At 69.9% G+C, this 56,547-nt stretch carries 53 protein-coding genes (1 of these 53 only partly in view); 37 read left to right on the top strand and 16 right to left on the bottom strand.

Annotated features, from left to right (window positions below):
- Together rarD and AC0KXF_RS14040 are read right to left on the bottom strand one after the other, a co-directional pair.
- Window positions 1-502, bottom strand: partial view of an EamA family transporter RarD gene (gene rarD / locus AC0KXF_RS14045; protein ID WP_473109768.1) — the 5' portion only. It extends 428 nt beyond the left edge of the window; only the first 502 of its 930 coding nucleotides appear in the window; it begins with the start codon at window positions 500-502; its stop codon lies off the left edge, out of view.
- Window positions 499-957, bottom strand: coding sequence for a GNAT family N-acetyltransferase (locus AC0KXF_RS14040; RefSeq protein WP_223044911.1), 459 nt, complete (start codon window positions 955-957; stop codon window positions 499-501). Before AC0KXF_RS14040 ends, rarD begins: the two co-directional genes overlap by 4 nt.
- Window positions 958-1,404: 447 nt before the next feature.
- Between AC0KXF_RS14040 and AC0KXF_RS14035 the strand changes: the two genes are divergently transcribed.
- From AC0KXF_RS14035 to AC0KXF_RS13990, 10 genes are all read left to right on the top strand, one after another.
- The gene (locus AC0KXF_RS14035; RefSeq protein ID WP_473109767.1) at window positions 1,405-2,481 is read left to right on the top strand and encodes a sugar ABC transporter substrate-binding protein; all 1,077 of its coding nucleotides are present in this window, start codon (window positions 1,405-1,407) and stop codon (window positions 2,479-2,481) included.
- 88 nt (window positions 2,482-2,569) lie between these two features.
- Entirely contained in the window at window positions 2,570-5,155 is a 2,586-nt protein-coding gene (locus AC0KXF_RS14030; protein WP_473109766.1) for an ATP-binding cassette domain-containing protein, read from the top strand.
- On the top strand, window positions 5,152-6,147 hold the full coding sequence (locus AC0KXF_RS14025; RefSeq protein WP_473109765.1) for an ABC transporter permease: 996 nt from the start codon (window positions 5,152-5,154) through the stop codon (window positions 6,145-6,147). Before AC0KXF_RS14030 ends, AC0KXF_RS14025 begins: the two co-directional genes overlap by 4 nt.
- A 36-nt stretch (window positions 6,148-6,183) precedes the next feature.
- Window positions 6,184-7,194: a Gfo/Idh/MocA family protein gene (locus AC0KXF_RS14020; protein ID WP_473109764.1), complete on the top strand. Its 1,011-nt coding sequence runs from the start codon at window positions 6,184-6,186 to the stop codon at window positions 7,192-7,194.
- Between the two features lie 2 nt (window positions 7,195-7,196).
- Window positions 7,197-8,303: an aminotransferase class V-fold PLP-dependent enzyme gene (locus tag AC0KXF_RS14015; RefSeq protein ID WP_473109763.1), complete on the top strand. Its 1,107-nt coding sequence runs from the start codon at window positions 7,197-7,199 to the stop codon at window positions 8,301-8,303.
- 28 nt (window positions 8,304-8,331) lie between these two features.
- Window positions 8,332-9,783 (top strand): aldehyde dehydrogenase family protein, encoded by a 1,452-nt coding sequence (locus AC0KXF_RS14010; protein WP_473109762.1) that lies wholly within the window; start codon window positions 8,332-8,334, stop codon window positions 9,781-9,783.
- A gap of 2 nt (window positions 9,784-9,785) precedes the next feature.
- Window positions 9,786-10,544: a creatininase family protein gene (locus AC0KXF_RS14005; RefSeq protein ID WP_473109761.1), complete on the top strand. Its 759-nt coding sequence runs from the start codon at window positions 9,786-9,788 to the stop codon at window positions 10,542-10,544.
- A 30-nt stretch (window positions 10,545-10,574) separates the two neighbouring features.
- Window positions 10,575-11,423, top strand: a complete 849-nt coding sequence (locus tag AC0KXF_RS14000) for an IclR family transcriptional regulator (RefSeq protein ID WP_473109760.1) — start codon at window positions 10,575-10,577, stop codon at window positions 11,421-11,423.
- Entirely contained in the window at window positions 11,416-12,462 is a 1,047-nt protein-coding gene (locus AC0KXF_RS13995) for a Gfo/Idh/MocA family oxidoreductase (protein ID WP_473109759.1), read from the top strand. The genes AC0KXF_RS14000 and AC0KXF_RS13995 overlap by 8 nt, the downstream gene beginning before the upstream one ends.
- The gene (locus tag AC0KXF_RS13990) at window positions 12,459-13,457 is read left to right on the top strand and encodes a sugar kinase (RefSeq protein ID WP_473109758.1); all 999 of its coding nucleotides are present in this window, start codon (window positions 12,459-12,461) and stop codon (window positions 13,455-13,457) included. Before AC0KXF_RS13995 ends, AC0KXF_RS13990 begins: the two co-directional genes overlap by 4 nt.
- Before the next feature lie 134 nt (window positions 13,458-13,591).
- Here AC0KXF_RS13990 and AC0KXF_RS13985 read toward each other — a convergent pair whose 3' ends face one another.
- Genes AC0KXF_RS13985 through AC0KXF_RS13970 form a run of 4 tightly spaced genes read right to left on the bottom strand, consistent with a single transcriptional unit; the run spans window position 13,592 to window position 16,648 of the window.
- On the bottom strand, window positions 13,592-14,338 hold the full coding sequence (locus AC0KXF_RS13985; protein ID WP_473109757.1) for an MBL fold metallo-hydrolase: 747 nt from the start codon (window positions 14,336-14,338) through the stop codon (window positions 13,592-13,594).
- A gap of 3 nt (window positions 14,339-14,341) precedes the next feature.
- On the bottom strand, window positions 14,342-14,725 hold the full coding sequence (locus tag AC0KXF_RS13980; protein ID WP_473109756.1) for a RidA family protein: 384 nt from the start codon (window positions 14,723-14,725) through the stop codon (window positions 14,342-14,344).
- 5 nt (window positions 14,726-14,730) lie between these two features.
- Entirely contained in the window at window positions 14,731-15,456 is a 726-nt protein-coding gene (locus AC0KXF_RS13975; protein ID WP_473109755.1) for a GntR family transcriptional regulator, read from the bottom strand.
- Window positions 15,457-15,466: 10 nt separating this feature from the next.
- Window positions 15,467-16,648 carry a M20 family metallopeptidase gene (locus AC0KXF_RS13970; RefSeq protein ID WP_473109754.1) on the bottom strand — a complete coding sequence of 394 codons (1,182 nt, stop codon included), beginning with the start codon at window positions 16,646-16,648 and terminating at the stop codon, window positions 15,467-15,469.
- 99 nt (window positions 16,649-16,747) lie between these two features.
- Here AC0KXF_RS13970 and AC0KXF_RS13965 point away from each other — a divergent pair, with 99 nt between their 5' ends.
- A complete protein-coding gene (locus AC0KXF_RS13965) occupies window positions 16,748-17,371 on the top strand; it encodes a bifunctional 4-hydroxy-2-oxoglutarate aldolase/2-dehydro-3-deoxy-phosphogluconate aldolase (RefSeq protein ID WP_473109753.1) in 624 nt (207 codons plus the stop codon).
- Window positions 17,364-18,455, top strand: a complete 1,092-nt coding sequence (locus AC0KXF_RS13960) for a pyridoxal-phosphate dependent enzyme (RefSeq protein WP_473109752.1) — start codon at window positions 17,364-17,366, stop codon at window positions 18,453-18,455. Before AC0KXF_RS13965 ends, AC0KXF_RS13960 begins: the two co-directional genes overlap by 8 nt.
- A 36-nt stretch (window positions 18,456-18,491) precedes the next feature.
- Here the strand turns inward: AC0KXF_RS13960 and AC0KXF_RS13955 are convergent, their stop codons facing one another.
- From AC0KXF_RS13955 to AC0KXF_RS13940, 4 genes are all read right to left on the bottom strand, one after another.
- Window positions 18,492-19,196, bottom strand: a complete 705-nt coding sequence (locus AC0KXF_RS13955) for an N-acetylmannosamine-6-phosphate 2-epimerase (protein WP_473109751.1) — start codon at window positions 19,194-19,196, stop codon at window positions 18,492-18,494.
- An 11-nt stretch (window positions 19,197-19,207) separates the two neighbouring features.
- Window positions 19,208-20,098, bottom strand: coding sequence for an N-acetylglucosamine kinase (locus AC0KXF_RS13950; RefSeq protein ID WP_473110079.1), 891 nt, complete (start codon window positions 20,096-20,098; stop codon window positions 19,208-19,210).
- Between the two features lie 79 nt (window positions 20,099-20,177).
- On the bottom strand, window positions 20,178-21,359 hold the full coding sequence (locus AC0KXF_RS13945; protein ID WP_473109749.1) for a pyridoxal phosphate-dependent aminotransferase: 1,182 nt from the start codon (window positions 21,357-21,359) through the stop codon (window positions 20,178-20,180).
- A gap of 22 nt (window positions 21,360-21,381) precedes the next feature.
- Window positions 21,382-22,083, bottom strand: coding sequence for a GntR family transcriptional regulator (locus AC0KXF_RS13940; RefSeq protein WP_473109748.1), 702 nt, complete (start codon window positions 22,081-22,083; stop codon window positions 21,382-21,384).
- Between the two features lie 303 nt (window positions 22,084-22,386).
- On the opposite strand from AC0KXF_RS13940, the gene AC0KXF_RS13935 reads away from it, so the two are divergent.
- From AC0KXF_RS13935 to AC0KXF_RS13915, 5 genes are all read left to right on the top strand, one after another.
- A complete protein-coding gene (locus AC0KXF_RS13935) occupies window positions 22,387-23,160 on the top strand; it encodes an SDR family NAD(P)-dependent oxidoreductase (RefSeq protein ID WP_473109747.1) in 774 nt (257 codons plus the stop codon).
- A gap of 5 nt (window positions 23,161-23,165) precedes the next feature.
- Complete coding sequence (gene nagB / locus AC0KXF_RS13930; RefSeq protein WP_473109746.1) at window positions 23,166-23,945, top strand: glucosamine-6-phosphate deaminase; 780 nt, start codon at window positions 23,166-23,168, stop codon at window positions 23,943-23,945.
- Window positions 23,942-25,282 carry an N-acetylglucosamine-6-phosphate deacetylase gene (locus AC0KXF_RS13925; RefSeq protein ID WP_473109745.1) on the top strand — a complete coding sequence of 447 codons (1,341 nt, stop codon included), beginning with the start codon at window positions 23,942-23,944 and terminating at the stop codon, window positions 25,280-25,282. Before nagB ends, AC0KXF_RS13925 begins: the two co-directional genes overlap by 4 nt.
- 80 nt (window positions 25,283-25,362) lie before the next feature.
- Window positions 25,363-26,577 carry an NADP-dependent isocitrate dehydrogenase gene (locus AC0KXF_RS13920; protein WP_223044888.1) on the top strand — a complete coding sequence of 405 codons (1,215 nt, stop codon included), beginning with the start codon at window positions 25,363-25,365 and terminating at the stop codon, window positions 26,575-26,577.
- Window positions 26,578-26,964: 387 nt separating this feature from the next.
- The gene (locus AC0KXF_RS13915) at window positions 26,965-27,630 is read left to right on the top strand and encodes an FMN-binding negative transcriptional regulator (protein WP_473109744.1); all 666 of its coding nucleotides are present in this window, start codon (window positions 26,965-26,967) and stop codon (window positions 27,628-27,630) included.
- Window positions 27,631-27,719: 89 nt separating this feature from the next.
- Here the strand turns inward: AC0KXF_RS13915 and AC0KXF_RS13910 are convergent, their stop codons facing one another.
- A complete protein-coding gene (locus AC0KXF_RS13910; RefSeq protein WP_473109743.1) occupies window positions 27,720-28,739 on the bottom strand; it encodes a LacI family DNA-binding transcriptional regulator in 1,020 nt (339 codons plus the stop codon).
- Window positions 28,740-28,935: 196 nt separating this feature from the next.
- Between AC0KXF_RS13910 and AC0KXF_RS13905 the strand changes: the two genes are divergently transcribed.
- The 7 genes from AC0KXF_RS13905 to AC0KXF_RS13875 are packed head-to-tail and all read left to right on the top strand — an operon-like array spanning window position 28,936 to window position 36,212.
- Window positions 28,936-30,579 (top strand): ABC transporter substrate-binding protein, encoded by a 1,644-nt coding sequence (locus AC0KXF_RS13905; RefSeq protein ID WP_473109742.1) that lies wholly within the window; start codon window positions 28,936-28,938, stop codon window positions 30,577-30,579.
- Between the two features lie 6 nt (window positions 30,580-30,585).
- Complete coding sequence (locus tag AC0KXF_RS13900) at window positions 30,586-31,557, top strand: ABC transporter permease (RefSeq protein WP_473109741.1); 972 nt, start codon at window positions 30,586-30,588, stop codon at window positions 31,555-31,557.
- Window positions 31,554-32,426: an ABC transporter permease gene (locus tag AC0KXF_RS13895; RefSeq protein ID WP_473109740.1), complete on the top strand. Its 873-nt coding sequence runs from the start codon at window positions 31,554-31,556 to the stop codon at window positions 32,424-32,426. The genes AC0KXF_RS13900 and AC0KXF_RS13895 overlap by 4 nt, the downstream gene beginning before the upstream one ends.
- Window positions 32,423-33,244 (top strand): ABC transporter ATP-binding protein, encoded by an 822-nt coding sequence (locus AC0KXF_RS13890; RefSeq protein WP_473109739.1) that lies wholly within the window; start codon window positions 32,423-32,425, stop codon window positions 33,242-33,244. The genes AC0KXF_RS13895 and AC0KXF_RS13890 overlap by 4 nt, the downstream gene beginning before the upstream one ends.
- Complete coding sequence (locus AC0KXF_RS13885; RefSeq protein WP_473110075.1) at window positions 33,244-34,017, top strand: ABC transporter ATP-binding protein; 774 nt, start codon at window positions 33,244-33,246, stop codon at window positions 34,015-34,017. Before AC0KXF_RS13890 ends, AC0KXF_RS13885 begins: the two co-directional genes overlap by 1 nt.
- Entirely contained in the window at window positions 34,014-35,081 is a 1,068-nt protein-coding gene (locus AC0KXF_RS13880) for an endo-type 6-aminohexanoate oligomer hydrolase (RefSeq protein WP_473109737.1), read from the top strand. The genes AC0KXF_RS13885 and AC0KXF_RS13880 overlap by 4 nt, the downstream gene beginning before the upstream one ends.
- 33 nt (window positions 35,082-35,114) lie before the next feature.
- On the top strand, window positions 35,115-36,212 hold the full coding sequence (locus AC0KXF_RS13875; protein WP_473109736.1) for a C45 family autoproteolytic acyltransferase/hydolase: 1,098 nt from the start codon (window positions 35,115-35,117) through the stop codon (window positions 36,210-36,212).
- A gap of 69 nt (window positions 36,213-36,281) precedes the next feature.
- On the opposite strand, the gene AC0KXF_RS13870 is transcribed toward AC0KXF_RS13875, so the two are convergent.
- From AC0KXF_RS13870 to AC0KXF_RS13860, 3 genes are all read right to left on the bottom strand, one after another.
- Window positions 36,282-37,304 (bottom strand): LLM class flavin-dependent oxidoreductase, encoded by a 1,023-nt coding sequence (locus AC0KXF_RS13870; protein ID WP_473109780.1) that lies wholly within the window; start codon window positions 37,302-37,304, stop codon window positions 36,282-36,284.
- Window positions 37,305-37,392: 88 nt separating this feature from the next.
- A complete protein-coding gene (locus tag AC0KXF_RS13865; protein WP_473109735.1) occupies window positions 37,393-39,060 on the bottom strand; it encodes an amidohydrolase in 1,668 nt (555 codons plus the stop codon).
- Window positions 39,057-40,316, bottom strand: a complete 1,260-nt coding sequence (locus tag AC0KXF_RS13860; RefSeq protein WP_473109734.1) for an MFS transporter — start codon at window positions 40,314-40,316, stop codon at window positions 39,057-39,059. The genes AC0KXF_RS13865 and AC0KXF_RS13860 overlap by 4 nt, the downstream gene beginning before the upstream one ends.
- 184 nt (window positions 40,317-40,500) lie before the next feature.
- Here AC0KXF_RS13860 and AC0KXF_RS13855 point away from each other — a divergent pair, with 184 nt between their 5' ends.
- Window positions 40,501-41,469, top strand: a complete 969-nt coding sequence (locus tag AC0KXF_RS13855) for a LacI family DNA-binding transcriptional regulator (protein WP_473109733.1) — start codon at window positions 40,501-40,503, stop codon at window positions 41,467-41,469.
- 74 nt (window positions 41,470-41,543) lie between these two features.
- Here the strand turns inward: AC0KXF_RS13855 and AC0KXF_RS13850 are convergent, their stop codons facing one another.
- Window positions 41,544-41,909, bottom strand: a complete 366-nt coding sequence (locus AC0KXF_RS13850) for a DUF2568 domain-containing protein (protein WP_473109732.1) — start codon at window positions 41,907-41,909, stop codon at window positions 41,544-41,546.
- A 164-nt stretch (window positions 41,910-42,073) separates the two neighbouring features.
- Between AC0KXF_RS13850 and AC0KXF_RS13845 the strand changes: the two genes are divergently transcribed.
- The 7 genes from AC0KXF_RS13845 (at window position 42,074) to AC0KXF_RS13815 (ending at window position 52,353) form a co-directional block, all read left to right on the top strand.
- The gene (locus AC0KXF_RS13845) at window positions 42,074-43,462 is read left to right on the top strand and encodes an amidohydrolase family protein (protein ID WP_473109731.1); all 1,389 of its coding nucleotides are present in this window, start codon (window positions 42,074-42,076) and stop codon (window positions 43,460-43,462) included.
- 395 nt (window positions 43,463-43,857) lie between these two features.
- A complete protein-coding gene (locus tag AC0KXF_RS13840) occupies window positions 43,858-45,447 on the top strand; it encodes an ABC transporter substrate-binding protein (protein ID WP_473109730.1) in 1,590 nt (529 codons plus the stop codon).
- Between the two features lie 200 nt (window positions 45,448-45,647).
- Window positions 45,648-46,790 carry an ABC transporter permease gene (locus AC0KXF_RS13835; protein WP_473109729.1) on the top strand — a complete coding sequence of 381 codons (1,143 nt, stop codon included), beginning with the start codon at window positions 45,648-45,650 and terminating at the stop codon, window positions 46,788-46,790.
- On the top strand, window positions 46,787-49,312 hold the full coding sequence (locus AC0KXF_RS13830) for an ATP-binding cassette domain-containing protein (protein ID WP_473109728.1): 2,526 nt from the start codon (window positions 46,787-46,789) through the stop codon (window positions 49,310-49,312). Before AC0KXF_RS13835 ends, AC0KXF_RS13830 begins: the two co-directional genes overlap by 4 nt.
- Before the next feature lie 65 nt (window positions 49,313-49,377).
- Window positions 49,378-49,986 (top strand): hypothetical protein, encoded by a 609-nt coding sequence (locus AC0KXF_RS13825; protein ID WP_473109727.1) that lies wholly within the window; start codon window positions 49,378-49,380, stop codon window positions 49,984-49,986.
- A gap of 11 nt (window positions 49,987-49,997) precedes the next feature.
- The gene (locus AC0KXF_RS13820; protein ID WP_473109726.1) at window positions 49,998-51,728 is read left to right on the top strand and encodes an SPFH domain-containing protein; all 1,731 of its coding nucleotides are present in this window, start codon (window positions 49,998-50,000) and stop codon (window positions 51,726-51,728) included.
- 4 nt (window positions 51,729-51,732) lie between these two features.
- Window positions 51,733-52,353, top strand: a complete 621-nt coding sequence (locus AC0KXF_RS13815; RefSeq protein ID WP_473109725.1) for a PH domain-containing protein — start codon at window positions 51,733-51,735, stop codon at window positions 52,351-52,353.
- Between the two features lie 335 nt (window positions 52,354-52,688).
- Here AC0KXF_RS13815 and AC0KXF_RS13810 read toward each other — a convergent pair whose 3' ends face one another.
- Window positions 52,689-53,243, bottom strand: coding sequence for a YqaJ viral recombinase family protein (locus AC0KXF_RS13810; RefSeq protein ID WP_255572849.1), 555 nt, complete (start codon window positions 53,241-53,243; stop codon window positions 52,689-52,691).
- A 343-nt stretch (window positions 53,244-53,586) separates the two neighbouring features.
- Between AC0KXF_RS13810 and AC0KXF_RS13805 the strand changes: the two genes are divergently transcribed.
- The 5 genes from AC0KXF_RS13805 to AC0KXF_RS13785 all read left to right on the top strand — a co-directional run.
- Window positions 53,587-54,309, top strand: a complete 723-nt coding sequence (locus AC0KXF_RS13805; RefSeq protein WP_473109724.1) for a response regulator transcription factor — start codon at window positions 53,587-53,589, stop codon at window positions 54,307-54,309.
- A 285-nt stretch (window positions 54,310-54,594) separates the two neighbouring features.
- Window positions 54,595-55,104, top strand: coding sequence for a 50S ribosomal protein L10 (gene rplJ, locus AC0KXF_RS13800; protein WP_473109723.1), 510 nt, complete (start codon window positions 54,595-54,597; stop codon window positions 55,102-55,104).
- A gap of 80 nt (window positions 55,105-55,184) precedes the next feature.
- Complete coding sequence (rplL, locus tag AC0KXF_RS13795; protein ID WP_017883632.1) at window positions 55,185-55,568, top strand: 50S ribosomal protein L7/L12; 384 nt, start codon at window positions 55,185-55,187, stop codon at window positions 55,566-55,568.
- A 172-nt stretch (window positions 55,569-55,740) separates the two neighbouring features.
- Window positions 55,741-56,082 carry a ribbon-helix-helix domain-containing protein gene (locus AC0KXF_RS13790; RefSeq protein ID WP_473110106.1) on the top strand — a complete coding sequence of 114 codons (342 nt, stop codon included), beginning with the start codon at window positions 55,741-55,743 and terminating at the stop codon, window positions 56,080-56,082.
- A gap of 93 nt (window positions 56,083-56,175) precedes the next feature.
- A partial coding sequence (locus AC0KXF_RS13785) for a transposase (protein ID WP_473109721.1) occupies window positions 56,176-56,547 on the top strand: 372 nt, incomplete at its 3' end.

The raw sequence follows: 56,547 nt of genomic DNA, 5'->3' as shown, positions 1-56,547 counted from the left end.
CGAGCAGCGTCTCCCACGAGACTCCGCCCACCCGGATCAGCTCGAAGCCGACGCCCAGCGCGGCGATGCCCGCGGCAAGCCACTGCCACCACGCCAAGTGATCCTTGTACAGGAAACGCCCGAGGACCACGAGCACGAGCGGCAGTAGGAAGTAGCCGAGCGCCACCTGCATGCCGCGGCCGTGCAGGGGCGCCCAGCTGAACACCCAGAGCTGCGCGGCGATGAGCGCGCCGCAGGCCAGGATCCCGAGCAGCAGCAGCGGGTTGCGACGAATGCGGCTCCCGATCTCGGTGATGAGATGCCCCTGGCGGATCACCACGAGCGCGAGCGCGATCACCGGGATGGTGATGAGATCTCGGAGCGCCCAGATGGACTCGGCCGAAGCCGGGGCGAGCCACGGGGTGGCGAAGTAGATGCCTCCGAACAGCACCGACGACGCGACGGAGACGGCGATACCGCGCCCGCCCGAGCCGAGCGGGCCCGGGCGGAGCGGCCCGGTCAATCTGCGAGGTCGATTGCGCCGACGACCTCGCCGTAGGGCGTCTCATCGATCGGCTTGAAGCCCATGTGGAGGAAGAAGCCCTCCGGCCCGTCCTCACCCGGCTCCCAGAGCACGGTGAGGCGTTCGACGCCGCGACGGCGCGCCTCCTCGACGAGCGCGTTCACCGCGAAGGTGCCCACGCCCATTCCTTGCGCCTCGGCATCGACGTTGATGCGCCACAGCGCCGCGCGGAACTCCTCCTGCGGAGCGTCGGGATCGAAGTTGCCGTGGATGAACCCCACCACTCGATCGCCGTCGAGCACCACGCGCTGCCACGCGGTGTGCGCCGGGGTGACGGCGGCCGCTGCCGCGTAGGAGACGGGAGTGATGAACTGCTCCTGGCCGGGCTTCAGGCCGAGCGTGTTCACGGCGACGATGGTCGCAGCGGAAAGTTCTTCGAGTCTCAGAGCGCTCATGTCTCACAGGCTAGCGTGTGAACGGTGAGGCGCAAAGGGCATCGGGGGAAACCCGGAGTCATGTTGGGGAAACCCGGGAGAACCCCGAGGACCGCGCCGCAGGAGCACCGCTTGCGGGCGAGGGCGACCGCCGGGGAGCCTCTGCGGAGGACGCGGTTGCGGGAGGAGGCCTCGAGCTCGGCGATGAAGGGCGACTCGGTCACGCGGGCGCCGATGTCGGCGCGCATGCCCTCGAATGAGCGGGCCCTCGAGGAGGCGGCGCCTGCCGCCCCGGGGTGATGACCTGTGGGTCGACCATCTTCGCGGGAAGTCCGCCCTTGCGCTCATTAGAGTGGATCTGTACTATCTGGAAGAACCTTCCAAAATATGGCGCAGAGCTATGGAAGGAGACCGCGTCGGCGGAGGGTCCTCGGCGCGGGCAGGCCAGAGTCTGGAGAGAATATGTGGATGTCAACGGCGCGTCGACGGATAACCGGTGTGATAGCTGGTGCGGCTGTAGCGGCCCTGATGCTGACCGGCTGCAGCGGTGGTCAGGGTGGCTCGAACGATGGTGACGGCGGGGGCGGCTCGGGCGACACGCCCCAGATCGGCGTCGCCGAGATCAACCTCTCGCTGCCCTTCTTCGTGCAGATGCAGCAGGCCTCCGAGGACATCGCCGATGACTACGGCGTCGAGGTGACCTGGCAGAGCGTCGACGGCTCGATCGAGAAGCAGATCTCGACGATCGAGAACTTCATCGCGCAGGGCAAGGACGCGATCCTCATCGACCCGGTCAACGCCGACGCACTCGTCGATGTCATCGACAAGGCCACCGACGCCGGCATCGACGTCATCACGATGGGCAACAAGGTCGGCGGCGACGCGAACCACAACACGCTCTACCCCGATTACGACAACTGGGTCCAGCAGGCTCGCATCCTCGGCAACGCGATTGACGGCAAGGGCAAGGTGCTCTTCCTGATCGGCTCGGTCGGCAACTACGTCTCCGACACCCGGCAGGAGGCCTTCGAGAAGACGATGGCCGAGGAGTTCCCCGAAGTGGAGGTCATTACCCAGCCGACCGACTTCGACAGCTCGAAAGCGGGCTCGGTCACCCAGACCGTCATCACGAACAACCCCGACCTCGCCGCGGTCGCGAGCATCTCCGACGGCCTCACGCTCCCCGCGATCAAGGTCGTCGAGCAGGCCGGCCTCGACATCCCGTTCGTGTCGAACGACGGCGACGAGTCCGTGAACGAGTACATCGACTCCGGTCGCGTGCTGACGAACATCCTGACCGGCTCCCACCGCGTGGGCGCGTGGAACACCGCGGTCGCCGCACGCCTGGCGCTCGGATCGGAGTTCGACACTGATCTCTTCATGCCGACCTACGTCATCTCCTCGGAAGAGTCGGCCCAGAAGATCGCCGACTCGGGCGTCGAGATCGACACGGTCACGACCGAGGAAGCCAAGGACGTCGCACTCGACTACGTCGCCGAGTTCGGCGCCGACCAGGACGACGCCGCCATGACGGTCGGCCAGTAACGCCGCCTGGGTATCGCCGGCCGCGCGAACGCGGCCGGCGATACCGATCCTTCTCACGCCTCTTCTCCGTTTGAAAGGCCACCGCGATATGAGCGCACTCTCCTCCGCCGGGACATTCCTCCGCGATCAGCAGCGCCGTACGACACTGATTCTCATCGTGGCGATCGTGATCGCCGTCGTGCTCTTCGGCGCCCTCTACCAGGGCTTCCTCTCCCCGTTCAACCTCATCAGCATCGTCGTGCAGACCGCGGTGATCTCGCTGGTCGCGTTCGGGATGACCGGTGTCATCATCGTCCGCGGCATCGACCTCTCCGTCGGCTCCTCGCTCGCGCTCTGCTCCGTGCTCGGGGCCCAGGTGCTCGGGGCGACCGGAGACAACTCCTTCCTCGCGATCCTCACGATCTTCGCCGTCGCGCTGCTGGTCTCCGCCTTCAACGGCTTCCTCGTCGCCGTGCTCAAGGTCAACGCATTCATGGCGACGCTCGGCATGTTCGCACTCGCCCGCGGCGCCGCCATCAGCATCTCCGGCGGAAGCGCCGTCCCGGTGAAGAACCCGGCCATGGTGTTCCTCGGCCAGGAGGCGCTGTTCGGCATCCCCTGGTCCATCATCGTCACCGTCATCGCGCTGGTGCTCTTCGCCCTCCTCCTGCGCCGCACGCTCGTCGGTCGCTGGTTCTTCGCGGTGGGCGGCAACGGCTCGGCCGCCTCCGCCTCCGCGGTCCCCGGCCGCTCGGTGCAGATGCTCGCCTTCATGGCGCTCGGCCTCATGGTGGGCGTGGGCGCGCTGCTGACGATCGGGCGTGCGGGCTCAGCGCAGCCGATGGCGGGCCTGAACCTCGAATTCCAGGCCATTACGGCCGCCGTGATCGGCGGAGCGAGCCTCAAGGGCGGCCGCGGGTCCATCGTCGCGACGTTCCTCGGCTCGATCTTCGTCGGGCTGCTCTCGGCCGGCCTCTCGTTCGCCGGCGTCGACCAGTCGCTGATCTACGTCTACACGGGTCTCCTGACGGTCGTCGCGGTGATCGTCTCGCAGCGCGAGGTGATCGTGCAGATCCGTGAGAACGTCACCTTCTTCCTCAACTCCCTCCGGGCCCTCGCGGATCGGCGGGGCGGCAAGGCCGCAGCCGCCGCGAGCCAGAAGCACACGAGACTCGATATCGTCGACGTGCGCAAGTCCTTCTCCGGAGTCGAGGCGCTGAAGGGCGTGAGCTTCGACGTGCGGCCGGGCGAGATCGTCGCGCTCATGGGGGAAAACGGCGCGGGCAAGTCGACCCTCGTCAAGGTCGTCGCCGGCAACCACCAGCCGACCTCGGGCCACATCGCGCTCGACGGCGCGCCCGTCACCTTCGCGGGGCCCGAGGACGCCCGCAAGGCGGGCATCGCGGTGATCCACCAGCACTTCAGCCTCGTCCCCGAGCTCGACGTCTCGCAGAACATGTTCCTCGGACAGGAGCTCCGCATCGGCGGCTTCGGCCCGCTGCGCCGCAAGGCCATGCAGCGCGAGACCGCGAAGCTGCTCGAGGAGCTCGAGATGCCCTTCAAGGCCACCGATGTCGTCGGTGAGCTCAGCGTCGGCCACCGCCAGATGATCGAGATCGTGCGCGCGGTGCGCGAGGACGCGTGGCTCGTGATCATGGACGAGCCTACCTCGGCGCTCTCCTCGCGGGAGCGCGACCACCTCTACGAGCTGATCGAACGGCTGAAGCAGCGCAACACCGCGATCCTCTACATCTCCCACAAGATGGACGAGATCTACCACCTCTGCTCCCGCGCGGTCGTCATGCGCGACGGGCACGTGGTCGGCGCGCCGGAGCTCTCGCAGATCGACTCCGCCGGCCTCGTGAGCATGATGGTCGGGCGCGATGTCGCCGACGTGTTCCCGAGCGTCGAGTCGGAGATCGGCTCTCCCCTGGCCGAGGTCTCGGGCCTCGCCGACGGGCACCGCCTCGTGAACGCGTCGCTCACGGTGCGCCGGGGCGAGGTCATCGGTCTCGTCGGGCTCATGGGCTCCGGCCGCACCGAACTCATCCGGGCCATCGCCGGGCTCAACCGTGCCAAAGCAGGCACCGTCAGCGTGTTCGAGAAGCCGGTCGCCGGTCGCACGCTGAACTCGCTCGCGAACGCGGGGCTCGCGTACGTGCCCGAGGACCGGCACGACGAAGGGATCTTCCCCGAGATGACCGTCGCGGAGAACATGAGCCTTCTGTGGCTCAGGAGAACCGCGAAGAGCGGCGTCGTCGGCGGCCGCGCCGAGCGCGGCCTCGTCGACGCGCAGATGCAGCGCATGGGGGTGCGACCGTCGAACCCGAACCTGCTCATCAAGAATCTGTCGGGCGGCAACCAGCAGAAGGTCGTGCTCGGGAAGTGGCTCGCGCTCGATCCGAAGCTGATCCTGCTCGACGACCCGACCCGCGGCGTCGACGTCGGCGCCAAGGCCGAGATCCACTCGCTCATCATGGAGTTGAAGAGCAAAGGCGCGGGCGTCGTCGTGACTTCCTCCGAGATCCCCGAGGTGCTCGGCATCGCGGACCGGATCATCGTCCTCCGCGACGGGGTCACCGTCGCGGAGCACCCGCGGGGAGTCACCGAACAGCAGGTGATGCAGGACGCGTTCGGCGAACGCGGAGCTGAGAACGCCGCCGCCGCAGTCGAGGAACAGGAGGTAGTGCGATGACCGCCGTCGCCACAGTGCCCGGTCGCAACGCGACCGCGGGCCCGCGCGTGCGGGCCCTGACCGTGAAGTTCGCGCCGCTGCTGCTCCTCGTGCTGCTGCTCGTGATCGTCGCGTCGATCAGTCCGGCGGTGCTGAGCCCCGGCAATCTCGTCAATGTGCTCGTCAACGCGGTTCCGATCCTGGTGCTCGCGCTGGGGGCGATGTGGGTGCTCGTGTCGGGCGGGCTCGACCTGTCGGCGGGTTTCGGCGTGGCGATGTGCGCGCTCGTCGTCGGCGGGGGCCTGCAGCAGGGGCAGCCGCTCGTGCTCTCGCTGCTCTGGGGCCTCCTCGCGGGGGTCGCGCTCGGCGCCATCAACGGCGTGCTGATCGCGGTGTTCGCGATGCCCCCGTTCATCGCGACGCTCGCGACGATGGCCGGCGTGCAGGGCATCGTGCTGCTGCTCGGTAAGCAGGGCACCGTCATCGTCGGCGACGACTTCCTCGTCGGGCTGGGCTCCGGCCGGCCCCTGGGCGTCCCGCTGCTCGTGATCGCAGCGGTGGCCATCGCCCTCGTCGTCGCGGGCCTCGCCCGGTGGTCGCGCTTCGGCCTCTACACCTACGGCATCGGGTCCAACTCCCAGGCGATGATCGCCCGCGGCGTTCCGGTCATCCGGCAGACGCTGCTCGTGTACATCTTCGCGGGTCTGCTAGTAGGCCTGACGGCGATCCTGCTCGTCGCGAAGGTGCAGATCGTCGACACGAACATCGCGAACACCAACCTGCTGCTCGACGCCTTCGCGGCCACCATCATCGGCGGCACGAGCCTCTTCGGCGGCAAGGGCACGGTCATCGGCACGATCACGGGCGCCGTGATCATCAGCCTGATCTCCACGAGTCTCGTCGTCATCGGCGTGAGCGCCCAGAACATCGACTTCTTCAAGGGCGCCACGATCGTCCTCGCGGTGATCATCGACGCGGGGATCCGGTTCCTCGAGAAGCGCCGCACCTCCTGACCGGAACATCTCCAGATCTCACACGAAAGGTTGAACATGTCCTTCAATATCGCCGTCGTCGGCGCAGGATTCATGGGCAAGATGCACGCCCGCACCGTCAAGGACTCCCCGGTCGCCACCCTCGCAGCGGTGGTGGATCTCAACGAGACGCTCGGGCGCGCCGTCGCCGATGAGCTCGGCGCCGTGCACTACGGCTCCGTCGCCGACGCCCTCGCCGACGACTCGATCGACGCGTACGTCATCGCGCTGCCGGACAAGCTGCACGAGGACGCGGCCGTCGCGCTCCTCGAGGCGGGCAAGCCCGTGCTGCTCGAGAAGCCGATGGCGCACACACTCGAGGTGGCGCGCCGCATCGCCGCGGCGGCCGAGAAGGGCGGCGCCAGGCTGCTGGTCGGCCAGATCATGCGCCACGACCCGCGCTACGTCGCCGCAGCCGAGGCCGTTCGCGCGGGCCGGATCGGCGAGCCCCTCCACCTGAAGGCAGGCCGTGTCGCCGACCGCGGCGTCGGAACCCGCATGAACGGCAACTCGAGCGTGCTCTTCTACGTCGGCATCCACGACGTCGACGCCGTGCAGTGGATCACCGGCCAGCGGATCACCCGCGTGTACTCGCGCGCCGTCAGCAAGCTCATGCCGTCGCTCGGCGTCGAGTCGGAGGACGCGATCCTCTCCGTGTTCGATCTCGAGAACGGCGCCGTCGGAGAGCTGTTCAACGGGTGGACCCGGCCCGTCGACACCCCGGTGCTCATCGACGGTCGGTTCGAGCTGTTCGGCACCGAGGGGATCGTCGAGATCGACGTACGCGACCACGGCGTGAAGGTGTATGGCAAGGACCGCTTCGACCTGCCCGACGCCCTCCACTGGCCCGAAGTGAACGGCCGCATCAGCGGCGACCTGGCGGCCGAGCTCGCCCACTTCGTCGATGCCGTGCAGAACGACCTGCCCTTCGTCATCTCGGTGGAGGAGGCCATGCGCGATGTCGCGGTCAACGACGCGATCCTGCGGTCGGTGGAGTCGGGGCAGCCCGAGGACGTCGAGCTGGTCTAGCCATGAGCCGGTGGTGCGACGTGCGCGACCGCTTCGGGAGCGCTGCGGTGGGGTACTTCGACACGCCCAGCATGGGCGCACCCACGCGAGCGACGATCGAGGCCTTGCGCGGCGCGCTCGACGACTGGCTGAGCGGGGCGGCGCGCTTCGAGCGCTGGGAGGAATCAGTCCGGCGCTGCCGCCAGAGTTGGGCCGACCTCGCCGGAGCCGATGAAGCGGCGGTGGGGACGGGGGCATCGATTGTCCCCGCCGTCGCCGCGACCGCTCAGGCGCTCGCGCGTCGGCCGGGCCGCGTGTTGCTGCACGCCGATGAGTTCCGCTCGCTCGCACTCCCGGTCTTCGCCGCTTTCGGTGAGCCGCGCGTGACGACCGTGTCGGGGCCGTACGCATCGAGCACGTTCATCGATGGGCTCGGCGGCGATGTGAGCGTCGTCGCGATCTCCTCGGTCTCTTCGGCGACCGGCGAGCGGCCCGACCTCGTCCGCCTCGTCGAGGCCGCGGACGCGGCGGGAGCGGTCGTGATCGTGGACAGCACCCAGTCTGAGGGGATCGTGCAGCTCGGGCCGCCCGCCGAGCGGTTCCAAGCGGTGTTCGCCGCCGGCTACAAGGGACTCCTAGGGCCGCGCGGCACCAGCTACTCCTACATCAGGGAGGATCTCGATCTGCGCCCCCTGGTCGAGGCCAGCCCCTACGGCATGGCCGACAACGACCTGCGCGGTTCCTACGGCGCGCCGGGGGTCCCCTTTCCCGGCGGGCGAGGGGTCACGCAGAGCCCCGCGTGGCTGGCCTGGGTGGGTGCCGAGGCCGGGCTCGACCTCCTGCGCACCGTCAGCGCCTCCGATCGAGAGTCGCACGCCGTCGGGAGGGCGGAGCAGCTGCGCGCGGGACTTGTCGAGGCAGGGTTCGCCGTCGAACCGTCCGAGCTCCCCTCACACATCACCGCCGTCCCGCACCCCGATGCCGCCAGCATCTGCGAGGTGCTCGAGCAGGCGGGGATCCGGGCCGCGGCCCGGCTCGGACGCCTGCGGTTCGGCACGCACCTGTACACGGACGGCGCGGACGTGGATCGGGCGGTCGACGCCCTCCGCGGTGCCCGGTCGTCCCGCTGAATTGTCACACTGAGAGAAGGAACGCAAGATGACGCTGGAACTGCAGCATCCGCAGATGGTGATCGGCGGCGAAACGTACGCGCCCGACCGGGAGCACCGCATCTACACATCGCCCTCCACGGGGCAGGAGGTCTCCGATATCCTGCTCGGATCCCCCGAGGACGTGGACCGGGCCGTCGCTTCCGCGCGCGCCGCGCTGCCCGCCCTCGCGGCGCTAGGGCTCGATGGCCGCGCCGAGCTGCTGCGGCGGACCGGCGACGCGATCCGCGCCCACGCGGATGAGTTCGCCGCGCTGCTCGCCAACGAGCACGGCAAGACCTACTACGGCGACGCGCCTGGCGAGATCGGCGCGAGTGCTGTGGCGATGGCCGATGCGGGCGCGCAGGCGCGCTGGATGCTAGAGCAGCACTACCCGGTCTCGACGCCGGGCAAGCGGGTCATGACCGTGCGTCGCCCGCGCGGCGTCTACGGCATCCTCACGCCGTGGAACTTCCCGCTCGGCATCGCGACGCAGTATTATCTCGGCCCCGGACTCGCCGCGGGCAACTCGATGGTGTGGATCGGGGCCCCGTCGGTGAACTCGACGCACGCGCTGCTCGCGAAGATCATCGCCGAGATCTGGCCTCCCGGGTCGGTCAACTTCATCACGGGCGACGGTCCCGTGGTCGGCCAGGCGCTCGCCGGCCACCCCGGCGTCGACGCTGTCGGCTTCACCGGCTCGACCCCGGTTGGCAACGCCGTGCAGATCGCGGCCGTCGGCAAGCCCAGCTTCCTGGAGCTCGGAGGCAACGGGCCGACGGTCGTGTTCGCCGACGCCGACATCGAGCTCGCCGCGGCGCGCATCGCGGGCGGATCCTTTGCGAATGCCGGCCAGATCTGCACGGCCTCCGGTCGGATCCTCGCTCACGCCTCGATCGCCTCGCAGCTCGCCGACGCGATCGCCGAGCAGTCGAAGCGCTTCGTGCTCGGCAGCCCGTTCGAGCGCGAGACCACTATGGGGCCGGTGCACCGCAGCGAGCTCGCCGCGGCCGTGCTCGGCCAGGTCGAGAACGCCGTCGCGCAGGGCGCTCGCCTCGTCACGGGCGGGGCGCTGCTCGAGGGCGCTCCCACCGCCAACTACGTGCTGCCGACCGTGGTGGACAACGTCGCGGCCGGCTCGGATCTGCACCGCATGGAGACCTTCGGCCCCGTGGCGCCCGTCGTGCACTACGAGACCGACGACGAGCTGCGCGAGCTGTTGAACTCCAGCCGGTTCGGCCTGCACGGCGGCGTATTCACGCGGGATGTCGAGCGCGGCCTGGCGTTCGGAGAGACGCTCCGCGTGGGCCACGTGAACATCAACGACACGAGCGCCTATTGGGAGCCCTCGATCCCCGCCGGCGGCGCCGCGGGAGCCGCGAGCGGCATCGGTCGCTCGGGCGGGCCGTGGTCCGTTCTGGAGATGACCGAGGTGCAGACCTTCACACTCGACTTGAGCTGATCATGACCGAGCATGCACGGAGCACCGCGTTCGGTGCGCTGACGAGTCCCGAGGCCGCGGAGGCCCGGGGGTCTCTGGTCGTCGTGCCGATCGGCGCGGTCGAGCAGCACGGGCCGCACCTGCCGCTGGCGACGGATATCTGGATCGCCTCCGCCGTCGCGCGCGATGCGGTCGCGCGCGTCGACGATGCCTTCCTGGCCGACCCGCTGCCGGTAGGATGCTCCGTGCACCACCGCTCGTTCCCGGGGACGCTGAGCCTCGGCGTCGACACCTTCATCCGGATGATCTGCGATGTCGCGACCTGCTTGTTCGAGGACGGATTCGTGCCGGTGTTCGTCAATGGGCATGGCGGGAACCGGGCACCCATGGGCGCCGCTCTGCAGCGCCTGCTCGAGCAGAACGTGTCGGCCTGGGGGCTCACCTATTTCGAGACCCTGCGGGACGTCGCGATCGAGCGCTTCGGCGGGCGGGCACTGGGTCATGCGTGCGCCCTGGAGACGTCGATCTCCCAGCACCTGTGGCCCGAACTCGTCGGTGAGCTCCCCGCTCCCGGGGCGGGCGACTCGGAGGTCTTCCCGGACCCCTCGCTCTTCAGCACCGACCCCGCCGTCAGGCATCGACGGTTCGAGGAGTTCAATGAGCTCGGTCTCGTGGGAGATCCGGCACGGGCGGACCCCGAATGGGGCGAAGATGTATATGAGACGGCGGTGTTGCGCGTAGCCGAGCAGCTCCGGCGCATCTCGACCAGCAAACGCGCGTGATCGCGCTATCCCCAGGAGGAATCACAGCTCATGAGTCAGACGGCACCCTTGCGACCCGCCGAAAGCGGCCGGCGCGGGCCTGAGGGCCTCCGCGCCCTCGATCGCGCGACCACCGTGCTCTACTCGCTCGCGGCGCACCCCACGGGAATCAGCCTCGCGGACCTCTCGCGGGAGACCGGCCTCACGATGACGACCGCGCACCGGATCCTGGCATCGCTGCGCTCGAAGAATCTCGCCCGAGAGATGAGCGACGGGCTGCACGGGGTCGGTATCGGCACCCTGGTGCTGTCGGGGGCCTACCTGGCGGGCATTGACCTCCGGAGCGAAGCCCTCCCGCACCTGAAGGAGCTGAACGAGGCGACGGGCGAGACCTGCCACCTGGGCATGCTGACCTCCCCGCATGTGGTGTACATCGAGAAGCTGGACAGCCGGCATCCCGTGCGGATGGTCTCGCGGGTAGGCTCGGTGATGCCGGCCGTGCGGACGGCGATGGGGAAGGCGATCCTGTCGAGCGCCTCGGCCGAGGTGGTGAACCGAGTGCTGGAGGACTCGAGGAGTCAGCTCGGGATCGTGGAGGACGCGGATGCCTTCGCCGAGCAGCTGCAGCATGACGGTGCGCAGGGCTTCAGCACCGACCTCGAGGAGAATGAGCCGGGCATCTGCTGTGTCGGGGCGGCGATCTTCGACCAGTTCGGCCGCTCAGAGGCGGCGGTCAGCGTCTCGACTCCCGTGGAGCGCTTCGACGCGAATCGGCTCGACGAGTTCGGCGCCCTGGTGAGGGGCACCGCGGACCGGATCTCGCAGGCGCTCGGATATCTGACCGACGTCTCCATCGAGGCGATCCGGGACCAGGGGCCGAGGGGTGTGGCGGATGAGTGAGCACACCAGGGTCGTCATCGTCGGGGCCGGCCGCTTCGGGACCCTGCACGCCCGGGTCTGGCGCGAGGCGGGCACCGTCCTCGCCGGCGTCGTTGACATCGATCCCGCCCGGTCCGCGGCGTTCGCCGAGACCTGGGGCGCCGAGCATCACGGGACCGATCTCTCCGAGATCATCGTCATGGCCGACCCGGACATCGTGGTGATCGCGAGCGACGAGTCCACCCACACCGAACTGGCGCTCGCGGCGCTCGCCGCTGGGCGCCACGTGTTCATGGAGAAGCCGTTCGCCATGTCGGTGGAGGACGCGCTCGGGACCGTCGACGCGGCGCAGCGCGCGGGACGCGAGGTGATCGCCGGGCACATCTCCCGTTTCGCCGAGCCCTATCGCGCAATGCGGCAGGCGCTGTCGGCCGGGCGCATCGGCGACCTGTGGTCGCTGCGCCTCCGACGCGATTTCTCGCGCCAGTGGTTCGGGGACTTCGGCGGCAGGGTGGATCCCGTGTGGGAGTCGTGCATCCACGACATCGATGTGGCGCTCTCGTTCGTGCGGCGTCCGGCGACGCGGGTGTACGCGTCGCGCAGCGAGGCGGCGGGCATCAACGCCCCCTCCGTGGTGTCGGCGATCGTGGAGTTCGCGGGCGGTGCGATGGTGACGATCGAGACGGCGTGGACGATCCCGGCGGGGGCACCGCAGACCGAGTCGGGCGCGCTGGAGCTCCCGGGGGCGATCATCGCTGAGGCCGAGGCGCACGGTTCGACCGGCGTCATGCGCCAGCGGTTGCAGAACGACGGATTGACGGTGTGGAACGACGCAGGCTCGTGGTCGCCGAACGCGTTCCTCTGGCCCGTCTCGGGCGACCGCGTGGGGGGCGCCATTCGCGCGGAGGTCGAGCACGCCCTCGGCGTGGTCCGCGGCGCGCACGGGAACACCGAGATGCCGATGACCGAGGCCGTGTGGGGCATCGCGATCGCGGAGGCGATGACGCGCTCCCTGGAGACCGGGGCGCCCGAGGTTCCCCGGAACGAGGGATGGCTGTGAGCGGCGACGGAGCGGAGCTCGCTCGGCTCGACATCGCGACCGTCGGGGAGAGCATGGTGGTGCTCGTGCCGTCGCACGGCGAGTCCCTGGAGCGCACCGCCGAAACCGCGCTGTTCCCCGCCGGAGCCGAGTCGAATGTCGCGAGCTACCTGTCGCAGCTCGGTCACGCCGTGGGCTGGGGCAGCAGGGTCGGCAACGACCCGTTCGGACGCCGGCTGCTGCGCTCCTTCTCGGAGATCGGGATCGACGTCTCGCAGGTCGTCATCGACGATTACCGGCCCACCGGCGTCTACTTCAAGGACCCGGGCGGGGAGCCGAGCGTCTACTACTACCGCTCCGGATCCGCCGCGTCGGCGCTGGGCGTGGGCGATGTCGCCCCGTTGGTCGCCCGTGCGGCCCGCCTGCATGTCACCGGGATCACCGCTGCGCTGGGAAAGGGGGCCGCGTTGACGCTGTTCAACATCGTCCGCGAGGCCAAGGCCGCGGGGAAGCGCATCTCGTTCGACGTGAACTACCGGGCACCGCTGTGGCCGACGGCCGAGGCTGCCCCGGTGCTCGCGGAGCTGGGGGGACTCGCCGACACCGTGTTCGTCGGCCTCGACGAGGCGCAGCACGTCTGGGGGATCGAGCGCGCCGACGAGATCCCGGCGATCTTCGCGAGGTCCGCGGAGGTGGTCGTCAAGGACGGCGGCGAAGGGGCCACGACCTTCATCGGAGACGACGTCTTCCGGGAGCCGGCGCCCACGGTCGAGGTGCTGGAACCGGTAGGCGCGGGTGACGCATTCGCGGCCGGGTACCTGAGCGCTTCCATTCGCGGCGCATCGCCCGCTGAACGCCTGCGCTGGGGCCACCTGCTCGCCGCGCGCGTCCTGATCGCGCCGTCGGACTCGGTGCTCCTGCCGCCGGCCGGCGTGCTGGCGGCGCAGGCAGAGGTCGATCCGGCCACTTGGGCCGCCCTGAGCTTCGCCGGGTCCGAGGGGTCGTACGCGGTCTGAGCCTTGTGCCTCACGCAGGGTGCCGGGGCGTGCGTCGACCACGAGTACGCTCCCCGATCGATTCGACCATAGAGGTCGCTGCGGCTTCTCACGTAACCGAGGGTGGGAGCGAAACGGACCGCGCGAAGCCCGGATCAGCTCAGCAAGTTCGGCGGGGGCACCAGGCGGGCGAAGCTCGACGAGGCGGAGCGCACGGATTCCACGGCGGAGCCCGGGTCGAGCTCTGCGCCGCCGTGCCCCGGGTAGAGGGCGACCACGGGTTGCCGTGAGAGGCGATGCATCGTGTCGGCGTAGGCGTCGAGGCGGCAGTCGGGGATCGCCTGGATGCTCACCCGACCACCCGGGAAGAGCGTGTCCCCGGTGAAGAGGGCGACCCCGTCCGGCTCCTCCAGTGCGAAGACGAGGTGGCCGTCGCAGTGGCCGGGCGCGCGGATCGCACGCAGCACGCTTCGGCCGAAGCGGAGCTCGTGCGGCACCTCCTCGGCGGAGGGCGCGGGCGGCATGTGGTAGTTGGCGGGGTACACCCCTGCACGGCGCGCACGGACGAGCGAGGTTGTCTGCTCGTCACCGTCGCGCAACGCCTTCGCGGTAGCGGGGCTGCCGAGGACGCGCAGCCCCGCCCGCTCCGCCGCGGCTGCGCCACCGGCGTGATCCGCGTGGTAGTGCGTGATGAGCAGGGCATCGACGGTCCGCAGGTCCCCGGTGACGGAGGCGACCTGATCGAGCCAGGCCTTGCTGCCGCGGCCCGTGCCGCAGTCGATGAGAACGCCGCGCTCCCCATCCCAGACGAGGTACTGGTTGCCGTCCCATGCATCGGTCGATGCAGGGCCGTCGGATCCGCCGACAAGCCACACCCGGGAGGAGAGTCGCGTCGCGGTCATCGGTCAGTCCCGCGTGCGGACCGCGACGGCGTCGATCTCGACGAGGATGTTCGCGAGGGTGCTGCCGACGGTCGTGCGCGCCGGGTAGGGATTCGGGAACCGCCGAGCGTACACCTCGTTGTAGGCCGCGAAGTCGCGATCGAGGCGCTCGAGGTGCACGGTCGTCTTGACCACGTCGGCGAGCGTGAGGCCGCGGAGCTTCAGCGCGGTCTCGACGTTCGAGATCACCTGCTCGGTCTGCGCGGTGATGCCCTCGGGCACGGCGCCGGTTGCGGGATCCTGTGGTCCGAAGCCGGACGTGAACACGATGTTGCCCGCCTCCACGACGTGGCTGTAGGGTCCCGCCGGGTTGGGCAGCTGATCGCTGAGCATCGCTTCTTTGGCCATGGGGGTTACTCCGTTTCTTCGGTGGGTGGGTGGTTCTCGGCGCGCCGGACCCTGCTGTAGGTCTCGTAGCGGTCGGCGCGGAAGCATGCGTTCGAGCGCTGGATCGGGCGCCCGCGGTCGTCGAAGAACACCTGGATGATGTTGAGCGTCGGCGAGCCGGGAGGGACCCCGAGGAGGTTCGCCTGCCGATCCGTGACGATAGCGGCGTGCACTCGGCGCGTCGCGCTGTCGGGGGCGAGTCCGATCGACGCGAGTCCCCGGTGCAGGGAGACGAGCGCGGAGTCCCCGAGGGTCTTCGCGTATCGCTGGGGCACGTGCGCGACTTCGAGGCAGATCGGCTCGTCATCGGCGAAGCGCAGGCGCTCGAGCTGCAAGACGAGCTCGGTCCGGCCGAGCGAGAGGTCGCGGGAGACCTCGCTCGTGGGGACGACCTCGTCGACGCCGAGCACGCGGGTGCCCGGGGTCATGCCGCGCATCGTGATGTCCTCGGTGAACGACGTCAGCGCGCTGCTTTTCGAGATGATGCCGTGGCGTACGAAGGTGCCGCGCCCGGGGATTCTCGTGACGACCCCCTGCTCCTGCAGGAGGTCGAGCGCGCGCCGGATGGTCATCGGGCTGGCGCGGTACGCGGCGGCGAGCTCCTGTTCGGCGGGCAGCTGGGCGCCCTCGTGGAGCGTGCCGCACTCGGTGCGAATGCGCTCGGCGATCTGCAGATACTTCGGAGTCGTCATGAACGGTAACCTACCCCTCGGCGGGATAGTTCCGAGCCAGGTGCTCGTAGAGGTCGACCGCCTGGTGGAGCTGCGAAACGCCGACCTTCTCGTTCGCGCCGTGCGCGACGCTGAGCCAGCCCGGGCCGAGGCTCACGATCGTCGGTACCCCGGCCTCGCCCATGAAGTAGGCTGCGTCCGTGCCGCCGGGGTAGGGGGCGAAGGGGAGCGCGCGACCCAGCACCGACTCGGCCGCGGCGCTGGCGATCCGGACCACGGGGTGATCGGGATCGATCTCGGTCGCCGGCATCCAGCCCATGGACCCGGGCTCGTAGGTGATCGTGGCCGTGGCCTCGTCTCCGACGGTCCGCTGCACCAACTGTTCGATCGCGGCGCGCACCCGGTCCCGGTCCATGCCGGGCACGGTGCGGATCTCGATGCCGACGGTGCAGCGCCCCGGCCAGACGCCGAAGCAGACACCGCCCGAAACCATCATTCCGGGGTTGACGGTGGGGGTCGCGGGCACCTTGCCCGGGCGGTCGACCGGGGGAGCGAAGGACTCGAAGGCGCGCAGCACGTCGGCGGCGACGAGCGAGGCGTTGCGCCCGAGGCGCGGCGACAGGCCGCTGTGCCCCTGCGTCGTCGTGATCTCCACCTCGAAGCAGCAGATCCCGCGCGACACGAGGAACATCGCCTCCCACGGGTCGTCGATGCCGCTCGGCTCGCCGATGACGAGCGCGTCGACGTCCGGCAGCTCGGGGGAGGCGATGAGCGACTGGGCGCCGGCGTCGGACCCCTGCTCCTCGTCGGCGGTGAGCACGAGGGAGAGCTTGCCGAGGCCGCGCGAGGGCGCGGCCGCGATGCGCTCGGCCACGACGAGCATGGCGGCGACGGCGCCCTTCATATCGGTGGCGCCGAGACCGTACGCGGTATCCCCGTCGATCGTGAGCTCGAGCGGCGGGGTGTTCCACGCGGAGAGCGCATCGCCGATCGGCTTGGTGTCGAGGTGTCCGGTGAGGCCGAGGTGCGGACCCTCGCCGAGGTCGAGTGTGACCACCACGTTGGGCCGCCCGCGCTGGAGCTCCACGATCCGGGAGGGCATACCGCGCTCGCGGCACCAGGCGTCGACGAAGCCGGCGATCTCCCGCTCCCCGGCCCCCGGGTTCTGGGAATCGATCGAGACCAGTTGCCGGGTGAGTTCGATGACATCCATTGTCGCTCCGATCGCAGACGGGTTAGAGTGGTTCTGAAGTTTTCAGAATAGCATTCCAAAATCTTCGAGAGTCAGCCAATCTTGAATCGAGGTCGTCCTTTGGCATTCCTGAACCTGCTCCGCGATGAGCGCCTGGTCGCAGTGCTGCGCGGCGATGACCCCGCGAAGGTCCGGCGCGCGGCCGAGACGCTCATCGACTCCGGCGTCGGAATCATCGAGCTCACGCTCACGGTCCCCGGCGCGCTCGGGATCGTTCGCGACCTCTCCGACGCGCCGGCGTCCGTCGGGATCGGCACGATCACCGCCCCCGAGCACGTCGATCAGGCGGTGTCGGCCGGGGCGGCCTTCCTCGTCTCGCCCGGAATCTCGCAGCCGCTGCTCGAGGCCATGCGCGAGTCCGGAATGCCGGCGCTTCCCGGCGTGCAGACCCCGAGCGAGGTCATGCAGGCGAGGGCCGCCGGGTTCGACCTCCTCAAGCTGTTCCACGCGGGACAGGTCGGTGCGGGGTACATCTCGGCGGTCCGGGGGCCGTTCCCCGAACTCGAGTTCGTGCCGAGCGGCGGGATCAGCGACGCGAACGCCGCCGAGTGGCTGGACGCCGGAGCCGTGGCCGTCGGGCTGGGATCGCTCGCGAGACCGCACGAGATCGCCGCCGAGGACTGGAGCGGCATCCGCGAGCATGCGCGGGCAGCGCTCCGCGCGGCGGGGCGTTCCAATGCCTGACGGCGCGCGGGGCGCAGGGATCTGGCGGCACGCGTCGATGCTGCCCGGCACGCGCACCCGCATCACGCTCGGCGAGGGATCGACCCCGCTCGTGCCCATCGACGCAGGCGACAGAGGGATCTCGCTGCTCGGCAAGCTCGAGAGCCAGAACCCCACGCTCTCGTTCAAGGACCGGGGCATGGCGCTCGCCGCATCTGTCGCGGTGGATCAGGGCAAGCGGGGCCTCGTGGTCGCTTCGACGGGGAACGCCGCGGTGTCGGCGTCGGCGTACGCGGCGGCGGCCGGTCTCAGCTGCCGCGTGATCGTCGCCAGCTCCTCGAACGCGATGGCGAAGCTCGACGCGTGCCGCGCCTACGGTGCCGAGGTCTCCGAGATCCCCGGCGACTACAGCGACGCGTACGCCGAGGCCGCGGCGCTCGCGGGCGAGGGGTACATGAACGTCTCCACGACCTACCAGAACGAGTACATCACCGAGGGGTACCGCACGGTAGCCGCGGAGCTGCTCGAGCAGTGCGGGCGCGTACCCCGTGCCGTTATCGTTCCCATCGGTGCCGGCCCGCTCCTCAGCGGCATCGAGCGTGGCTTCGCCGAGCTGGTGGAGCGCGGGGACGCGGATCGTGTGCCGGCCCTCGTCGGCGTGCAGGCCGCGGGCTGCGCACCGATCGCTCGGGCCTGGGCGGCGACCCGCGCGGCCGCGGTCTCGTCCGCCTCAGCTGAGACGGTCTCGAGCGGCACAGCCTCCGCGTCGACGGGGGAGGAGCGGGAGGAGTGGCGCCGCCTGCTGCATGAGCCCGTGCGGCAGACGCCGACCGTGGCGACGGCGATCGCCGACCCGCTGCGCGGCTACGAGGATCAGGGTCTGATCACGTTGGACGCCGTGCGGCGCACGGGCGGCCAGGTCGTGGCGGTCGACGAGGCCGAGACGATCGCCTCGGCGCGCGCGCTGAGGCGGGGCGGGATCTGGGTGGAGCCGTCGTCGGCCATTGCGCTCGCGGCCGTGGAGCAGCTGCGGTTCGAGGAGGGCGCGACCGTCGTCCTGATGCTCACGGGCCACGGGGTGAAGAGCCCGCCGGTCGAGGGCTGAGTCGGTCTGGCCCCCGTGTCGGCCGCTCTCGTCCGGCTATCCGGCGACGGCCCCGCTGCGCTCCGCCACCGCCCGTGCGAAGCGTGCCGTCGTCAGCATGGGGTTGGTGATGGCGGTGCCGACGACCACCGCGGATGCGCCGGCCTCGATGGCGGCGACCGCGTCCTCCCGGGTCCAGAAGCGGCCCTCGGCGACGACGGGGACGCTCGCGAACGTCGCGATCTCCGCCACGAGCTCAAGGTCGGGTCCCTCCGTCGCGGGGCGGGCCGATGTATATCCGGCGAGCGTGGTCCCGACGAGGTCACAGCCCTGCTCGATCGCGTACTCGGCCGAGGCGTGCGAGTCGATGTCGGCCATGACGGGGCAGCCGAGCTCGTCGTGGATGCGGCGGACGAGACTGCCGAGGGGGACGCCGTCGGGCCTGGGTCGCGGCGTCCCGTCGAGCGCGATGACGTCCGCCCCCGCGGCACGGACGGCCGAGGCCTCGTCCCAGCCCGGGGTGATGAACACGCTGTCGCGGTCGCGCTGCTCGGTCTTGACCAGTCCGATGATCGGCGCATCGACGGCGGCGCGGATGGCTCGCACGTCGGCGACGCCCTCGGCGCGGACGCCCCCGGCGCCGCCTATGATCGCGGCCTGCGCCATGCGCGCCATCGAGTCCGGCCCGCGCAGCGGGTTCCCTTCGTGAGCCTGGCAGGAAACCACGAGCCTGCCGAGCAGGGCGGTGATCGAGGGGTCCAAGTGCGGTCCTTTCACGTGGTCGGCGCTCCGACGATGGCGAGGCTCGAGTGCAGAGGATGCGCCGGGTCGAGGTCGAGTAGGCGCGCGGCTCCGTCGAGCGGCGTGCCGTCGGGTGCGCGGAACTGAGCCGTCGGCCACCGCCCGGCGAGCTCCGCGACGAGCATGCGCCGGTACTCCTCGGAGGCCGCGAGGAGCGAGCCCGCGTACGACACGGACGGCGCCGACCCGGCGGGCCAGCCGGCCCGGGAGAGCCCCGCGACAGCGGACTCCGCGAGTTCGACGGCCCCCTCTCGCAGGATCCCGGCCGCTGCGTCGTCTCCGCGGCGCGCGAGGGCGACGACCTCGCTCGCGAACGCCGCGACCAACGAGACGCGGTCGGCCCGGGCGGGCAGCGTGGCGGCGAAGGCCTTCAGCTCTCCGAAGCGCTCCTCCGCGGCCGCGCGCAGGAGCGGCGCCATGCGACGTCCGTCGAGATCCTTCAGTGCGGTCGAGAGGGCGAGCCTGCCGAGCCAGTACCCGCTGCCCCCGTCTCCGAGGAGCGCGCCCCACCCGTCGACCCGTGCCACGCCCCGCGGACCCGAGGCGAGGCAGACGGTCCCCGTGCCGACGGCGAGGACGACCCCAGAGCCCCCCGACAGTGCGCCGACGTGCGCCGACACCGAGTCGTGCGCGACGACGATCCGAGCGGGCGCGGGGTCGAGGGCCTCGGCGAGGGCGCGCGCCGCCGGGGCGGGGTCGTCGAGCCCGCTCGAGCCGACCGCCAGGCGCGACGGGGCGGTCCGCATCCGGCGAAGCGCGCCGACAATTGCCGACACGACCTGCCGAACGCGCGGATCGGACGCGCGTAGCGGCGGTCCGTCCCACTCCTCGACGGTGGCGCCGTGAAGGCTTCGGAAGCGCATCCCTGACTGGCCGACGTCGACGATGAGTGATTCGGCACCGGGGGCGCCTGCGGGCGGTTCCGGAGGTCCCGCGAATCCCCTAGGCATGCGCCGCACCGTCGTCTACGAATGCGCGAATCTCGGTGAGCGCCGCCGTCAGCGTTGCCTCGTTCGCGGCGTAGGAGATCCTGACGAAGCCTTCGCCGCGCTCTCCGAAGGCGGTGCCCGGGATCACGGCCACGCGCTGCTCCTGCAGCAGGCGCTCGGCGAACACCTCGCTCGAGAGGCCGGTGCCGCGCACGTCGACGAATAGGTAGAAGGCTCCCTCCGGCACGGCACAGTCGAGGCCTCGAATGTCTGCGATCCCCGTTACCAGGAGGTCGCGCCGTTGCTGGTAGGACTCCACCATTGCGCGCGTCGCGTCCTCCGGCCCCTCGAGGGCGGCGATGCCGGCGCGCTGGACGAACACCGGCAGGCACGACGAGATGCCCTCCTGCATGCGCGGCATGGGCGCGATGAGGCGTGGGGGTCCGATCACGTACCCTGCTCGCCAACCGGTCATCGCGTAGCTCTTCGAGAGCGAGTTGACGACGAGGAAGCGCTCGAAGGCGGGGTCGACCTGCGCGATGGAGACGTGCGCGCGTCCGTCGAACACCACCCGGTCGTAGACCTCGTCGGAGATGATGATGAGACCGCGCCGATCCGCGAGTTCGGCGATGCGCCGGAGCTCGTCGGCGGGAATTACGGTGCCGAGCGGGTTCGAGGGGGAGTTGATGATGAGCGCCTTCGTCCGCGCTTCGATGAGCGGTTCGATCCGATCCGCCGTGAGCCGGAAGCCGTCCGCGGCGCTCAGCGGGATCCGGACCGGTCTCGCGCCGAGCATGTGCACCTGGCCGAGGTAGTTGGGATACGCCGGGTCGGGAATCAGGATCTCGTCGCCGGGATCGAGCGCCACGCCGAGCGCGAGCAGCAGCGCCTCCATGCCGCCCGCCGCGACCATCACCTGCTCCTCCGCGAGCGGACGCGCCCAGCGGTGGCCGTGGTGCTCGGCGATAGCCCTCCGGAAGGCGGGGATGCCGGCGTTCGCGCTGTACCGGGTCTCGCCGTCATGGAGCGAGCGCACGGCCGCCTCGACGATGTGGGGCGGAGTATCGAAGTCGGGCTCGCCGACGGTGAGCTTCGTGACGCCCTCGAACTGCGCGACCCGGTCGAACACGGCGCGGATGGCGGACGCCGGATACTCGCCGGCGAGCCGGGAGACGGGATGCTGGGTGTGGGTCATGGCGGTGCGTGCGGTCCTTCCGTTATGCGGTGAGGTCGACTTCGAAGCGGTACCGATCGCCGCGGTAGACGGATCGGGCGGCCTCGACCCTCCGGCCCTCCGCGGTCCAGGTGACGCGGTCCACGAGTAGGGCCGGGCTCTGGGGCGCCAGCCCGAGCAGCGCGGATTCGGCGTCGTCCGTCACGGTCGCCTCAATCCGCTGCGATCCCGACACGAGCTCGATGTCGTAGTCCTCCCGCAGGGTCTCGTAGAGCGAGCGGGACTCGAGCTCGCGGACCGCCAGATCCGGCACCAGGTCCAGCGGGAGCCGCAGCGTTTCGATGGCCATCGGCTCGTCGTTCGCCAGCCGGACGCGCTGGATCGAGAGGACCGGGCTCGTGGGGGAGATCCTCAGCTGGGCCCCCGTCCGGGCACCCGCGGCGCGGGTCGTCGCTGAGATCAGACGGGAGGAGCTGCTCATTCCCTGCGCGCGCATCTCCTCGGTGAACGACCGCATCCTGAATTGCTTGGTCAGCCGCGGACGCGCGACGAACGTTCCCACGCCCGCCCGCTTGACGAGCCGTCCCTCGAAGACGAGGTCATCCAGCGCGCGGCGGATCGTCTCGCGTGCGACTCCGAAGGTGCGCATGAGCTCCCGCTCCGGGGGGAGCCGGTGCCCCGGTTCGGCCGCCGCGATGAGGGTGCTGAGGCGCTGCCGCACCTCTTCGCCCTTGGTCTGCGTCATCGTCACCTCCTGAGCGATCGAGATTGGTGTGCTGCCGCCGCGACGCCTCCGATGCGTCGAGCGCTCGGGCGGGCGACCCCGTGGAGACGCCCGCTCGGACGATGCGCCCCGACCTGCGTCTCTGAGCAGGATAGTGACGTGCGGTCCGGACCGCAACGGCCGAGCGTGGAAGTCCGAGTCGTTGCCCTTGCTGGAAATAGCTTGTAGAGTGTCAGCCGTCCGTGCGTCTGGTATAGACCGCGTCAGGACGGTATGGAGGGCGAGATCATGACGTCTCAAGAGCTCCGAGGGCGCGTTGCTCTCGTGACCGGCAGCGCAGGCGGCATTGGCGCTGAAACCGTACGGGAGCTCGCCGCGGCCGGCGCGAGCGTGCTCGCAACCGATGTCTCCGATGCGGGGGGCACCGAGCTGTTCCGGGAGCTCGGGGAGTCGGTCCGCTTCGAGCAGGCGGATCTCCGTCGCAGCGACGAGGCCGATCGGGTGGTGCGGGCGGTGGTGGACGTGTTCGGACGACTCGACATCGTGTTCAACAACGCCGGCATCGGATTCAACGGAGCACTCGCGGATCACGACGACGAGCGGATCGACAGGCTCCTCCAGGTCAACCTCCGCTCGACCATCTACGTCGCACGGAGCGCGATCCCGCACCTCCTGGCGAACTCCGCCGGCGGCGTCATCATCAACAACGCGTCGAACGGCGGAGTCGTCGGGCGCGCCGCGGATCCGGTATACAGTGCCAGCAAGCACGGGGTGGTCGGCCTCACCAAGTCGCTCGCGCTCGCTCACGCCGCCGACGGGATCCGCGTGAACGCCATCTGCCCCGGTCCGATCGACACTCCTATGGTGTGGGCGAACTTCGTCGGTGTCGAGCGGGGCGAGGCTCAGCGCCGCGTGCTCGCGAGCTGCCCCGACCCCCGCATCGCCCACCCACGGGAGGTCGCGGCGACGGTGCGGTTCCTCGCGTCCGAGCAGGCGAGGTTCATCAACGGCGTCGCGCTGCCGATCGACGGCGCCAAGGCTGCAGGCATCATGCCGAGCGACCGCTACCGCACGGACTTCGATTTCGACGGTCGGTAGCCCCGATGGAGATCGTTGTCGTCCCAGACTCGCACGCCGTCGCCGATACCGCCGCGGAGCGGATGGCCGAGGTGCTGCGATCTGACCGGAACGCGGTCCTCGGCGTTGCAACGGGATCGTCGCCGGTCGGCGCCTACGAGCGGCTGGCCGCGCTGGTGCAGCGGGACGCCATCGACACCGCAGGGGTGAGCGCGTTCGCGCTCGACGAGTACGTCGGGCTCGACCCATCTCACCCCGAGAGCTACCACTCGGTCATCCGCCGCACGGTCACCGAGCCGCTCCGCCTCGATCCGGCGCGCGTGCACGTGCCCGATGGCACTGCCGACGACCTCGACACGGCCTGCGCGGCGTACGAGCGCCGCATCCGGGAAGCCGGCGGGATCGACCTGCAGCTGCTCGGGATCGGGACCAATGGGCACATCGGCTTCAATGAGCCGACCTCGTCGTTCGCCTCGCGCACCCGCATCAAGACCCTCGCGCCGCAGACGCGTGCCGACAATGCGCGGTTCTTCGACTCGCCCGAGCAGGTGCCGGTGCACTGCGTGACGCAGGGGCTCGGCACAATCCTGGAAGCCAGGCAGCTGCTGCTCGTGGCGCAGGGCGAGGTCAAGGCCGACGCCGTAGCGAGGATGGTCGAGGGACCGCTCGCGAGCGTCTGCCCCGCGAGCGCGCTGCAGCTGCACCGCGACGCGATCGTGGTGATCGACCGGGCCGCGGCCTCGAAGCTGCGGCTCTCCGACTACTACGAGTACGTGCAGGATCACCTGCCCGGCGGTGCGGCGTGACCGGGGCGGATCTGGGGCCGGAGACCGGAACCGATGGGGGGCCCGACACCGGGATCCTCGCCGCCGCGCGGGTGGTCACGTCCTCCGCCGTGCATGCGCCCGGGTGGGTGTCGTTCGAGGGGGGCAGGATCACCGGCGTCGGGAGCGGTGCCCCCGCCTCGCCCCCGACCCGAGACCTCGGTGATGCAACGCTCGTGCCGGGCTTCGTCGACGTGCACGTGCACGGGGGCGGGGGAGCGGGGTACGCCGACGGGTCGGCATCGCTCGCGCTGCGCGCCCGAGACGCGCACCTCGCCCGTGGCACCACCACGAGCCTTGCGAGCCTCGTGACCGACACCCCGGAGCGCCTGCTCGACAGCGTCCGGATACTCGCCGGCCTCGTCGCGGCGGGCGCACTGCGGGGCATCCACCTGGAGGGGCCCTGGCTGAGCCCCGCGCGCGCGGGCGCGCACGATCCCGGGCTGCTGCGGCACCCCGATCCGGACGAGATCGACGCCCTGCTCGCGGCCGGTGCGCCGCCGGGGCGCGGTGCAGCTGGCGCCGGCGCGGGCGCGGGATCGGCGCCCGCCAACGCGATCGCGATGGTGACGATCGCGCCCGAACTGCCCGGCGCGCTCGCAGCGATCGAGCGGTTCGTTCGGGCCGGCGTCGTGGTCGCGGTGGGGCACACCGACGCCGACTACGATTGCGTCGTGCGGGCGATCGAGGCCGGAGCCACGATGGCGACCCACCTCTTCAACGCGATGCGGCCGCTGCATCACCGGGAGCCGGGGCCGGTGCTCGCGCTGCTCGAGGATCCGCGGGTGTCGATCGAACTCATCGCCGACGGCACGCACTTGCACCCCCGGCTCGCGCGGTGGGCGGCAGCGGAGTCGGGGAACGATCGTGCGCTGCTCGTCACCGACGCGATGGGGGCGGCGGCGTGCGGCGACGGCGCCTACCGTCTCGGGGCGCTCGATGTCGAGGTTTCCGGCGGCGTTGCGCGCCTGGCCGGATCCGAGACGATCGCGGGCAGCACCGCGATGATGGACGGGCTCTTCCGGAGCTGGGTCGCGGGCGCGCGCGGCGGGGGGCAGGGGGCGGATCGCGGCGCCGATCCCGAATCTGCGGGTGCCGAACCTTTCGCAGCCGATCCCGAACCGTCGGCGACCCTCGCCGCATCGCACCCGAGCGATGCCGCTCTCCGCGCCGCGGTGCGCATGACGGCGACGAACGCGGCGCGCGCGCTGGGGTGGAGCGACGTGGGCGATCTGGCCGTCGGCAGGCGGATGGACGCGGTGGTGCTCGATCCGGATCTGCGCGTCGTCGAGGTGCTCCGCGCGGTCGAAAGGACCTGATGTATCTCGACGTCGAGATAACGTCGCGTGTCGGGTAGACTTGACCCGGCTTAATTCACACCACGAGACTTGGAGACGCGTTGGCGAAGATCAAGGTTGAAGGCACGGTCGTCGAACTCGACGGCGACGAGATGACCCGCATCATCTGGCAGTTCATCAAGGACCGCCTGATCCACCCCTACCTCGACGTCACGCTCGAATACTACGACCTGGGCATGGAGCACCGCGACGCGACCGACGATCAGGTCACGATCGACGCCGCCCACGCAATCCAGAAGCACGGCGTCGGCGTCAAGTGCGCCACCATCACCCCCGACGAGGCCCGCGTCGAGGAGTTCGGCCTCAAGAAGATGTGGCGCAGCCCCAACGGCACGATCCGCAACATCCTCGGCGGCGTGATCTTCCGCGAGCCCATCATCATCTCCAACATCCCCCGCCTCGTGCCCGGCTGGAACAAGCCGATCATCATCGGCCGTCACGCGTTCGGCGACCAGTACCGCGCGACCGACTTCCGGTTCCAGGGCGAGGGCACCCTCACCGTCGAGTTCACCCCGAAGGACGGCGGCGAGCCCCAGAAGTTCGAGGTCTTCCAGGCTCCCGGCGACGGCGTGGCCCAGGTGCAGTACAACCTCGACGCCTCGATCCGCGACTTCGCGCGCGCTTCGCTCAACTACGGCCTCTCGCGCAACTACCCGGTGTACCTCTCCACGAAGAACACGATCCTGAAGGCCTACGACGGCCGCTTCAAGGACATCTTCCAGGAGATCTACGACACCGAGTTCAAGGAGCAGTTCGAGGCTGCCGGCCTCACCTACGAGCACCGCCTCATCGACGACATGGTCGCCTCGGCCATGAAGTGGGAGGGCGGCTACGTCTGGGCCTGCAAGAACTACGACGGCGACGTGCAGTCGGACACCGTGGCGCAGGGCTTCGGTTCGCTCGGGCTCATGACCTCCGTGCTCGCAACCCCGGATGGCAAGGTCGTCGAGGCCGAGGCCGCCCACGGCACCGTGACTCGTCACTACCGTCAGCACCAGCAGGGCAAGCCCACCTCGACCAACCCGATCGCCTCGATCTTCGCCTGGACGCGCGGCCTCGCTCACCGCGGCAAGCTCGACGAGAACCAGGAGCTGATCGACTTCGCCCACACCCTCGAGGACGTCGTCATCAAGACCGTCGAGTCGGGCAAGATGACCAAGGATCTCGCGCTGCTCGTCGGCCCGGATCAGGGCTACCTCACCACCGAGGAGTTCCTCGCCGCGATCGACGAGAATCTGCAGGCTCGGTTGGCCTAGAGCGGGACGCGGAGCGTTCCGCAGCCAAACGCTGGTCGCGCCACCGCGCGAGTTGGCCTAGCTTCTTCGTCATTCTGCGCGCAGCTGCAGGATTCAGGGGGTCGGCGCTTCGGCGCCGGCCCCCTGCGGCGTTTTCCGGGACGGTCGCTGCGGCGTTTTTCGGGACCGGCCGCGTCATCGGGCTCCGCTTCGACACCGATCGACGTTTATGCACCTGTTCCGGGGAGAACAAGGTGCTCGAACGTCGATCGGTGCTTCAACGGGGCGGTCTACTGTGCGGGCCCGCCTTCCATAAATCGTTTTAGTTTGATACAGTACCGCACATAAAACGATTTATTCCGGCTCCGTCGCAGCGAGCCGTCCCACACCGCAGGGAGGCGGTACTCGATGCACACCTATCCCAGCTATCCCGCTCCATCGGGGCGAGCCATCACCGAGTTCGTGTGGAACAACCCCTTCGCCGTCGTGGTCAGCTCGACGGACGGAGCGCCGCTCGCCACGCACACCCCGGTCGTGTTCCCGCCGGGGGCCCAACCGGGCGAGACGCTCGTGGGCGCTCGTCTGTGGGGGCACATCGGCCGGGCCAACGAACACTGGAGGGCCTTCGCCGAGCGACCGGATGTGCTGCTCGTATTCTCGTCATCGCACGCCTATGTCTCGCCGAGCGCCTACGAGTTCAGCCCCGCGGTTCCGACCCTCGACTACGCGGCCGTGCACCTGACGGGCCGCGTCACGGTGCTCGAGGAGCCCGCGGAGAATCTCGCGGTCGTCGAGCGCACCGTGGAGCAGCTGGAAGGTCGCCGCGCCAAGCCCTGGGATCCGACGGAGTCGCAGCATGTCTTCGAGCGGATCCTCTCGGGCGTCGTGTCGTTCACCATCGACATCGACTCCGAGTCTGCGATGTTCAAGCTGAGCCAGGACATGCCGGCCGACGTGCACGCGCGGGTTCGGAGCGACCTGCTCCACGGCGACCATCGTCACGCCGATGTCGCCGACCTGATGGGTGAGGTCGGTGTGACGGACCCCTCGGAGGGCGAAGACGTCGGGGACTGAGGCGGGCTGGATCGGGCGCCCGATCGGCAGGCGGTCGACTGGGCGGTGGGCCGAGCAGACTGGGCTGTGGCGGAGCTGACTCGGCGGACTCAGGCGTCGCGCAGTGACGAGCGCCGCACGAGCAGCTCCGACGGCAGCAGGCGGCCGCGGGCGGGGGATTCGCCTCGCGTGATGGCCACCAGGAGCGCCACGGTCTCCTTGGCGAGAAGCTCGGGGTGCAGGTCGATCGCGGTGATCGGGGGATCCGACGTTCTCGTCTGATCTGCATCGGTGCCGCAGGCGAGAAGGTAGTCCCGCGGCGCGACGAGGCCCCGTTCGCGCATCGCATCCTGGATTCCCGCGGCGTGCCGCCCGGTCAAGGAGTAGATGGCGTCCGGTGTGCCGCCCTCGAGGATCGCGGGCACCAGGTCGCGCCCGCCCGCTTCGCCGAGCCCCTCGGGGCTGCGCAGGAATCGCGCGGGCCGACCGGTGCGCTCGCACCAGTCGCGATAGCTCGCTTCGGCGTCGGCGTTCCACGAGTTGTCGTCGGTTCCGCCCACGCAGACGATGGTGCGAGCGCCCTGCTCGTGCAGGTGCTCGAGCGCCATCCGGGTGGCTTCGGCGTCAGCCGAGGCCACCCAGTTCGAGGCCTCGGGTCTCCCGAGATCCCGGCCCAGGGTGACGTAGGGGATCCCGCGCTTCTCGAGGAGGGCGACCACGGGATCGTCGCGCACCGGATCGGTGACGATGTAACCGTCGAGGGAGAACGCCAGCGGGGTGACCGGGCCTTTCACGAGATCGGCGACCTGCATCAGGCTGAGGCCGTGGTCGAGGGCGCTGACCGCTGCGGCTCCGGCGAACCTGAGGAAGTAGTCGACCCCCGGCGGGCTGTAGTTCTCGAGCGCGTCGAGAGGGCGCAGCACGATCCCGATCACACCGATCTGCGAGCGGCGCAGCCCGCGGGCCAGGGCGTCCGCCTGATAGCCCATCGACTGCGCGACGCCGCGGATGCGCTCGCGAGTCTCGTCGGAGAGCGTGCCTTTGCCGTTGAGGGCGTGGGACACCGCCGTGATCGACACGCCGGCTCGAGCTGCGACGTCTTTGATCGTGACGTTCGGGTACCGGGCCATTGCGCCTCCTCGGGCTCTCCGTACGAGGATAGCGGGATGACGGGGAGTAAATGGATTTGTGTCATCCGGAAGAGACTTGCATAAAACGATTTATGTATGTACCGTGATCATCCAAGGCGCGTCCATCGGCGGACGCGACCGGCCGGAGTGCATCGTCGTAACCCGGGCCACCACCACTGTCGAAGGAGTCACCAAGGTGTTGATCAACCAACGAACCCGCTCCCGGGCGGCCGCCGGCGCCGCGATCGCGTTGAGTCTTGCGTGCGTTCTCACCTCCTGCGCCGCACCCGGCGCGGAGCAGGGCGGTGCCGAGCAGACGGAGGCTGCGCCGGGCTTCCTCGCCGTCGCCGACGATGCGCTCACCGGTGAGGGCGCTCTCACCGTTCAGCTGGACTATGACACCAGCGAGGCCGACGGGCTCGACCCGCAGACTGCGCAGACCGCTCGCTCCTGGATGATCATGGGGCTGGTCTACGAGACGCTCGTGACCACCGACGAGAGCTTCGAGATCCAGCCGGGACTCGCCACTTCGTGGGAGCAGCCGGACGACACGAGCTACGTGTTCACGATCGACACCTCCGCGAAGTTCTCGAACGGCCGCGCGGTGACCGTCGACGACGTCGTCGGCAGCCTCGAGCGCCAGGTGGCGAGCCAGAGCGTCTGGTCGGGTCAGATGGGGCCGGTCGAATCCATCGAGGCCACCGGCGAGGACCAGGTCACCGTGAAGCTGAGCAGTCCGTACGCGCCATTCCTCGCCGCGCTCGCGAACACGCCCGCCGCGATCCTCCCCATGCAGGAGGTGAACGACGGCAGCCTCGACCTCAGCACGACGATGCTCGGCACCGGCCCCTATCTGGTCTCCGACCACAGGCAGGACGAATCGTGGACCTTCACGGCGAATCCCGACTGGCACGGCGGCGAGGATCTCGCCGTGCAGACCCTCGAGCTGCAGATCGTGGATCAGGAGTCGACCCGCCAGGCGGCCCTTCGCGAGGGCAGCGCCGGCATGGCGAACTTCGTCAGCATCGACTCGCTCTCGCAGCTCGGCGGCAACGAGGGCCTGCAGGTCGTCAACCAGACGCAGAGCGATCTCTACTACGTCTTCGTCAACTCGCAGAAGCCCGACTCCCCGCTCAACGATCAGGAAGTGCGCTTCGCGATCAACACCGCGATCGATCGCCAGGCGATCGCAGACATCGTCTTCGCAGGTGAGACGGCTCCGACCGGCATCACCCCCTCCAACCTGCCCGGCGCGTGCCGGGTCGACGAGCTGCCCTCGGAGCAGGCCGCGGTCGAGGATGCGAAGGCGATCATCGAGCAGAAGGGCGCGGGCGACGTCACGCTCGACCTCATCGTCTACACCGCTGAGCCGGTCATGGCGCAGATCGCGCAGCTCGTGCAGCAGCAACTCGCGGAGATCGGCGTCACCGTGGAGATCGAGCAGTTCGACACCGCGACCTACAACGAGCGGGTCTTCACCGCGCAGCCGGGCGACTTCGACCTGTCGATCGGGTGGTTCGCCGGCTACGCGGACCCCTCGATGGTGACCAAGTGGTGGAACCCCGAGCAGGCCTTCTTCAACGTCGGGTTCACGGGCGTGCACGAGGACCTCAACGAGCTCATCGCCCGGGGCGCGAGCGAGACCGACGCAGATGCGCGCGCCGAGGCGCTGACCGAGCTGTGCGCGTCCGCCGACGAATACGCGGAGATCGTGCCGCTCGTGCACCGGCCCTCCATCATCGGCTTCGACACCGCGGCCGTGAGCCCCACGATTCAGAGCAACGAGGGGTACGGCGACTTCCTCCGCAACATCGTCGACTACCGGATGGCCGGGGAGTAGTTCCGGATGCTGCAGATCCTTCGCTGGTCCGCCGGGCGGGTGGTGAGCGCGCTCATCACCCTGCTCGGCGTCTCGGTGCTCATCTTCGTCGCGATCCGGCTCATGCCCGGCAGCTACGAGGACATCATCCTCGGCCCGCTCTCCTCGGCGGAGGAACGGCAGGTGCTCGCCGAGGCGTACGGACTCAACCAGCCGATCCTCGTGCAGTACTTCGCGTGGATCGGGCAGGTGCTCACGGGGGAGCTCGGCACCTCCTACGTCACGCAGACCTCCGTGTCCGGGGAGATGCTCGACCGCATTCCGGTCACCGCGACGCTCACGCTCATGGCGATGGCCGTGACCTTGCTCGTGGGGGTGCCGCTCGGCATCTGGACGGGGGTGCGGTCGGGCGCGAAGCAGGGCGGCGCCGTCGGTCGCGTCGTGTCGAGCATCGGTATCAGCGTGCCCGAGTTCGTGCTCGGCAGCATCGTGATCTTCGTCTTCTCGCAGTTCTCGCTCGGCCTGAAGGTCGGCGGGTTCGCGAGCATCGGCACGGGATTCTGGCCGACGTTCCAGGCGCTCCTGCTTCCGGCGCTCGTGCTCTCCGTGTTCTGCGTTGCGGCGACCGCGCGCACCACGAGGGACGCCGTCATGGGTGTGCTCGTCGAACCGCACATCACGGCTGCGGTGGCGCGCGGGGAGACCCCGCGGCACATCGTGCGCCACCACGTGCTCCGCAACGCCGGCATCCCGATCCTCACCCTGCTCGGCACCATCACCGCGTACCTGCTCGGCGGCGCCGTCATCATCGAGACCCTGTTCAACCTGCCGGGTCTCGGATCGTTCATGGTCACAGGGCTCGGTCGCCGCGACTTCGCGGTCGTGCAGGCCACAGTGCTCTTCGCCGCAGCCGTCTTCGTCATCCTGAGCCTCGTGCTCGACCTCATCACGAGCGCGCTCGATCCGCGCGTCACCGTCACCGGGAAGGCAGGATCATGACCACCTACTCCCTCCCGCTCTCGAAGAGGAAGCGCGCGGTTAAGACCCGGCCGCCTCGCGACGCGCTCTTCACCGCCGCCGCCTGCGCGCTCGGCCTCATCGTGCTCGTGGCAGTGGTGGCCGCGGTCGTCCCCTTCGCGGGCGACCCCGCGAAGATCGTCGGCCCCAGGCTCAGCCCGCCGTCGGCGGGCTACCCGCTCGGCACCGACGCTCTCGGCAGATCGCTGCTGGCCCGCCTGCTCGAGGGGACGCGCACCACGCTCGTGCTCTCGACCCTCGCCGTCGTGTGCACCGCCGTCATCAGCGTGATCCTCGGCCTCGTCGCGGGCTACGCGGGCGGCTGGGGGCGCGAGGTCATCATGCGGTTGAGCGACGTGCTCTACTCGTTCCCGTCGATCGTGCTCGCGATCCTCATCGCCGCGGTCGTGGGGCCCGGGCAGGCGGCGGTGCTGTCGAGCATCGTGCTCGTCACGGTGCCGCTGATGACTCGTATGGTGAGCGCTGCGGCGATGTCGGTCGCGAAGCGCGACTTCGTCACCACCGCGAAGATCAGCGGCGTATCGGCGCCGGTGATCCTCTTCCGCCACCTGCTGCCGAACGTCAGCGGCACCGTCGCCGTGCAGGGAACGTACGCGCTGTCGGTCGGCATCCTCGTGGAGGGCGGGCTGAGCTTCCTCGGCTACGGCGTGCAGCCTCCTCGCTCCTCGCTCGGACTGCTGATCCAGGAGGGCGGCAGCTACATGCTGCAGGCGCCCTGGCTGCTGTTCGCCCCGGCGGCGGTGCTCGTCGTCGCGATCCTCTCCATCAACCTCATCGGCGATACGATGCGCGATCGTCTCGATCCGCGAGAGACAAGGAGCCTCGTATGACCGCGAACGCCTCCGCTGCCCCGGCTGTTGCGATCACCGAATTCAGCGCCGAGTACCGCACCCGCCTCGGTGCTACCCGAGCGCTCGACGGAATCGACCTCGACGTCGCCCGGGGCGAGCTGCTCGCCATCGTCGGCGAGTCGGGATCCGGCAAGTCCACCCTGTCGCAGGCCATCGGCCGTATGCTGCCGCGCGCCTGCCGCGTCGTCTCCGGCTCGGTGCGGGTGCTCGGGAGGGATCTCTCGGATCTCGCACCCGAGGCGATACGGGCGTTGCGACGCGAGTCGCTGGGCTTCATTCCGCAGGATCCCATTGCGTCGCTCGACCCGACGATGCGGATCCGCCGCCAGCTCCAGCTCGCGCTCAGGCCGCTCGGACGGCCGACCGATGCGGAGTCGCTCGCCGAGCTGCTCGCGAGCGTCAAGATCCTCGAGCCGGAGCGCGTGCTCGGGCTCTACCCGCACGAGGTCTCCGGCGGCATGGCGCAGCGCATCGCGATCGCGCTCACCATGGCGCGCGAGCCCGAGATCCTGATCGCCGACGAGCCCACGGCTTCGCTCGACGCCCAGGTGCGCGACGAGATCCTCACGCTCATCGTCGACCTGGTGCGGCGCTCGGGTGCGAGCCTCATCTGGATCAGCCACGACCTGGGAGCCGTGCGTCGATGGTGCGACCGGATCGTGGTGATGCACCAGGGGCGTATCGTCGAGGAGGGGCCGACCGTGCAGGTACTCGACGACCCGCGGGCCGACTACACGAGGACACTGGTCGCCGCGATACCGGCGCGAGTGGATCTTGCGACGAGGGAGGCGGAATGATGTCGGCGTCGGACATGGCCCCCGTGCTGGAGCTGCGAGATGTCAGCGTCACGTTCACGAGCGGGGCGGGTTCGAAGCGCCGGACCGTTCGCGCGATGAACTCGGTGACGCTCGAGGTGGCGCCGGGCGAGACTCTCGGCCTGGTGGGGGAGTCGGGATCGGGCAAGACCACGACCGCCTCGGTCGCGCTGGGCCTCAAACGGCCCGACTCGGGCGAGGTGCTGCTGCTCGGGAACCCGTTCACCCGCTCGCGCAGAGCCAACGCCGGCAAGCTGCAGGCGGTGCTCCAGCACCCGCACTGGTCGCTCAACCCCCGGCGCAAGGTCGGCGAGTCGGTGCGCGAGCCGCTCACCGTCGCTCGCCGCGACCTCGGGCGCGCCGAGCAGCGGCGGCGTGTGATGGAGATGCTCGAGCAGGTCGGCTTGAACCCCGCGTTCGCCGAGCGCTACCCCCACGAGCTCTCGGGAGGCCAGCGGCAGCGCGTGTCCGTGGCTCGAGCGCTCGTCACCGAACCACGATTCATCGTCTTCGACGAGGCCGTCAGCGCACTCGACGTCGCCGTCCAGATGCAGATACTCGCGCTCATTCGCGAGCTGCAGGCGGAGCATCGATTCGGCGCCCTCTTCATCTCGCACGACCTCGGGGCGGTGCAGCGGGTCGCCGACCGCGTCGCAGTGCTGTTCAGGGGGGATCTCGTCGAGACCGCGTCCACGGAGGAGTTCTTCCGCAACCCCCAGCATCCCTACTCGCAGACACTCTTGGAGACCCTATGAACACCCCACGTCAGCACGCGCTCACCGACATCGACGGCGGGATCGCTGTGAACCCCGCCCCTCGGCTGGCGGGGCCTCCCGTCTTCGGCGGGCCGGGCAACGACGCCTTCGACCTCGCGCCGGTCAGGAGCGCGGGCCGCGAGACCCTGCGGTTCGATTTTCCCGGGGTCGGCGTGGGATCTGCGCACTACGACGAGGGACCGACCGGCGCCACGGTCATCAGCATCCCTGCCGGCGCACGCACCGCGGTCGACGCACGAGGCGGCGCGGTGGGGCTCTCGGGCGGCTACGACTTCAACCACGCCATCTGCCTGGCCGGCGGATCGGTGTACGGGCTCGAGGCGGGGGCCGGCGTGAGCGACGCGCTCCTCGAGCGCCAGGAACATCGCACCGGTTTCGCAGAACTCCAGCTCGTCTCCTCAGCGATCATCTACGATTTCTCGGCGCGCTCGACAGCGGTCTACCCCGACAAGGCGCTCGGCCGCGCGGCGCTCGAGTTCGCCGTTCCGGGAGAGTTCCCCCAGGGACGCGCGGGCGCGGGCATGAGCGCCTCCGCGGGCAAGGTGGACTGGGATCGCACCGAGATCACCGGCCAGGGCGCGGCGTTCCGCCGTCTCGGCGACGTGCGCATCCTCGCCATCGTGGTGCCGAATCCGGTGGGCGTGATTGTGGATCGAGCGGGCAACATCGTGCGCGGCAACTACGACGCGGGCACAGGCGCGCGACGCCATCCGGTGTTCGACTACCAGGAGGCGTTCGCCGAGCAGCTCCCCGCCGCCACGGAGGCCGGCAACACCACCATCAGTGCGGTCATCACGAACGTTCGGATGAGCCCCGTCGAGCTGAATCAGTTCGCCAAGCAGGTGCACAGCTCGATGCACCGCGGCATCCAGCCGTTCCACACCGACATGGACGGCGACACGCTCTTCGCCGTGACGACCGACGAGATCGATCTCCCCTCGACCCCGGGCTCGTCGCGCGGACGTCTGTCGGTGAACGCGACCGCTCTGGGCGCGATCGCGTCTGAAGTGATGTGGGACGCGCTGCTCGAGGCCGCGAAGTAGGGGCACCGGCCCCCTCAACAGGAGAGGAAGACATTGGACATCATCAACGCCACGGTAGCGGGTGCGGATCCGGCGAGCAGGGGAGCCGAGATCGGCGGCCGGTTCGGCGAGGAGATCCGCGATGCGGTCGCCCGCTATCTCGAGTTCTTCGCCATCCGGGGCCTGCCCGAGGATCGGGTGCGAGGGATCGCCGAGAGCTGCTTCGCGGCTCTCGAGGCCTGGGCCCCGAATCTCGCTGAGGAGCTCGCCGCCACGGCGGAGGCGGTCGAGGTGCCGCTGTGGCAGCTCGCAGCGCTCAACGCGCGAACCGAGGTGCTCGCGGTCGTCGCACCCGACACGGAGGGGGAGTGCTCGACCGCCGTGTTCGCCCCGCGCGGGCCCGCGGTGCCCGAGACGATCCAGACCTGGGACTGGCACGCCCACCTGTGCCCGACAGGGATGATCTTCTCGTATACTCCGGATGCACCCGTCGCCGCCGAGCGCGGAGTCGGGCGGGTGACGATGTTCACCGAGCTCGGCGTGCTCGGCAAGATCGGCGTGAACGACGCCGGGATCGGCGTGCACTTCAACATCCTCCACCACGCGAGCGACAGGGGCTTCGACGGCGTGCCCGTGCACGCGATCGCCCGTCGGGTGCTCGACGAGGCGACGAGCGTCGACGAGGCGGAGGCCATCATCGCGTCGGCGCCGGCGAGCGCTTCGACCGTGCTGACCGTCGTGGCCCGGGCCGACGAGCCGCACAGGGCCGCGTGCTTCGAGATATCCCCCGAGCGTGTGGGCGTCTTGCGGCCCGACGCCGACGGCTGGCTGATCCACACGAACAACTTCGTCGCCGAGGCCCAGCTGCCCGGCGAGGCCACGCGCGACAAGTCGACTACATACGTGCGGCTCGCGCATCTCGCCGAGCAGCGCGCCGGCATGTCGGGTCTGCCGATCGAGCAGCGCGCCGCTGCGATGTGCGGAGAGCCGGGCGCGCTCGCCCCCGTCTGCTTCCGCCCCGACCAGACCGAGCCGCTGCACGAGCAGTGGACGACGCTCCTCACCGTGGGGCTGAACACTGCAGCCGGAACTCTGGAGTACTTCCCGGGATCACCGGCCGCTCTCGCTGAGCACGGGGCGCGGCGGGCCTGACGGCAGCCCCGATCCCGAGGCTGCCGTCAGCCCTGATCCCGGGGCTGCCGTCAGGCCTGATCCCGGGACTCAGCCCGCGAGCAGCTCGCGCACGCGCGGGATGACCCGCGTGGCGTAGAGCTCGATGCTCGACATCAGCTGCTCGTGCGGCATCGTGCCCGTGGCGTACTTGAGATCGAAGCGGTCGGCTTGCAGGGTGCGCACCGTTTCGGCGATCCTTCGCGCCACCGTCTCGGGTGAGCCCACGTACAGCGATCCCGCATCCGCCTCGCGCTCGAACTCGGCGCGCGTCGTCGCCGGCCAGCCGCGCTCGGCACCGATGCGGTTGCGGTTCGCCTCGAAGTGCGGCCACAGCTGATCCCGGGCCTCCGCGTCGGTGGCGGCGACGTGCCCCGGCGAGTGCACGCCGAGCGGCATCGGATCCTTCCCCAGCTCATCCTGGGCCTGGCGGTAGAGATTCGCGAAGGGCACGAAGCGCTCGGGATCCCCGCCGATGATCGCGAGCATCATCGGGATGCCCACCTGCACCGTGCGCAGCACCGAGTGCGGGCTGCCGCCGACGCCGATCCAGGCGTTCACACCGCTCGCGCGCTCGGTCTTGGGGAAGACCTCCTGCTCGACGAGCGGTGGGCGGTGCCGCCCGGACCAGGTCACCGCGCCCTCGCCGCGCAGCTTCGCGAAGAGGTCGAGCTTCTCGCTGAACAGGGCGTCGTAGTCCTCGAGTCGGAAGCCGAAGAGCGGAAACGACTCGGTGAAGGATCCGCGGCCCAGGATCACCTCGGCCCGACCGCTGCTCACGGCGTCGAGCGTCGCGAAGCGCTCGTAGACCCGTACTGGATCGTCGCTCGACAGCACCGTGACGCCGGTGCCCAGCAGGATCCGCTCGGTACGGCCCGCGATGGCGGCGAGCGCGATCTCGGGGCTGCTGAGCGCGAAGTCGTCGCGGTGATGCTCGCCGAGGGTGATCGCGTCGACGCCCAGGCGGTCGGCGAGCGCGGCCTGCTCGACCACGTCGCGGATCACCTGCGCGTGGTGCACGGGCGCGCCGTCGCTGGTGCGGGTGACATCGCCGAAGGTGTCGAGGCCGAGGATGAGCTGTTCGGGGGTCGCGCCGGCGACCGTGCGCCGCGGGTTCGCAGGGGCGGGGCCTGGATCGGGGGAGGAGTAGGACACGGGAGTCTCAACCCGCCGATGGGCTTTCGTATTCCGCGTGAGCGGAGACCGTCACGCGTGCGCCGTCCACGTAGGTGGCGACGATCTCGGCCGCGGCGAGCTCCTCGGCCGACATCGAGAGCGGATCGTTCGCGAACACCGTGAACGCGGCTCGCGCGCCTGGGCGGATCACGCCCTCGTCCGGGAGGCCCGCCGCCAGCGACGCGTGCGTCGTGTACCCCTCGAGGGCCTCGGTGATCGTCAGCGCCTGCTCGGGCTGCACCGGCGCGAGCTCCGGTCGGGCCAGCGGGCGGCGCAGCACGGTCTCGGCCATCATCGCGCGAGGGTCGAACGGGGTCACCGGCCAGTCGCTGCCGAGTGCGACGACCGCGCCGGAGCGCCGCAGATCTCCCGCGCGCCAGCCCCGCGCGGCGCGTTCCTCACCGAGCCGAACGGACCAGTTGTCCGAGCGGTCGGCGAGCGTGTGGCGCACCCCGTGGATCGGCTGCATGCTCGCAGCCACCCCGAGGGCGACGAAGCGCTCGAGCGTGTCGTCCGGGATCGTCTCGATGTGCTCGATCCGGTGGGGCGCGCGCGAGGCGACGTCGCCGAGCGACTCGATCGAGTCGAGCACGAACGCCACGCCCCGGTCGCCGATCGCATGGGTCGCGGTGGGTACGCCCCGCTCGGCGAAGAACCGCAGCGCACGCCGGTAGGTCTCGGGGTCGGTCCAGATCGAGCGGGTGCCCTGCCCGTAGCAGTCGGGGTGTTCGAGCCAGGCCGAGCCGTTGTCCACGGTGCCGTCGATCATGAACTTCACCCCTTCGACTCGCCAGCGACGACCCGCGAGGCCCTGGAGCGCGGCGATCTCGGCGAGCGCTGCCTCGTCAGAGCCGGGTGGCACCATGGGAGAGAAGCGGAGGCGCACCGGCAGGTCGCCCCGTCCCTCGAGCAGCTCGAGGAGCTCCCGGCTCCACGGATGGAAGTCCATCACGTGCGTCGAAGTGATCCCCGCTGCGGCCATGCCGTCGAGCAGCCGCGACAGCCGCTGCGCGCGGACCTCGAGCGACTCGGCGGGCATGCGGCCGAGCACGAGGTCGATCGCCGCGAGTTCCAGCAGGTAGCCGGTCGGGCGGCCCTCGGCATCGACGCCGACCTCGGACTCATCGGAGAACCGCTCGGCTCCGGTCAGGCCGACGGCCGCGATACCCGCGCTGTTCACCACGGCCGAGTGCGCATCGCGCATGCGGAGGAACGCCGGGTGCCCCGCCGTCGCGTCGTCGAAGATCCGGCCGGTGAATCCGCTCTCGGTGAAGATGTTGGGGTCCACGCCCCATCCGATGATCCACTCGCCCGGCTCGGCGTTGCGAGCGGCCTCCGAGAGACGGTTCCGCACCTCGTCGAGCGACAGGTCCGTGAGCTGCTCGCCGCGGGTGAGTTCGAGCCCGAGCACGACGTGCGTGTGTCCGTCGATGAGACCGGGCATCACGGTGGCTCCCGCGTGCTCCTCGACCCGGGTGCCGGGTCCGATCAGCTCGGTGATCTCTTCGCGAGAGCCGACGGCTACGATCCGTCCGTCGCGTACCGCGACCGCTTCGGGTGCGTCGGCAGGTGAGGCGATGCTGCCGGGCTCTGATGCGAAGGTGCGGATCCTCGCGGCGTGCACGACCAAGTCGGCCGCCTCGCGCGCGCTCATGCCCGTGCCTCCTCGTGCTCGGCATCGGTCTCGGGCAGCACGACCACGGCGGTGGTGTTGCCGCTCTCGAACTTGCGCCGGCTGCGGGCGATCACGAACAGTGCGATCCCGAACAGCGCACTCGGCACGGTGACCAGCAGTGCGTACTGCAGCGGGGCGAGCACGCCGATGAGCTGCCCGCCGATGAGGGGGCCGAACGCCACCCCGACGATATAGAAGCCGAAGACGAGCACGCCCGTGCGACCGGTGACGTCCATGACCGCGGCGAGGCCCGTGACGAGCACGAGCAGCGCTCCGTAGGCTGTGCCCCAGACGATGATCGAGACGCTGTAGGCAGCGGCCGATGCGCTCGTGATCATGATGAACTTGGTCGCGGTGCTGATGAGGATCAGCGCGACGAGGGACCAGCTGCGGCCCAGCCAGCGCAGCAGCAGGGGTGCGACGAGCGCGCCGACGAGGCCGCCGCCCACCTTGCCGGCGAGCAGCATGCCCGAGACCTCGGGGGAGAGACCGGACTGCTGCGCGAGCACGCTGGTCATCGAGTAGACCATGTCCTCGGTGAGCGACCACAGCGCCATCGAGATGGCGAGCACCACGGCGGTCACGGTGATGGTGCCACGGATCGCGGCGCGCGGAGCTCCTGATGCGTTCGCGGCGGTCTGGGTGCTGGGAACGCGATCCGCGGGAAGATTGGGGAGGCCGCCGGCGAAGATGAGGCCGAAGATGCCGAGCGACGCGATGACGATGAGTACCGTCCGCAGGTCGTTGTGGAAGATCGGGGCGATCGCGAGGAGCGCCGTCGCGCCCACGCGGTTGATGATCATGATGGTCGCGACCGTGCGGTCCGGGTTGCGCGTGGAGGACGCCGCTGCAGTGCCCGTGGCGATCATGATGCCGGCGCCGATCCCGCCGAGGATCAGGCCGCCCATGACCGTCGGTGTAGCGAGCCAGATCGCGGGCACGCCGTAGCCGACCACCATGAGCACGAGGCCGACGCGGCCCAGCCGCGGGCGGTCGGCGCGGGCCACGAAGCGGTTGGTGACGAACATCGCCAGCGCTGAGCCGGCGGTCATGCCGGTGGCGAGCGCGCCGGCGGTGCCGATGTCCACGCCGAGATCCTGCCGCATCGCCGCGATGAGCACCGGGACGAGGTTGGCCGCCATGAGCGCGATGACCCAGGTGCCGATGAATCCGAGCACCACCTTCGAGGTCAGGGAGGCGAGGCCCGAAGGGGCCGGGGTTGGGGATGAGGTCACGGAGACTCCTTTGTCGGGGGGTGCGTGCTGGTCGGGGTGGCGGGGGCTTCGGGAGCGAATGTCCTGCGCCACGTGCGGGATGTGCTGGTTATGCGCCCGCAATGCGGGAACGTTCCCGCATTGCGGCCAGCATAACCCATCGAACGAGGAATGGCACCCTCGATCCCGGCCTAGACTGTGTCCTATGACCGGCTCAACTGTGACGATCGTCGACATCGCGCAGGCGCTCGGGATATCGAAGACGGCCGTCTCCTCAGCGCTGCACGGCCGGGGTAGGGTCTCCGAGGCCACCCGCGAGCGGGTCCTCGCCCAGGCCGAGGCCATGGGGTACGTCTCCAATCGGGCCGCGCAGCGGCTCCGCGGCGGCTCTCACGGCGCGATCGGCCTGCACATTCCCGCCGATGTCCGAGAGCTCTCCTTCTACATGGAGTTCGCCTTCGGTGCCGCCGACGTTGCCGCCGAAACTGGCAACGATCTCCTGCTGCTCGCGGACACCGGGGCGCCGCGCGCCGGCCGGCGCCCCTCCATCGACGGGCTTCTCGCGCTCGACCCGGCGCCGAGCAGCTTCGGCGAGGCAATCGCACGCGTCGGCCCGGTGCCGATCGTCTCAGTGGGTGACTACGAGGGGCCGGAGCGCGAGCGTGTCTCGGCCTGGATCGCGGCCGATCACGCAGGGCTTGTGCGGGAGGTGCTCGACACGCTCGGTTCGGCGGGCAGCGCGGCGCCCGCGCTTGTCGCGCTCGAGTCCGAGCGGGAGCCCCTCTGGGCCACGCACGTCGTCGACGGCTATCGCTCGTGGTGCGCTGCCCGAGGGATCGAGTCGGTGCTGCGCCGGCTTCCCGTCACGCCTGAAGACGACGCGATCCGGAGCGTGCTCGAAGACCTCGCCGCTACCGGTGCCGACTCGATCGTCTGGGTGGGACAGGGTCTCGCGATGCGAGCGCGCGCCCTGTGGGGCGAAACGCGATCCGCCCGAACACCGCGGCCCATCCTCGCGACGATGGCCGCCGAACCGGGCTCGGTCGGTGTGCTCGGTATCGATCTCCGCGCCCGCGATTACGGGCGCGCTGCGGCACGTCTGCTGCTGCGGGTGATCTCCGGGGAGGCCGAGCAGGGCGAGCGCGTCGTGCATCACGCCCGCCTTCTGAGGTGAGTGCGCGGGACCGGGGATCAGCCCCCGCGCCATTCCGCGGCGATCGGCGCCGTATCAGCGGGTGCGGCTCGAGATCAGGCCCCGCGCGTCGACGCGATGAAGCCGACCACGGCCCCCGCGACGCCGTAGGCCGCAGGAACGATCCAGATCACCCCGAGCGCGAGCAGCGCGGCGACCGCCGCCGCGAGCAGCAGCAGCTCGAACAGGGCCTGCGCGAACCGATCGGTGCGCAGCACGGGCCGCGGCGACAGGAAGAGCGCCCACAGCAGCACCGACAGCACCAGGAACCCGAAGCCCGTGAGCAGACCCGGGAACGGCAGCGGCCAGGCGACGAACCCCCACACCGACACCGAGACGACGGCGACGAGATGGAAGAGGCCTCGTACGAGCTGCAGGATCGCGGACGTGCGGGCGGGCTGAACTTCGGAAGCGCTGGTCACCGCAACAGTCTAATCGACCGCTTCCCGCCTCCGTCCCAGCGGCAACTCACACCCTGCGCCGAGCCTTCGGAACACGGAGTCCCGAATTGCTGCTTCAATCGAGGGGATACCAGCAGTTTGAGACTCCGCGTCGCGGCGGAGGAGGATAAAGGAATGGACGGAGCATGGGGAGCAGAGCCGCGGGTGGCGTTGCGGGCGCCGCGGACTCCGCGGGCGGCGCGGCGGGGTCCGCGGGCGACGCGGCGGGCGACGCTGCGGCCGCAGCGGGAGTTGGCTGCACGGATGCGGCTCTCGTGAGTCTTGCGGCGCGCGCGATCCGGATCCTCGGCGACCGCGGCGGCTTCTCAGCGCCGACTCGCGTCTCGTGGTCAGACGGAGTCTTCGCGTTCGGGGGTACCGAGCGCGCAGGCGACCTCGACGCCTCAGCACTGCACGCCGAGCGTCTGTGGCTGATACCGGGCCTCGTCGACGCCCACCTGCACGCTGCCTGGCACGCCTTCGACGGTGCGGATCGTGCGCAGCTGAGTGAAGAGCAGACTCTCACTGCGACCGAGCGGGCGCTCGCCGCAACACTGGCCGCCGGATTCACCAGCGTGCGAGACGCCGGCGGGCTCGAGGCGAGCATGCTGCGAGCCATCCCGCAGGCCCGCAGGCCGCGGGTGCAGCTCTCGGTGCGGATCATCGACCGCTCCGACGCCGACGCCGCCGGGGGACTCGACCGCGCGGTCGCAGAGGTGCTCGAGCGCGGCGCGCAGTGGGTGAAGCTCTACGGCACGGCGGGGGTAGGTTCGCCCGCGGGCGCGGGCCTCGAACCGACGTTCACGGCTGCTGAGATCCGCGACGCGGTGCGGCGGGCGGATCGCGTGGGCGCCGGTGTGATGGTGCACGCCTGGGGCGGGGAAGCCATCGACCACGCGATCGAGGCGGGCGCGTTGAGCATCGAGCACGGGATCTTCCTGAGCGATGACCAGGCCCGCCGCGCCGCCGAGCGCGGGATGACGCTCGTACCGACGCTGCGCATCTACCGCCTCGTGCAGCGCATGATCGACGCGGGGGTGCTGCCGGTTGCATTGCGGGCACGGGTCGACGAGGCTACCGGAGCGCACCCGCGAGCGGTGCTGCGCGCCCGCGACGCCGGGCTCGCGATCGCACTCGGAACCGACTACGGAACCTCGGATCAGCACGGCACCAACGCGCTCGAGTTCGACGCGCTGGTCGAGGCGGGGCTCTCTCCGGAGGAAGCTCTCATCGCCGCGACGCGCTCCGGCGCCGAGCTGCTGGCCCGGGTTGGGGAGAGAGACTCGAGCGCGGGAGTCGGGCGGGGTGCGCATGGTTCGCCGGGTGCGTCGGTTGTGCCGGGTGCGTCGGCTGCGTCGGGTGCGTCGGCTGCGCCTGGTGCGCCGGCGGGGCGGATCGCCGAGGGTGCCGTCGCAGACGGTGTGATCCTGCGCCGTGATCCTCGAGAACCGGGGGCGCTGAGCGATCCCGAATCCATCGTTGCGGTGATTCGCGGCGGGCATCTGGTCGATCCGGTCGCGTCGCCCGGCACCTGAGTCGGTGCCCGAGCGAGCTGCGTCTGGCCCGACGCGTCACCTTGCCCTCGTGCGTTCCGCAGCGGAGTCCCGATCTGCTGGTATGCACCGTGGGGTACACGCAGAATGGCACTCCGCGTTCAGGGGACGCGGCGCCTCGGTCGGCCACGGGTGGACCGGGGAATGGGCTGGCACGACGGGTGAGGGGCGACGGGCTGGCACGTGGTTCTGCGGATCGGAGGCAAAGTGGTTCATTGCTGGGAACGGGGTTACGGTATGAACGTGGACCACTCGGGCGCGCCGGGATCCCGATCCTGAGCCTGATCCCGATCCTGATCCCGATCCCGATCCCGATCCTGAGCCCGAGCCCGATCCCGCAACACCGACCCGACCCCGAGCCTCACCGGAGGAGCCCCGTGACCAGACACCCCCGCACCGCCTCGCGCAGCCGCCTCGCGCTCGCGACCGCCTCGATCGCCGCGGCCGCGCTGCTGCTCAGCGCATGCGCGGGAGGTGCGCAGCCGCAGGGCGCGGGAGAGGATCCCGCCACCCCCGTCGCGGGCGGCACCCTCACCTTCGGGCGGGTCGCATCGGTGAACGACCTCGACCTCAACCGGCAGATCACCGCCAACAATGCGTTCGCGATCGACAAGATCTTCGAACCGCTCGTCGCGTTCGACGAGAACGGCGAGATCGGCCCCTGGCTGGCCGAGTACGACGAGAGCGACGACGGCCTCGTCTACACCTTCACGCTGCGCGACGGGCTGAAGTTCTCGAACGGCGACGAGGTCACACCGGCCGACGTCGTGTTCTCGCTGAACCGCCACCTCGAGGTCGGCGGCCCGCTGCCGCTGACGGCTCCGATCGCGAGCATCGAGGAGACCGGCGAGCGCGAGGTGACGATCACGCTCGAGTCCCCGTACACGCCGTTCCTGTCGGAGCTGTCGGGCTTCTCGAACGGCATCTTCCCGGCGGACTTCGGCGGCGTGAGCGAGGAGGAGTTCTTCAAGCACCCGATCGGCACCGGCCCGTTCGCGGTCGAGGAGTGGGATCCGAACGGCGACCTCTCCTTCGTGAAGAACGAGCACTACTGGCAGGAGGGCAAGCCCTACCTCGACGGCCTCGTCTACAAGTTCATCGCCGACGACACGCAGCTGCGCCAGCAGCTCGCGGCCGGCCAGGTCGACGCGATCGACACGGTGCCCGCCGCGAACGCCGCCGAGGTCGACTCCGCCGACACGGTGCTCTCGCAGACCGACGGCTGGTCGACCGAGCAGATCTTCTTCAACACGCAGCGCGAGCAGTTCGCCGATCCGCACGTGCGCCGCGCCATCGCCCACGCGCTCGACCGCGAGGGGATCACCTCGGCGACCACCTTCGGCACCGCCGAGGTCGCGAACTCGCTGCTGCCGCCCAGTATCACCTACTCGGCGAACGACACCGTCGAAGCGCTCGACTTCGACGTCGACGCGGCGAAGGCCGAGCTCGCGAAGTCGGCCTATCCCGACGGTTTCAAGACGACGCTGCTCATCGCGAGCGGCAACTCGCAGCGCGCGCAGATCGCCCAGATCGTGCAGGAGGCCCTCGCCGAGATCAACATCGATGTCGAGATCGAACAGCTCGACATCGCGGTCTTCCGCGAGCGCTTCTTCGCCTACGACTACGACTTCATGATCAACAGCGGGCAGTCCGACGCGCCCGATCCCAACGGGTTCATCACCTTCCAGGCCGACCCCGAGGGCTTCAGCAAGTCGTACTGGACGCACTACACGAACGATCGCGTGACCGAGCTCATGCACGAAGGCCGCACGACCGCCCCCGGCGACGAGCGCCAGGCGATCTACGAGGAGATTCAGCAGATCCTCGCTGACGAGGTGCCGTATATCCCGCTGTTCTTCCCGGCCAACCTGAAGGCGACGACCGCGGACGTGCACGGCTTCACCGTGCTGCCGAACTCGAGCGTGCGGTTCGAGGAGGCCTGGCTGACCGGCGGCGGGGCCGAGTAGGCGGGGTCGGGCTGGGCGGGCGCGCTCGCCGGGCCGGGCGCGCCTGGCGAGCGAGCTCGCCGGGCCGGGCGCGCCTGGCGAGTCCGTCGAGCCTGGCCGGCTTGCCTGCCTAGCCCGGCAAGCCTGCCGCGCGAGCTCGCCCGGCGCGGCGGGGGTCCTGCGTCTCGATCAATGTCCGAGGCCGCCAGTAGGGTGAAACCGTGAACCAACAGACGGCGACATCAGCGCGGCGGGCCCGCGGCGCTGTCTCCCGCGCGCTGCGGGCGGGGGGCAGGATCGCCGTGCGCGTCGTCCCGGTGATGCTCGGCGTGGTGGTGGCGGTGTTCTTCCTGCTGCGCATGGTGCCGGGGGATCCTGCGGCCATGATTCTCGGAGAACGCGCGACGCCAGAGGCGGTCGCGGCTCTCCGCGAGAAGCTCGGCCTCGACCAGTCGCTGTGGCGGCAGTTCACCGACTTCCTCGGGCAGCTCGCCACCCGGTTCGACACGGGCGACTCGCTCGTCACCGGGGCCTCCACGCGCGAGCTCATCTTCGAAAAGGCGCCCGTGAGCCTCGGCATCGTCGTCTTCGCCGTGCTGCTCGCCGTGGTCATCGCGGTGCCGCTCGCGCTCGCCGCCGCCCTGCGCCGCGACGGCTGGGTGGACCACGCGGTGCGGGTGCTGCCCGCGGTGGGCATGGGCATGCCGCTGTTCTGGATCGGCCTGCTGCTCATCATCGTGTTCGGGGTGCAGTTGCGTTGGCTGCCCGTCGGGGGTGTCGGATCGGGGCCGGGCGAACCGCTGCGCAGCCTCTTCCTGCCCGCGCTCGCGGTGGCGCTGGGTATGGCGCCGCCGCTCATCCGTTCGCTGCGCGCGCAGCTGCTTGAGGTGCTCTCGGCCGATTTCGTGACGACGCTGCGGGCGGCCCGCATCCCTGAGCGGCGCATCCTCTGGCGGCACGTGGTGCGCGGGGCGGCGTTGCCCGCGCTCACGCTGCTGAGCGTGAATACGGCGTACCTGATCGGCGGCACCCTGGTGGTCGAGAAGGTGTTCGGGATCGGCGGTCTCGGCACACTGCTGTTCCAGTCGATCGGCAGCCGCGACTTCCCGGTCGTGCAGGGGGTGGCCCTCTACTGCGCGGTGCTCGTCGTGCTGGTGACGACGCTGGCCGGGGTGCTCGCGGCGCTGCTCGACCCGAGGCTGCGCGTATCCGAGGGCCGCGAAGCGGAGAATCGTTCGTTCGCGCTTCAGCGAACCGATCGCGTCGGCGGGGCATTGTCGGATCGTGCGGGAGGGTTCCCCGGCGGCACGAGTCTGGATTTGCGATCTCCGCGCCCGGGCGTCGGCGGGGGAGGCGGCCGATGACGTTCTGGCGACGCGCTCTCCGTTCGCCCGCCTTCATCGGCGGAGCGGTACTGTTCGTGCTGATCCTCGGTTCCGCGCTGCTCGCACCCGTGATCGCGCCGTACTCGCCCAGCGGGCAGAATCTCACGGGCGGGTTGCTGCCGCCGTCGCCCGAGCACTGGTTCGGCACCGACCAGCTCGGCCGCGACGTGCTGTCGCGCATGCTGTTCGCAGGCCAGACCGATCTGCGCGTCGCCCTGCTCGCCGCGGTCGCCCCGTTCGTGATCGGCGTCGCAGTGGGCCTCGTGACCGGTTACTTCGGGGGCGCGGTCGACTGGGTCGGATCTCGCGTCGTCGACACCGTGATCGCCTTCCCCTTCTATGTGATCGTGATCGCCATCGTGTTCGCGGTGGGTGCGGGCGAGGGCGGCATCGTCGTGGCCTTCGCCCTGGTCGGCTGGGTGGGGTATGCGCGGGTGCTGCGGGCGATGACGGCCTCGCTGCGCGATGCGGGCTGGGTGCAGGCATCCCGCGGGGGCGGACTGTCGCACGCGCGGGTGCTGATACGGCACGTGCTGCCGAACGTGCTGCCGCAGGCGATCGTGCTGCTGGCCACCGAGATCGTGCTGATCATGGTGGCGATCGTCACCCTCGGCTACCTGGGGCTCGGCATACAGCCTCCGACGCCCGACTGGGGCACCATGATCTCCGACGGGCAGGCGTTCATCACCACGCACTGGTGGCTGTCGGCGCTGCCCGGGCTCGCCGTCGTGCTGACCGGGGTGGCTCTGTCGCTGCTCGGCGACGGCGTGGGCGATGCGATGAGGGTCGGCGGTGCAGCGCGGGTGGGCTGTGCGGCGCGGGTGGGCCGTGCGGCGCGGGTGGGCAGCGATCGAGATGACGCGAACGGCCCTGTTTCGTCGGCGAAAGGGCCGCACGCGTCATCTCGGCGCCGAGCCGGGGCGCCGAGCCCCGACGCCGCAGCTCGTACCCGGGCGGGCGAAGTGCGCGTGCGCGGGCTGCGCGTCGAGTCGAGCGCGGGATCGCCCCTCGTCGACGGGCTCGACCTCGAGGCGGCACCAGGCGAGGCCCTCGGCGTCGTGGGGGAGTCGGGGTCGGGCAAGAGCCTCACCCTGCGCGCACTGCTCGGCATGATGCCCGCGGGCACCCGGATCGCGAGCGGCGAGGTGTCGGTCGTCGGGTCGGTGCGCATGGTGTTCCAGGATCCGCTGACCGCACTCGATCCGCTCACCCGTGTGGGCGTGCAACTGCGCGAGGCGGTCGAGGCCGCGCAGGGCGAGTCGCGAGAGGGCGGCCGGGCTCGCGTGATCGAGCTGCTCGAACTGGTGAGGCTGCCCGATCCCGAGCGGATCGCCCGCTCCTACCCCCATCAGCTCTCGGGCGGCCAGCGCCAACGCGTCGTGATCGCGATGGCTCTGGCGGGGGACCCCTCGGTGCTGCTCTGCGACGAGCCGACGACCGCCCTCGACGTGACGGTGCAGCGGCGCGTGCTCGACCTGCTCGACGAACTGCGCCGCACCCGCGGAATCACCCTCGTGTTCGTGAGTCACGACCTGGCCGTGGTCGCGTCGATGTGCGACAGGGTGGTCGTGATGCGCGGCGGGCGGGTCGTGGAGGCGGGGGCGACTGCGCGGGTGGTGCGGGATCCGCGTGAATCGTACACCCGCGACCTCCTTGAAGCGGTGCCGACGCTGCCCGAGCTGCGTGAGCTGCGTGAGCTGCGTGAGCTGCCTGAGCTGCCCGCGGCGCGGCCGTTCCCCGCGGTCGAGGTGCGCGGCGCGAGCGTGCGCTACGGGCGCACCGTGGCGGTCGCCGACGTCTCGCTGGCGGTACGGCGGGGCGGCGCGCTGGGGATCGTGGGGGAGTCGGGATCCGGCAAGACCACGCTCGCCCGCGCGATCGCAGGGCAGTTGCCGCTCGCCTCGGGCTCCGTGCTGCTCGACGGTCGCCCGCAGCCGTTGCGCCGCGGGCGAGCCGAACGGCGGGCGATCCAGCTCGTGCCCCAGGACCCGTACTCGTCGCTCAACCCGCGCATGACCGTGGCCCAGACGCTCGGCGAACTGCTGCGGGTGCACGGGCTAGGCACGGGCGGTGCCGACCGGCGCGCCCGGATCGCCGAACTGCTCGAGGCGGTGCGACTCGAGCCGGAGCTCGCGCGCGCCTACCCGCACGAGCTCTCCGGCGGGCAGCGTCAGCGGGTGGCGCTTGCGCGCGCGCTCGCCGTGGAGCCGCGGGTAATCGTCGCCGACGAGCCGACGAGCGCGCTCGACGTGTCCGTGCAGGCGAGCGTGGTCTCGCTGCTGCAGGAGCTCCGCCGCGACCTCGACGTGACGCTGGTGCTCGTCTCTCACGATCTCGCGGTGGTGCACGAACTGTGCGACGAGGTGCTCGTGATGCGCGACGGCGCGACGGTGGAGAGCGGCGGATCCGACTTCTTCCGCGCCCCGCGCACCGCTTACGGCCGAGAACTGCTCGCCGCGGTGCCCCGAATCGACGACGTCGAGCGGCGTTCGGCTTCGTGAGGCGCCACGATGTCCGAGGCCCTTGATACCCTGCCAGTAACGCGCCGCATGAGAGGAGGCCCGCGATGGATGGCATCATGAGCTGGTTCGAGCGGTTGCTCGACGGTTCGCTGATCACCGGCGGCATCTTCCTCATCATCGGCATCGTCGGCGGGGTCCTGCTGCTGATCTCCCTGCTGCTCGACGGCATCTTCGACGCCTTCGATTTCGGGGACGGCCCCCTCAGCCTCACCACGATCGCCGCATTCACGGCGATCTTCGGCTTCACCTCGTTCGCGAGTGTCGGCGCGGGAATGTCCACCCCGGTCGCCGCGATCGTCGGCGCTCTGGCGGGGCTCGTGGGCGGCGCGGCAGCGTGGTGGCTGTCGCGCATGATCCGCGGGGCCGAGTCGAGCACCGCCGTGAGCGGCGGCGATCTGGTCGGCTCCGAGGGCGCCGTCGTGCTCGCGATCCCCGAGGGCGGCCTCGGCGAGGTCGCGGTCACGCGTCACGGCGAGCGCATCTCACTCGCGGCCTCGGCTGACACGGCGATTCCACGCGGATCGATGGTCCGCGTGATCCAGACGATCACCTCCACCTCGGTGCGTGTCGAACCGATCCAGCGGGTGGCCGACGCAGACGGCACCCCACGCGCTGCCGACCCAGGTTCTGCCACAGACCCCTCGACCCAATGAACGGAGACTGAATGTTGCTCGCAAGCCCGGCGATCATCGGCATCTTCGGCGCGGTTATCGCGCTGGTGCTGGTGGCTCTCGTCATCATCAAGCGATACCGCATCGCCAAACCCGACGAGGCGATCATCGTCACGGGTGGGAAGGGGAAGGAGGTCGTCGACGCTGCCGGCAACAAGACCCGCGATCTTTCCGGGCAGAAAGTGGTCACGGGCGGCGGCGTATTCGTCGTGCCCTTCGTGCAGAAGTCGTTCACGATCTCGCTGCGCTCGCGCAGACTCTCCATCACCACCGAGGCGCAGACCACCGACGGCATCACGATCCAGGCTCAGGCCGTCGCAGTGGTCAAGGTGGGTGGCACCCAGGAGATGATCCGCGCCGCGGCTCAGCGATTCCTCTCGAACTCCGACGAGATCGACGAGTCGACGCAGGAGGTGCTGTCGGGCTCGCTGCGCTCGATCATCGGCGGGCTCACGGTGCTGCAGATCATCCGTGATCGCGCCGTCGTCGCCCAGAGCGTGCTCGAGGCCGCCGAGGAGGCCCTCACCAAGCAGGGCCTCGTGGTCGATACCCTGCAGATCCAGGAGATCCGCGACGCCGCCGACTACATCGCCAACATCGGTCGCCCCGAGGCCGCGAAGGTGCGCCAGGCGGCTGACATCGCCGAGACCAACGCGTACCAGGCCTCCCAGGAGGCGAAGATCTCGGCCGAGAAGGTGCTGCTCGATCGCAACCGCGAGCTGAAGCTGCGCCAGGCCGAGATCCAGGCCGAGACCGATAAGGCGACGGCGCAGGCATCGGCCGCCGAGCCGCTCGAGCAGGCGATCCAGCAGCAGGCGATCGTCGAGCAGCAGCAGATCACCGCTCAGAAGGAGGTCGCGCTCCGCACCGAGAAGCTGAACGCCGACGTTCGCGCGGTCGCCGAGGCCGAGGCCTACCGGGTCGAGGCGCTCGCGAAGGCCGAGGCCGCCGCGTCGGTGTCGGCCGCCGAGGGCCGCGCGAAGGCGATCGAGCGGGAGGGTCTGGCGAACCGGGCGGCCCGTATCGCGGCCTCCGAGGCGCTCGAAGCCGAGGGTCGGGCCGAGGCCGCCGCGCTCGAAGCGAAGGGCACCGCGGAGGCCGCGGCCATCGACGCGCGCGCACGTGCGCTCGAGACCCAGTCGCAGGCCGTACTGGCTCAGGAGCTCATCCACCTGTTGCCGGAGATCGCCGGCGAGTACGCGCAGGCGATCGGTGCGATCGACAACATGACCGTGGTCTCGGCCGACGGGTCGTCGAAGATCACCGGCGACGCGATGGGCAACATCAAGGGCATGCTCGAGATGGCGCGTGAGACCGTCGGTATCGACCTCGTCGGCATGCTGAACGGCGCGGTCACCGGTGGCGCTGCCGGTGCGGCGGCGGGCAGGGCGCAGGCGCAGTCGGGCGAGGCTCGGTCGCATCGCTCGCGGGCGGGCGAGGCGCAGCGGGGCGAGTCGGGCGAGGCGCAGCGGGATCGTGCCCAGCGAGGAGCTGCGGACACGGCCGATTCGCGTGACGCGGCGCGTCACTCGGCGGTCGGCGACCGACTCTCGCAGGCCTCACAGGGTCTTGCGGCCTCCGCCTCGAACGCTGCGGCCGAGGCCGCGGAAGCGGCAGGCGCGGCAGCCGAGGCGGCCGGCGAAGCGGCACAGCGCGCGGGCGCCACCGCGAGCGACCGCCTCGACGGTTTCGGCGCTGCGCCTCAGCAGAACCCGGCAGAATAGGGTCATGCCACCCCGCACCCCACGATCGGTCACGGCGGAGGTCGAGTCGGTGCTCGGCCCCGCTCCGGCGAACTATTCGCAGCCGGAGGTCGTGGTGGTGCGGTTCCGGCGGCACGGGCGAAAGCTCGCGCCGCCGGTCATCGCCCTGGTTGTGATCGCGGCTGCGGCGGGGTTCTGGGTGGGGGCGCTGCCCTCCGCCTGGATGAACCTCGGCGCCGGAGCGGCGGCGATCCTGCTCGCTCTGCTGCTCGGGGTGCTGCCGATCCTCTCCTGGCTTGCGCACCGCACGACGGTCACCACCCGCCGTGTGATCCTCAGACGAGGGCTCTTCTCGCATCATCGCAGTGAGGTCGCCCTCGGCAGGGTGCGGGAGGTGCGGTCACGCCGCGGCCTGCTGCAGCGCATGTGGGGCGCCGGAGACATCGATCTGCTGCACGGGGCGGAAAGCCTGAGACTGGCCGACGTGCCCGGGAGCGAGCGGATCGCCGACGCGCTGCACGACCTCATGGAGCGCAACTACGAGCACTCGACGCGCATGGAGCAGCGGCTCGCGAACCTCCAGGTGCAAGAGGCCCCGCCTACGCCGCAGGGGCGCACCGACCAGGGGACCGTCTCGTTCTGGTGATCGTCGCCGCCGACGGCGGCGACTCGGGGCCGCTCCCCACGGCCGCCGCTCCGCGCGGCCGCGCCTTCGCCCGCCCCAGAGTTCCTCACTGAAATCGGGGTCACTCGCGGCGCTTTCGAGCCCCGGGAAGCGCCCCCAAGCGACCCCAGTTCCATCGAGCAGCGGTGTTCCGCCCGATTCAGGGGCCGGCAGCCGGGTCTGGGGGACCGGGAAGAACGGGGCCGGCAGCCCGGGGACCGGGAACGGGGCCCGGGGTAACCGCAGCCGGCAGCCGGGAACGGGGCCCGGAGGAACGGGACCGGCAACCGGCAACCCGAAGACCATCCGCGACCGGCTCAGGTCGTACGCGCGATGAGCACGTCGATGAGCTGGCCCGCCATCTTCACGAGCCGCTCGATCTCACTCTCGTCCCGATCCACCCACCGGCACTCGGGATCTCCCACCGGCACGAAGTTCTCGTGGCGCTCCCACACCACGAGGGTGCGCTCCGCGCCGAGCACGTACTGCTGCCACCAGACCTGACGCAGGTAGTTGCGCGGGATCGATCGCCATTCCTTGTTGGTGGTCTTGATCTCGGCGAGCTCGATCGTGCCGGTCTGCCGCTGCGCGAGCCCGTCGGGGGTTGCGAGGTGTCGCAGGTCGGCCTCCGCGTGGAAGAGCGCCTGGCTGGGGGAGATCTCGTGCTCCCGGAGCACCCAAGCGGCGATCTCGGGCTCGCGAGCCTTGCCGTGCGCGGTGTAGGCGTTGCCGGTGAAGCGACTGCCGTGCAGCTTCTCGTGAGCGGCGGCCTCGATCGCACGGGCGCTGGTGAGCTTCGCGACGTCGGTCGCGGTGATGCCGCGCGCCCGGGCTCGCATCCACGCCATACGATCCGTTCCGTCGGTGACCATGCGGGTCAGATAGGAGGGGATCGTGTCGCTCACCGCTCCAGTCTTCCACGCCCCGGCGCGGAGTGCCCTCCAAGCCGGTCCGCGCGCCTCGAAATCCAGCTGCTGTCGCCTAAAAGACCTGAGTAGAAAGGAAATCTGGAAAGTTTGCTGATAATCCTGCCAGGGGGTGCCGATGCTCATCATCTGTTGGGTGCGGTGGCGGAGAGGGAACCATTAGGCTCGTACCGACAGATTCCCGCGCGCTCGGCAGTCATCGCGCTCGGGGGTACAGAATTCTGGTGCGTCTCGGCGCTGACTTCTTCTCAGCGCACGCGTGCCAGGTGAGAAGGGTACTCAGGCAGACATGGAATCTCAGGCATTGAAACGCGCCGATGGCGGAAAGATGCGCGCGCTCGTCGTCGACGATGAGGAATCGATCACGCAGCTCGTCGCGATGGCATTGCGCTACGAGGGGTGGGACGTCGATACCGCTTCGACGGGCGAAGAGGCGCTTCAGAAGATCCGGTCGTTCGACCCCGACGTCGCGGTCTTCGACATCATGCTTCCCGATTTCGACGGCATGCAGTTGCTCACGCGCGTGCGCTCCGACGGTCGGATGTTCCCGGTGCTGTTCTTGACGGCGCTCGATTCGGTCGAGGATCGCGTCAACGGTCTCACCGCGGGCGGCGATGACTACGTGGTGAAGCCGTTCAGCCTCGAGGAGCTCATCGCGCGGCTGCGCGGCCTGGTGCGCCGCTCGCAGATGGCGCTCGCGCAGCAGCCCGATCCGGTGCTGCGGGTCGGCGACCTCACCCTCAACGAGGACAGCTACGAGGTCGCTCGCGCCGGCGAATCGATCACGGTCACCAACACGGAGTTCGAGCTGCTGCGCTACCTGATGCGTAACCCGAACCGCGTGCTGTCGAAGGCGCAGATTCTGGATCGGGTGTGGGCCTATGACTTCAACGGCAAGTCGACCGTGGTCGAGCTCTACATCTCCTACCTGCGCAAGAAGATCGATGCCGGCCGCGCACCGATGGTGCACACGGTGCGCGGTGCGGGCTACATGCTGAAGCCCGCGGGCTGATCGCGCACGCAGGATGACAGAAGGCGGCGAAAGTGTGATAGAGTTTCCGACGGCCAAAGACCGTCGGTAGGATCCGCGAGGATCCCGTAACGTTCGCGCAAGCGAAGACCTGCGCAGGTACGAACTCCTTGAGATGCGGGATCGCGATCCCGATCTTCACAGAAGCTCCGTGCGTGCGCGCCGGAGCTTTCGTCGTTTCTGAGCCCGGCTCAGGGCGCGGGGCATTCGAGCGGCACGGCCCCCGAGCGGCATCCGCCGCACGGGTACGACAAGCTAGGGAGCGCCATGGCTACGAAGGACGCTACGGTTGCCGATCTTCAGCAGAAGTTTGAAGAGTCGACCGCCGTTCTGCTGACTGAGTACCGCGGTCTCACGGTTGCCCAGCTGCGGGATCTCCGCAACAGCATCCGCGAGCACGCGACGTACGCTGTGGCGAAGAACACGCTGACCAAGATTGCGGCCAACAACGCCGGGATCACCGCTTTCGATGACGAGCTCGCCGGTCCCTCGGCTCTCGCCTTCGTGCACGGTGACACCGTCGCGGTCGCCAAGGCTCTGCGTGACTTCGCCAAGGCAAACCCTCTTCTGGTGGTGAAGGCGGGCTACTTCGATGGCAACGCCCTGACCGCTGCAGAGGTAGGCAAGCTTGCCGATCTCGAGAGCCGCGAGGTGCTGCTGGCCAAGGCCGCAGGCGCTATGCAGGCTGCTCTGGTCGGTGCAGCACAGCTGTTCGCCGCCCTGCCCGCCAAGGCCGCACGCGGTTTCGGTGCGCTGCAGGAGAAGCAGGACGCGTAAGGATTCGGCACACGCCGGTTCGCTACACACAAACCCGCCTTGCACGCACCGCGTGAGGGCAAACATCAAGGAGAAACACAATGGCTAAGCTTTCGACTGAAGAGCTGCTCGAGCAGTTCAAGGAGCTCACCCTCATCGAGCTCTCCGAGTTCGTGAAGGCGTTCGAGGAGACCTTCGACGTTTCGGCTGCTGCTCCGGTTGCGGTTGCTGCTGCTCCGGCTGCCGGTGGCGCTGCTGAGGCCGTCGAGGAGAAGGACGAGTTCGACGTCGTTCTCGAGTCGGCCGGCGACAAGAAGATCCAGGTCATCAAGGTCGTGCGCGAGCTGACCGGCCTGGGCCTGGGCGAGGCGAAGGCTCTCGTCGAGGAGGCTCCCAAGAACGTGCTCGAGGGCGCGAAGAAGGAGGACGCCGAGGCGGCCAAGGCCAAGCTCGAGGAGGCCGGCGCGGGCGTCAAGCTCGCCTAAGTCTCAGGGCTTACGGCTCTTCGCATCGGCGAAGCGGGGCGGGATCACCTTCGGGTGGTTCCGCCCTTTTGCGTGTGCGGGCCGCGTCTGCGCGATCGAACGTCTGCTGGGGCCGGCTTTCTGCGGGCCGCGTCTCCGGGGGTCGCGGGTGTCTGCGCGCAATCAATACGGAATGCGCCAGGGTGGTGCCGAATCCTGCGGTGGCGGCCTGCTCTTCGCGGGCTGCCTGCGAGAATGGAACCGGGGAATGGTCGAGAAAGTTGCATGGGCGAAGCTGTGCCAACACTCCCAACCTGCTTGGTGGGTTGCGTCTTTAATGACGAACAGGCCGCTTGATATGATTGAGTCATATCGAAAGCGAGGTTCGACCATGCGCACCACGAAGCAGCTCAGCATCACCCTCCCCAACAGCATGGCCGACGCCCTGAAAGAGCGCGTTGCATCCGGGGCGTACGCGAGCGAGAGCGAAGTCATCCGCGACGGACTGAGAGTAGTGCCCCGTAAAGTGGTGTAGCGCACGGTGGCCAGCACGTCGTAGAACGTGGACGCGGTCACCGTGTGATCCTTCGAGGAATCTCCTACAACCCACTCGAAAGGCATCAACACGATGACCGCTCCTACTATTGTCGACCCTGCCGGCCTGCTCAGCGAAGCTCTCACCGACGCGTCCCCGGATCTGATGCGCAGTCTGTTGCAGACCATGATCAACGCGCTCTTGTCCGCGGACGCGGACGCCGTGGTCGGCGCTGAATGGGGCAAGCCCTCATCCGACCGGATCACGCAGCGCAATGGCTACCGACACCGCGACCTCGACACCCGGGTCGGTACGATCGATGTCGCGATCCCGAAGCTTCGGCAGGGAACCTATTTCCCCGAATGGCTGCTCGAGCGCCGCAAACGCGCCGAGACCGCGCTGATCACCGTCGTCGCCGACTGTTACCTTGCCGGCGTGTCCACACGCCGGATGGACAAGCTCGTC

The sequence above is a fragment of the Leucobacter holotrichiae genome (genome assembly GCF_055791005.1).
The sequence above is the reverse complement of the archived record's forward strand: the minus strand, read 5'-3'. Positions and strand labels throughout refer to the sequence as shown.

Bases quoted from the DNA above. Each gene is read 5' to 3' on its own strand.
- AC0KXF_RS13810 (WP_255572849.1), bottom strand. From the start codon at position 53,243: ATGGTCACCGACGGAACGGATCGTATGGCGTGGATGCGAGCCCGGGCG.
- AC0KXF_RS13865 (WP_473109735.1), bottom strand. From the start codon at position 39,060: ATGAGCGCGCGCGAGGCGGCCGACTTGGTCGTGCACGCCGCGAGGATC.
- AC0KXF_RS13985 (WP_473109757.1), bottom strand. From the start codon at position 14,338: ATGACCGCGACGCGACTCTCCTCCCGGGTGTGGCTTGTCGGCGGATCC.
- AC0KXF_RS14010 (WP_473109762.1), top strand. From the start codon at position 8,332: ATGACGCTGGAACTGCAGCATCCGCAGATGGTGATCGGCGGCGAAACG.
- AC0KXF_RS13960 (WP_473109752.1), top strand. From the start codon at position 17,364: ATGCCTGACGGCGCGCGGGGCGCAGGGATCTGGCGGCACGCGTCGATG.
- AC0KXF_RS14020 (WP_473109764.1), top strand. From the start codon at position 6,184: ATGTCCTTCAATATCGCCGTCGTCGGCGCAGGATTCATGGGCAAGATG.
- AC0KXF_RS13830 (WP_473109728.1), top strand. From the start codon at position 46,787: ATGACGTTCTGGCGACGCGCTCTCCGTTCGCCCGCCTTCATCGGCGGA.
- AC0KXF_RS13845 (WP_473109731.1), top strand. From the start codon at position 42,074: ATGGGGAGCAGAGCCGCGGGTGGCGTTGCGGGCGCCGCGGACTCCGCG.
- AC0KXF_RS13980 (WP_473109756.1), bottom strand. From the start codon at position 14,725: ATGGCCAAAGAAGCGATGCTCAGCGATCAGCTGCCCAACCCGGCGGGA.
- AC0KXF_RS13880 (WP_473109737.1), top strand. From the start codon at position 34,014: ATGAACACCCCACGTCAGCACGCGCTCACCGACATCGACGGCGGGATC.
- AC0KXF_RS13805 (WP_473109724.1), top strand. From the start codon at position 53,587: ATGGAATCTCAGGCATTGAAACGCGCCGATGGCGGAAAGATGCGCGCG.
- AC0KXF_RS14030 (WP_473109766.1), top strand. From the start codon at position 2,570: ATGAGCGCACTCTCCTCCGCCGGGACATTCCTCCGCGATCAGCAGCGC.
- AC0KXF_RS13910 (WP_473109743.1), bottom strand. From the start codon at position 28,739: ATGGCCCGGTACCCGAACGTCACGATCAAAGACGTCGCAGCTCGAGCC.
- AC0KXF_RS14025 (WP_473109765.1), top strand. From the start codon at position 5,152: ATGACCGCCGTCGCCACAGTGCCCGGTCGCAACGCGACCGCGGGCCCG.
- AC0KXF_RS13950 (WP_473110079.1), bottom strand. From the start codon at position 20,098: ATGCGCTTCCGAAGCCTTCACGGCGCCACCGTCGAGGAGTGGGACGGA.
- AC0KXF_RS13970 (WP_473109754.1), bottom strand. From the start codon at position 16,648: ATGGATGTCATCGAACTCACCCGGCAACTGGTCTCGATCGATTCCCAG.
- AC0KXF_RS14040 (WP_223044911.1), bottom strand. From the start codon at position 957: ATGAGCGCTCTGAGACTCGAAGAACTTTCCGCTGCGACCATCGTCGCC.
- AC0KXF_RS13790 (WP_473110106.1), top strand. From the start codon at position 55,741: ATGCGCCAGGGTGGTGCCGAATCCTGCGGTGGCGGCCTGCTCTTCGCG.
- AC0KXF_RS13995 (WP_473109759.1), top strand. From the start codon at position 11,416: ATGAGTGAGCACACCAGGGTCGTCATCGTCGGGGCCGGCCGCTTCGGG.
- AC0KXF_RS13900 (WP_473109741.1), top strand. From the start codon at position 30,586: ATGCTGCAGATCCTTCGCTGGTCCGCCGGGCGGGTGGTGAGCGCGCTC.
- AC0KXF_RS13855 (WP_473109733.1), top strand. From the start codon at position 40,501: ATGACCGGCTCAACTGTGACGATCGTCGACATCGCGCAGGCGCTCGGG.
- rplL (WP_017883632.1), top strand. From the start codon at position 55,185: ATGGCTAAGCTTTCGACTGAAGAGCTGCTCGAGCAGTTCAAGGAGCTC.
- AC0KXF_RS13945 (WP_473109749.1), bottom strand. From the start codon at position 21,359: ATGACCCACACCCAGCATCCCGTCTCCCGGCTCGCCGGCGAGTATCCG.
- AC0KXF_RS14035 (WP_473109767.1), top strand. From the start codon at position 1,405: ATGTCAACGGCGCGTCGACGGATAACCGGTGTGATAGCTGGTGCGGCT.
- AC0KXF_RS13815 (WP_473109725.1), top strand. From the start codon at position 51,733: ATGCCACCCCGCACCCCACGATCGGTCACGGCGGAGGTCGAGTCGGTG.
- AC0KXF_RS13825 (WP_473109727.1), top strand. From the start codon at position 49,378: ATGGATGGCATCATGAGCTGGTTCGAGCGGTTGCTCGACGGTTCGCTG.
- AC0KXF_RS13885 (WP_473110075.1), top strand. From the start codon at position 33,244: ATGTCGGCGTCGGACATGGCCCCCGTGCTGGAGCTGCGAGATGTCAGC.
- AC0KXF_RS13940 (WP_473109748.1), bottom strand. From the start codon at position 22,083: ATGACGCAGACCAAGGGCGAAGAGGTGCGGCAGCGCCTCAGCACCCTC.
- AC0KXF_RS14000 (WP_473109760.1), top strand. From the start codon at position 10,575: ATGAGTCAGACGGCACCCTTGCGACCCGCCGAAAGCGGCCGGCGCGGG.
- AC0KXF_RS14005 (WP_473109761.1), top strand. From the start codon at position 9,786: ATGACCGAGCATGCACGGAGCACCGCGTTCGGTGCGCTGACGAGTCCC.
- AC0KXF_RS13915 (WP_473109744.1), top strand. From the start codon at position 26,965: ATGCACACCTATCCCAGCTATCCCGCTCCATCGGGGCGAGCCATCACC.
- AC0KXF_RS13890 (WP_473109739.1), top strand. From the start codon at position 32,423: ATGACCGCGAACGCCTCCGCTGCCCCGGCTGTTGCGATCACCGAATTC.
- nagB (WP_473109746.1), top strand. From the start codon at position 23,166: ATGGAGATCGTTGTCGTCCCAGACTCGCACGCCGTCGCCGATACCGCC.
- rplJ (WP_473109723.1), top strand. From the start codon at position 54,595: ATGGCTACGAAGGACGCTACGGTTGCCGATCTTCAGCAGAAGTTTGAA.
- AC0KXF_RS13895 (WP_473109740.1), top strand. From the start codon at position 31,554: ATGACCACCTACTCCCTCCCGCTCTCGAAGAGGAAGCGCGCGGTTAAG.
- AC0KXF_RS13975 (WP_473109755.1), bottom strand. From the start codon at position 15,456: ATGACGACTCCGAAGTATCTGCAGATCGCCGAGCGCATTCGCACCGAG.
- AC0KXF_RS14015 (WP_473109763.1), top strand. From the start codon at position 7,197: ATGAGCCGGTGGTGCGACGTGCGCGACCGCTTCGGGAGCGCTGCGGTG.
- AC0KXF_RS13820 (WP_473109726.1), top strand. From the start codon at position 49,998: ATGTTGCTCGCAAGCCCGGCGATCATCGGCATCTTCGGCGCGGTTATC.